This window comes from Vreelandella rituensis (assembly GCF_003336665.1).
Taxonomy (GTDB): Bacteria; Pseudomonadota; Gammaproteobacteria; order Pseudomonadales; family Halomonadaceae; genus Vreelandella; species Vreelandella rituensis.
The window spans coordinates 1-57,671 of record NZ_QPIJ01000019.1 but is presented as its reverse complement, the minus strand read 5'-3'; the positions used below and the strand labels follow the sequence as shown (position 1 = coordinate 57,671).

The following is a 57,671-nucleotide window of genomic DNA, read 5'->3' as shown; positions in this document are numbered from 1 at the left end:
TGCTGACGTCACGCCTTGCCATCAGAAAACTGATGCGGATCACAAACTGTTACGCCTAGGATGTCGTTTTTACGATTGCAGTACCGAGCAAGAACGCCAGATCTGGTACTTCGTCTGTGAAATCGAACGTGAAGCGGCGCGCTATAAAAAAGATGTGCAGGGTGCCCGCCTGCCTTCACCTCTGTTCGAACCTAAAGAAGGTAAAAGCACGGCCAATGAGAACATCGGCCGACGTGACGTCAAGCGCTATGCGACGCCCATGGCGCGACGGTTGGTAAAAGTGGCCGCCTATCTGGATGCCCAGATGCTGACGTTGCAGCAAGGCAGTGATATCGATTCGCGTCAACTGTCTCGTTATACCGATCGTTTACTGGTATTGCATGACGAGGATAGAGAGGCGCTGCTGTTTGCTTCGCGTTGCATGACCCCTGAACCATTACTGGTCAGGCACGGGCTCGCCGTGGCGATTCATCTTTTGGATCTGGTGGGGAAAAATATTCCCGGTGATGTACGTAAGGCGATTGCCGCCAGCGCTTTAGTGCATGACTTGGGCAAAGCGCTGGTGCCGCAAGTATTGTTCAAGTCAGCAAACTTTGAAGCGCCCCATCGGCAAACGCTGAGCGAGCATGTGCCCTTGCTGTTGGATCGCTTGAAAAATTGCACTTGGCTTTCCGGAAAGATCGCCACGGCGGTCATCGGGGGCATTAATGAGCGCATGGACGGCAGCGGTTATCCCGCGGGGTTGATTGGTGACGAGCTGCATGAATTGGCCAGGGCGAGCGCCATAGTGGATGTGGTCGAGGCAATGCGTCGTAACCGAATTGACCGCCCTGCGCGAACCGTCCAGGAAATTTACCGCCACTTGCTGCGCCATCCCCACCAGTTTGATCCACGCTGGATGAGACGTTATGTACAACACTTCAAGGTGCTGCCGATTGGCTCCTTGGTGCGTTTTTCCAGCGATCAACTGGCATGGATTCAGCGAATTGATGGCCAGGGCAACCCGGTGGAAGTACAGCTCACCCAGGTGAACGAATCGCCTACCCGAGAAAATCTGGGTGCGTCGATTCGAGGTAACGTATTGGAAAAGCTGGGAAAGCCAGTGGGAGAAGTGGCTGTTTCGACCTGATGCGGTCCAGGGCAATTAAAGTCGTGTTATCAGACGCCGATAAGCGGTAGTAATAGCAACGCAAGTAGCGGCGTGCTGAACCCATTGAACAGGAGTAACCAATTCATGAGTGTGACTCGTGGGGCTGCAACTTATGGCCGTGGAGCCAGTGCCTACGCCCGGGTAGGCGTTGAAAGTGGCGTGATGTCAGCCAACCCTCACCAGCTGATTGTGCTGTTGTTCGATGGTGCTCAGGCGTCTATCCGTGCTGCACGTATTCATCTTCAGGCGGGCAACACAGCAGAAAAAGGCAAGGCGATTTCCAAGGCTCTGGATATTATCAATAATGGTCTGGCGGCAGCACTTGACCAGGAAAAAGGCGGTGAAGTCGCTGAGCGGCTGGGATCGCTCTATGATTATATTGCCCGTTTATTGTTGTCAGCCAACCTGCGTAATGATGAAGAAAGCCTGAACCAGGCAGAACGCTTACTTGAAGATATCGCTTCCGCCTGGCGTGAAATCGGCCAGCAAAGTGCATGAGGCGCTAATGTCTTCTCGTCGTGACACTCAGGATGCTCAGGACGCCTTGCTGAAGGCTTATGCGGCGCTGCTGGCGAGTGTCAAGCATATGCATGAGCTGGCGCATCAAGAGCAGTGGGCGGAACTCATCGAGCAACGGACTCACTATGTCTTGCTGGTGGATGAGTTACAGCAGCTGGATGCTTCCATCACGTTGGATTCCATACATAGTCAGCAAAAGGCCGACCTGCTTGAAAGCATTCTTGAGCATGATGTACAAATGCGCCAATTACTTGTCGAACGTCGTGACGAACTGGGTAAGCTGATAGGCGTATCTCAACGACAGCGTAGCCTGCACCGAGCTTATGCCCCTCAGCAGGCACCGGTAGGGCATAGCGAAGCGGTTGAGGCGCCGGAAGAGATTCCGGCACATCTGGATAAATTATCTGGTAAGAGGTCGCTGTGAGTGGGATTAACCCACTGATAGATACCCTGCTCCATGAGGTGCTGGGGCGACGCGGTGAGGCGCCGGCACAGCGTGTACTGAATGAGCCGGTCAAACCGGTGTTGTCGGGTGAAGGGCCGCGCGCTCTGCGTAGTGACTCGCGCCTGGACGGCCGTCCCGCTCCGCCATTGACCGACCTTCAGCGCATGCCTTTGCCGGAAGGCGCACGGTCGTTGCCGCGTGGAGAGCACTCTTCCAATGCCCCGGTATCAACGCAAACTCACTTCAGTCCTGCCGCGAGAAGCATCGCCGATGTGTTGCTGCGATTTCCGGCACCTCCTTCCGTAGTGCGTACACCGGCACCCTTGATGCAGGCTGGCGAGCCGCCGGTTGCGAGTACTCTGGCGAGCCGAATCGAAAGCAGTATTCGTGATAGTGGACTATTTTATGAATCCCATCTGAAACGTTGGTATCAAGGCGAAACCACACGCCAGCAGCTCGCCCGTGAGCCCCAAATGCTTCAGACAGGGCGTGTCGTTGCACCAGTATCGGCTGGCCCAGCACAAGGACAGGGCGTCTCATTATTAGCGGCGCCCCTTGCATCCCCTCTTTCCTCCCCGAAAGCCGAGGCTAATGTGGGCCAAGGGAAAATTCTGCCTAACACTGTTCTGACGCCGGCGACTACCCAACAAGGTGCCTCGACAGCGCTTCTGCTGGAGCGCCCAGCGGCTGCTAGTGTTCCGGACGCGATTCAAGGACGTGGCTTGGAAGCGGCAGGTGGGCGTGATATGGAGGAAACTCTACTTGCTTCACGTCGTTCCAGTGATGTAGTTCAAGAAAGCTTGCAAGGTATCGTACGTCAACAGCTGGAAATGCTGGTGACGCCTACGATTCGCTGGGAAGGGGATGTATGGGCAGGCATTTTTATGGCGCTCGTCATCAACTTGCCTCCTCGTGAGAAAGAACGAGAAGAGCAAGACGATACAGACGATGCCTCTTCGGGATGGCGGTCGGATATTAAGCTCGAAGTCCCAGGCCTGGGGGATTTTAGCGCCTCATTGTGGTTCTACCGCGACACTCTAAGTTTGGATCTGACCACTTCTCAGGTGGAAACGCACCAGCGGCTGGAGGCGGGGCTGGGGCAGTTGCAGGCGCGACTAGAGGCATTGGATATGCGTAAGGTGCAGGTAAAAGCACGCTTGATAGAACCGGAGGATGACAATGGCCTCTCAGCGTGAACGTCGCCGCCAAGCGGTGGCATTGGCTTATCAAGACGGTGATAGTGCTCCTAAAGTCGTTGCAAAAGGCTACGGAGAAATGGCTGAACGCATCATGGCGGAGGCGCAGCGCCAAGGCATCTACGTCCATGATGCCCCTGAGCTGGTGGCCCTGTTGATGCAGTTGGATCTGGATGCCGAGATACCCTCTGGTTTGTACCAGGTGGTGGCGGAATTGTTGATTTGGGTACATGAGCTCTCGGCTGCGCCGCCCGAAACCAAATAACTACCCCTTTACTAAATACTACCGGCTTGTTTCATGCACAGGTTGGTTAATTTAGTGGTTGTATGTAACCATAGACTGAAAGTAAAAAAAATAATTCAATAGAATTAGCATTCCCATCAGTCTCTCGCTAGAAAGCTGATTCCCGCTGGTTAATTGCGCTATGGGCACGTTTCTTCTTATTTTTGTTTTAACTTTTTGCATCAGTAACTTTTATACCAAGAGCGGAAACCATGAGTCAGACCAATTTTCTCGATGAAATTCAAGAGCTGAATCTGGCCTACTTGCTTCTGGCTCAACGCCTGCTGGGTGAGGACCGCGAGGTAGCCATGTTTCGTCTGAAGATTACGGGAGAAATGGCCGATCTTCTGGCCTCGCTCAGTGCTCGCCAGCTAACCCAGCTGTCGCGCACCAATCAATTATTGTGTCGTTTCAGCCATGCTAGCGCTGAGCGGTTGCATCAGGTGACTCATAACCCTCGAGACCAAGGTTTGGCAGGGTTGCACGCATCGCTTTTATTGGCAGGAGAGCGCCTGGAGTCGAGTTCTCCTTCGGGAGATAAAGCGTGAGCCAGAAAAGCCTGGTCGATGAAATGCATCAGGTTCAGTTGGCCATCGAGCTGATTGAACTAGGGGCAAGATTGCAGGTGCTGGAAACGGAAACCGAGCTAAGCCGAACGCGGCTGATCAAGCTTTACAAGGAAGTGCGCGGCATGTCGCCGCCTAAGGGAATGCTGCCCTTTTCCACCGACTGGTTTGTCACTTGGCTACCTAATATACATTCTTCACTCTTTTATAACATATATATCAGTCTGTTAAGTGAGACATGCTGCGAGCGTATCGATGCCTTCGTCAAGGCATATCGGCTTTACACCGAACAGGTAGAGCTTGATGAAGGAGACGCTGTGCTGGGGTTGACCCGGGCCTGGACCCTAGTGCGTTTTTTTGAAAGCGACCTTCTGCAGTTGACGTCTTGCACGCGTTGTGGCGGTTCCTATGTTGCCCATGCCCACAACCCAACACAGGATTATGTGTGTGGTATTTGTCAGCCGCCTTCACGAGCCGGCAAGACCCGAAAGGCGCTCAATAAATTGCCTGAACAGGAAATTGATGAGTAATTCTGTGCGAACCACCTGCTACAAAATATTAAAAAAATGCTTGGGTTGTGGATGGTAGCGCTACTCAATGGTACTTTTCACTGATAAAGAAAATACCAGCTTCGTCATCGTACCTGTACAAGTTGTCGGTCTGTCCGCGTCATGAGATCGGTTGAGTGATGCTGTCTCCGACAACTCGTTGGTCGTGTAACTGTAAGGACACCGTTTGTGCTGATTCCGCTGGGTTATCTGGTTGTGCTGCTTTCCGTTTTCGGTGGCTTTGTGCTCGCGGGCGGAAGCCTCGGGCCATTGTTCCAGCCGACCGAGCTACTGATGATCGGAGGGGCGGGCGTGGGTGCCTTCATTGCCGCCAACAATGGCAAAGCAATCAAGGCCACTTTCAGGATATTTCCCAAGCTCAAGAGGACCAAGAATTACAACAAGGCGCTGTACATGGAATTGATGGCGCTGCAGTTCAAGTTACTTTCCAAAATTCGTCGTGAAGGCATGCTGGGTGTCGAGCGGGATATCGAAAACCCACAAGAAAGTCCATTGTTTCAAGAGCATCCCAAAGTGTTGGAAGACCCCATGATCATGGATTTTCTCACCGACTATCTACGCTTGATGGTGAGCGGCGGCATGGAGCCGATGGAAATCGATGAGTTGATGCTGCACGAGATCGAGGCTTTCGAGCAAGAGGCCCACATACCTGCTGATGCAATTGCCAAGGTCGGGGATGCCATGCCGGCTTTCGGTATCGTGGCCGCCGTGATGGGGGTCGTAAAAGCCTTGAGCATGGCGGACGCCGGGCCTGATGAGATGGGGCAAATGATTGCCCATGCATTGGTAGGTACGTTTCTAGGGATATTGATGGGGTATGGGTTTATCAGCCCTTTGGCGAGTCGCGTCGAACGTCAGATAAAAGAAGCTGAAAAGATGTTGCAGTGCATTCGGGTGACCTTGCTGGCCAGCCTCCATGGCTACGCGCCACAACTGGCGGTGGAGTTCGGGCGTAAAGCATTGCATACCCAGGAGCGCCCGAGTTTTGCCGAGCTGGAAGACTACGTGCGTGACGCGAAGAAGGCCGGGGGGGCATGAGCCAGAACCGCGACAAACGCCCGATAATCGTCATTCGACGCAAGAAAGTTGTACACGCCCACCACGGTGGTGCCTGGAAGATTGCGCTGGCGGATTTCATGACCGCTCTCATGGCGTTGTTTCTGGTGCTCTGGATACTGGGTACAGCAACGGATGAGGAGCGGCAAGGGGTGGCTGATTATTTCAGTACACCTTTGATTTCCGCCATTTCAGGAGACCGGGGAGGCAGTACGAGTGCCATTCCCGGAGGTGGGCCCGACCCGACACACAGCGAAGGCGAGCGGGCAAGAATCAATACGCTTCGTCATATTCGCCCGAGTGAGCAGCAGCGGCGTTTTTTTCAGGATTTACAGCGGCGAATTGAAAGTGTTATTGCAGTGGATCCTGAGCTGCGTCAACTACGCGAGCAAATGCGCTTTGATCTCACAACGGAAGGCTTGAGAATACAGCTATTGGATACCGAGCAGCGGCCCATGTTTGCGTTGGGCAGCGATCAGGTTGCGCCTTATATGCGTAATCTTTTGCGTACTATCGCACCACTGCTCAACGAGCTACCCAATGACCTGAGTATCAGCGGGCATACAGACAGCGTTCCTTATGCGGGAGGCTACAGAGGTTATAGCAATTGGGAACTCTCAAATGATCGCGCCAATGCCTCGCGTCGAGAACTGGTAGCAGGCGGGCTCGACCCAGCGCAGTTGTTGCGCGTCTCCGGATTTGCTGATCGTGTTGACGTGTCGGATACAGAGTCGGTTGATCCGGTCAACCGGCGTATTGAGCTTCTCGTCTTGTTACCGGAAATTGCTGCGGCTATTCGCAACCCTGGCGTATTGACGAAAGCCTCGGTGCCGCCTCTGTTACTGCAAAACCGCCAAGATATGGCACAGAGAAATACTGACACCGAGCAACAACTGCTTGAAAACTTGCAACAGGAGCTGGGTGCTGACTGACCGGCTCCTGCAACAAAAAAACGACGTCAAGGTGGGTTGTGCATGGATATAACGGATTTTTTTGACACTTTTTTTGAAGAAGCAGAGGAATTGCTTGCTGACATGGAGCAGCAATTGCTGGATCTGGATCTCGACGATCCGGACAGTGAACAGCTGAATGCAATTTTCCGTGCGGCTCATTCGATCAAAGGCGGGGCGGGTACCTTCGGTTTTACCGTGCTGCAGAAAACCACTCATATCTTTGAAAATTTGCTGGATCACGCGCGTAAGGGAGAATTGGCTCTGCGTGCCGACCTCGTTGATACTTTTCTAGAGGCCAAGGACATCATGCACGAGCAGCTCAACGCCTATCGCAGTGAGGAAGAGCCGGATCAGGAAGCGTTTGAGCGTATCTGCCAGACCTTACAGCAGATAGCGCTGGAAGAAATTGGTAAAGGGCTAGACGGGGCAGCAGGTGCACCGATCGCTAATGCCACTCCAGCCCCCGCAAGCGAGAAAGCGTCCGCCGAGTCTGATGCCGACATGGCACCTTCCGAGGCAGCTCAGGCGACCGCCCAGCGTATTGTTGCCCTGATCAAGGTCGATGAAAAAGATCGTATCCTGCTGGTCGAAGAGCTTGAGCAGCTCGGGGATATTCAATCGCAATCAGGTGATGAAACCAATTACGAAGTGGTGCTGGAAAGCAACGTCAGCGATGACGATATCGAAGCGGTAATGTGCTTTATCATCGAGCCCGAGCAAATCCAGATTCGTCCCGTCGAAGACGCCCCTTCAGGCGGCACCCCGCCGGTAGCGCCTGAAAACGACATTGCCACGCCAGCGTCGAAGCCTGCTGCTGAGCCTGCACCTTCGCCTGAAGCAACGCAGCCTACCGCAAATGCCCCTGAAAAAGCCGAGCCCAAGGAGAAGCCTAAGCCCAAGAAAGCCGCCGAATCATCTTCCATTCGTGTCTCGGTAGATAAGGTCGACCAGATTATCAATCTAGTGGGTGAGTTGATCATCACCCAATCGATGCTGGATCAGACGGTCAGCGACCTTGGCGATCAATCGGTAGGTAATAGTTCGCTACAGAATGGCATGAGCCTGCTGCAGCGCAATGCGCGGGATCTGCAAGAGTCCGTCATGTCAATTCGCATGATTCCCATGGAATTCGTGTTTAGCCGCTTCCCCCGAGTAGTCCGTGATACCGCCGGAAAGCTGCAAAAAGACATCGAACTGGTCACCGAAGGTAAGTCGACCGAGCTGGACAAAAGCTTGGTGGAACGGATTACCGACCCTTTGACTCACCTGGTTCGCAACAGCCTGGATCATGGCATCGAAATGCCCGATGAGCGCGAAGCCAAGGGTAAACCGCGTACGGGTAAGCTCGTTCTATCGGCACGTCATCAGGGGGGCAATATTCTTATCGAGGTCCGTGATGATGGCGCCGGAATGGATCGAGAGGTGCTGTTGAGAAAGGCACGAGAAAATGGTTTGAACGTCTCCGACACCATGCCCGATGAAGAAGTCTGGCAGCTGATTTTTGCTCCGGGCTTTTCCACGGCCAAAGAAGTGACTGATGTGTCAGGCCGTGGCGTCGGCATGGACGTTGTAAAACGTAATATCCAGGGTATGGGCGGACGCGTCGAAATTCAGTCCAAGAAGGGTGAAGGTACCAATACGCGTATCGTCTTGCCGCTGACACTTGCCATTCTGGATGGCATGTCGATCAAGGTAGGCCCAGAAACCTTTATTCTGCCACTCTCCACGGTCCTTGAATCATTGCAGCCGGCAAAAGGCGAGATGTATGCCATGGCGGGCGATGACGTAGTGCTGAAAGTCCGTGATGAGTATTTGCCGGTGATTGCCATTCATGAAGTGCTGGATGTGGAAGGGGCAATTACCGATCCCACCAAAAGCATTGCCGTCATCGTTCAAGGGGAAGGGCGGCGCTATGCCATGTTGGTGGATGAACTGGTCGGCCAACAGCAAGTCGTCGTCAAGAACCTGGAAGACAACTACCGCAAGGTGCCGGGAGTTTCTGCCGCCACCATCCTGGGCGATGGCAGTGTGGCGTTGATATTGGATATCAGTGGCCTGCATCGTTTGAGTCGGGCCAAGAAAGAATCTAATAAGTCGTTGAATTCTAAAAAACTTTCTTATAAGGAGGCCGAGCCATCATGAGCCAGGCAAATAATGGGGCAGTACTCGCCGCCGAAGCGGAAAATCGTGAGTTTCTGGTGTTTTCCCTCGGGGAAGAAGAATACGCCATTGATATCCTCAAAGTGCAGGAAATTCGTGGCTATGAAAACGTCACACGAATTGCCAATGCCCCTGATTTCATCAAGGGTGTGACCAATCTGCGTGGCGTGATCGTGCCTATCGTGGATCTACGCATTAAATTTCATCTGGAAAACGTCGAATACGGCGGTCAGACCGTGGTGATAGTGGTCAATGTCGCCGATCGTGTGGTGGGTATCGTCGTGGATGGTGTCTCGGATGTCATGACACTCACGCCGGACCAGATCAAACCGGCTCCCGAGTTCGGGGTGACGCTTTCCTCGGACTTCTTGAGTGGGCTGGGTAGCTTGGAAGATCGCATGCTGGTGTTGGTGGATATCGACAAGCTACTTACCAGTGAAGAAATGGCATTGGTTGATACCACCGCGACGAGCAAGGTTTGACGCGAGTAACCCCACCGGGCGCTCTTTAGGGCGCCTACGCCTTGTTTTATCTTCGCTTTATTCAGTGCCAGGTGCCGCCTTCGGGGGTGGGCATGAAGGAATAATGCGTGACACAGCGAATCCGGCAAAGCAATGAATAACATGACAGTACGGCTAAGTTGGGCGTTGGTGTTGGCTGCCTTTTTCTTTCTGGTGGCCCTTGCCTGCGGCCTCGGTTTTTATGCTTTGCATGAGGGCGCGCAAATCCTTGAGCAGGGAACGGAAGGTGATATCACCGCCCAGCAACAGGCATTCACCACCCTTGCTGAACGTATGCGATGGATGTTGACGGGCGTGGTACTCATGACGGTGGTTATGGTTGTTGCTGTCCTCTGGGGAGTTGTAGTCAATGTGTTACGCCCGTTAGACAATCTTGTCGGGTATTTCGAACGCATGGCGCAAGGCGACCTGAGTCAACGTATCGTTTCGCCGGGCCGCAATGAAATTGGACGCCTATACAGCGCCATGGCCGGTATGCAGGAAGGAATCGCAAGTACGGTCGGTGTGGTGCGCCATAGTGGGGAGTCGATTTATCATCGTGCCCAACAGATTGCTGCGGGCAATAACGATCTTTCCGCGCGTACTGAACAACAGGCTTCCTCTCTTGAGCAGACTGCCTCAAGCATGGAAGAGCTGGCCTCGACGGTCAGTCATAACGCTGATAATACTCGCCAGGCCAGTAAGCTGGCGGCCGATGCCACACGCATTGCAAAGCATAGCGAAGAAGAAGTGGGTGGCATCGTCGAGACCATGCAAGACATTAGCGCCAGCTCTCATCAAGTGAGCGCCATCGTCAAGGTAATCGACAACATCGCTTTTCAGACCAATATCCTGGCGTTGAATGCGTCGGTGGAAGCGGCTCGCGCGGGTGAGCACGGGCGTGGCTTTGCCGTGGTGGCCGAGGAGGTTCGGAACTTGGCCAGCCGCAGTGCGGGTGCCGCGCGTGAAATTCGGGACCTGATCGATGCTTCCGTCACCAAGGTGGAAGCGGGAACCCTGCGGGTCAATCAGGCCGGCGAAACCATGCAAGGGTTGATGGCGGCCGTTCAGCGTGTCAGCGATATCATGGATGAAATTGCCGCCGCAACGGAAGAGCAGAGTAACGGCATCAGCCAAGTCAATCAGGCCGTGACGCAGATGGATCAAGTGACCCAGCAGAACTCCCAGCTGGTTCAGCAGGCCGCTCAAAACGCCAATGAACTGGAGTCCGAAGCCGGGCGCTTACAGGAGGCGGTGGTGCGTTTCCGTCTGGCGGAAAACGGTCGTTCCACAGGAAGGGCTCTCTCGTCACGTCCCGCAGCAACGTTGGCCTTGGATAAACCGGTCGCAGCGTTGTCACGGCATAGACCTGAACCACAACAAGAACAATGGGAATCATTTTAGACCGGCCTCACTGCATAGCGACTTATCAAGCCGTCAGTGATCGGCCACTTTCTCCAAGACGATAAAAAAATATAAAAGGTAACGGGATGCGCAATAACCAACCGGTCACACGCCAAGAACATGAGCTGAATGATGATGACTTTCTGGTGTCCCGGACGGACGTCAAAGGTCGGATTGTTTATGCCAATCCGGCGTTTATCCAGATCAGCGGCTTTAGTCATGAGGAACTGATCGGGTCACCGCATAACCTGGTTCGCCATCCTGACATGCCGGCTCAGAGTTTTGCCAACTTGTGGGAAACGGTAAAAACCGGAGAAACCTGGCGTGGGTTGGTCAAGAATCGTTGCAAGAACGGCGATTATTACTGGGTTGATGCCAGTGTCACTCCCATTATGGAAGACGCTGAAGTGGTCGGGTATGCATCGGTCAGAGTCAAAGCATCGCGTGCGGCGATAGAACAGGCCGAAGCGGCTTATGCCGCTATTCGTGAAGGCCGTGGCAAGCATCTGTATTTGAATCGAGGGCGTTTGCGCCGGCGTGGCTTGAGGGGGCGCCTGGCTCGGATCAATCTGGACAGTATCCGGGCCAAGTTGACGGCGATGATAATGCTAGGCGGGCTCTTGTTGCTGGTCAGTGGTGGCATGGGGCTCTACGGACTGAATGTTTCGGGCATCCGTTTGAACCAGCTCAATGAAAATGGGCTGCGTGATGTTATTCGCCTTCAGCAGATTGACCAGACCATTGCTCAGACGCGCCAGTCCGTCATCGAACCCGAACGCATGGTATTGATTAAAGAGCGCTTCGAACTGGGTGAGACCATTGCTGAGCAGGCCGATCAAGTAGAACAAACCTGGGCGGAATACCAGTCTCGGGAAGTAAATGAGACCTCCACTGCCAATGCCTTTGGCAAGCAGCTGGAAGCCTATTTGCGCGATGGCATGAACGAGGCTGCATCGGTTCTGCAATCGGAAGAGACCTATCAAGCCTTTACCGGCCTGGACCGCGTGAGTGAGGTCATGCGCAAGGATGGACGTACGCTGTCCACGATGGTCAATCAGCTGATCGAAGAAAAGCAGCAAGCCGCCGAGGTGATGGCTATCGATGCCGAGCAGGGCCAGACAAAGATGCTCGTAGCACAAGCGTCTATCTTGGGTGGCGGCTTGCTGCTGCTTATTTTGATTGGTGTGATGATACTGCGTGCGATTACTCGCCCCTTGCATGATGCGGTGCACTTTACTCTACAAATTGCGGGAGGAAACCTGGCCGCTCGCGTGCCTTCGAGACGTCGCGACGAAGTGGGTTATCTGATGGACTCACTGGATACCATGCGCAAGAGTCTTGGCAGTATCATTGGAGACGTGAAAAAAGGGATCGATGTCGTCACGCCATCGGCTCGAGACATTGCCGAGGGCAATGAAGAACTATCGGCACGTACCGAGCAACAGGCGGCCTCCCTGCAACAGACCGCTTCCAGCATGGAAGAAATAACCACCACGGTGCGCCAGAACTCTGACAATGCGCAACAGGCCAGAGGATTGGCTGACGATAATGCCTCTCGGGTCACGAGCACGGGCGAATTGATGAAACAACTGGTCGTCAATATGGAGCGTATTACCCAAAGCTCCACCAAGATGACCGATATCATCAACGTGATTGATTCCATTGCATTTCAAACCAATATATTGGCGCTCAATGCCTCTGTGGAAGCCGCACGGGCCGGTGAGCATGGGCGTGGCTTTGCCGTGGTGGCCGAGGAAGTGCGCAATCTGGCGGGACGTAGTGCGGGCGCAGCCCAGGAAATCCGTACGCTGATCGACAGCTCATCGCGTGAAGTAGAGGGCGGCGCTGGCCTGGTGAAAAAAGCCGAGGCGGCGATTGCCGAAGTGGCCGAGGCCGCTCGCAATGTTACCCGAATCATGAACGAGATCTCAGCCGCTTCCGAAGAGCAGAGTAGCGGGATTGCCGAAGTCAATCAGGCGGTCGTGGAAATGGATCAGGCCACGCAGCAGAATGCGATCCGGGTTCAAGACACGGCACATGCCGCGGTCGAGCTGGAACGCCATGCCTCATTGCTGTCGCTATCGGTTGAAGCCTTCCGCTTGGGAGATGGAACGTCATCCTCGCCGGGCTTGAAAAGACCCACGACGCAGCGGCAAGCGTTACCGCCAACCAACCCCGCCCGTGCGGGCAATGACAGGTCCCGGTTACAACCGAGGCCCCAACGGCAGGAGACTGTCGCTGAAGAATGGGAGGAGTTTTGAGCCGTCACATAGAAGGGGCGGTGGAAGCCGGCCAATGGGGATCAGGGAGCCAGATTGAGCGCGACCTGATTCTCACCGATGCGGATTTCACCCGTATTCGCGAGCTGATTTATCAGCGTGCAGGAATCGTATTGGCCGAGCATAAGCGGGAAATGGTGTACAGTCGCTTGGCCAAGCGTTTACGTCATCACGGTCTAACGCGTTTCAGTGACTACCTGTCACGCCTGGAGCGTCAGCCGGATGCCAAGGAGTGGGAAGCATTTACCAATGCCTTGACGACCAACCTCACTGCTTTTTTTCGCGAGGCGCACCATTTTCCGCTACTCGCGGATCATATTCGTGAAAAGCGAGACCCGGTAAGAATCTGGTGTGCCGCCGCATCTACGGGTGAGGAACCTTATTCTATCGCCATGACATTGCTGGAAACCCTGGGGTCTCGGGCGGCCCAGGCGCGCGTCATCGCCACCGATATCGATACCGATGCCTTGAACAAGGCGCGCGCTGGCGTGTATCCCCAGGAGCAAGTGCGCAAGCTGGACGATGTAAGGGTCAAGCGCTTTTTCCAGAAGGGAACGGGGCGCCACGATGGGTTAGCGCGCATCAGACCGGAAGTATCCTCATTGGTTGAATTTCTTCCCTTGAATCTATTGGCTCCTCAATGGGCTATCAAGGGTTCATTTGATGCCATTTTTTGTCGCAATATCATGATTTATTTCGATAAAGAAACTCAGTCAAAAATACTTCGCCGATTTGCCCCGTTAATGAAGCCGGATGGCATTTTATTTGCCGGGCACTCCGAGAATTTTTCCTATATCAGCGACGCTTTCAAACTGCGTGGCCAGACCGTTTATAACCTGGCAAAAAAATGAACAACAAGAAATCTGGCAAAAAAATGGGTAATGAAAGCCAAATTGAGAACGTGGAAGGGCGTGATAACCATGTGTCTTGTTCCGAGATGGCGCACTATGCGCCCATAGCGAAAGGAGGCGTGCTTTGAGCGCAGCCAAGATTAAAGTGCTTTGCGTTGATGACTCGGCGCTTATTCGCGATTTGCTGACTGAAATCATCAATTCACAGCCGGATATGGAAGTAGTGGCAGTAGCGCCGGACCCGATCGTTGCCAGGGATCTGATCAAGCAGCATCATCCCGATGTCTTGACCCTGGATGTGGAAATGCCGCGCATGGATGGCCTGGATTTTCTGGAACGTCTGATGCGCCTGCGTCCCATGCCGGTGCTCATGGTGTCTTCCTTGACCCAGAGCGGTTCCGAGATCACCTTGCGGGCACTGGAGCTCGGCGCTCTGGATTTTGTCGCCAAACCCAGCCTGGGCATTCGTAACGGCATGCTGGACTATGCCAACGAGATTGCCGAAAAGCTGCGTGCAGCAGCGCGTTCTCGTCCGCGTCAGGCGCGTCACAAGAATACGCCGGCCCCGGCGCAGCTCAAGGCGCCTCTGGTGTCGAGTGAAAAACTGATCATCATCGGCGCCTCCACAGGGGGCACCGAAGCAATCCGAGCGGTGCTTGAACCCCTGCCGGCCAATTCGCCCGCCATTCTGATCACACAGCACATGCCTGGTGGATTCACCCGATCCTTCGCCGAGCGTCTTAATCGTTTGTGCCGAATGACGGTAAAAGAAGCGGCTGATGGAGAGCGAGTGCTTCCGGGGCACGCTTACATAGCACCGGGAGATCACCACCTGAAGCTGGCCCGCAGTGGGGCCAACTATGTGGTACGCCTGGACGACGGGCCACCGGTCAATCGCCATCGTCCTTCGGTCGATGTGTTGTTTAACTCGGCGGCTCAGCATGCCGGGCGCAATGCGATTGGCGTGATTCTGACCGGCATGGGGAAAGATGGCGCTGTCGGCCTGATGGAAATGCGCCAGGCCGGTGCGCCTACCATTGCTCAGGATGAGGCAAGTTGTGTGGTTTTCGGCATGCCCAGGGAGGCAATCGCCTTGGGTGGTGCGGTGGAAGTCAGCGGCCTGGATGAAATACCTGCCCGTTTGATGGCGCTGGTGGCAGCCTCAGGGCGAGCGCAGCGAGTATAGTTTCAATTTTATGGCTGGCCGAAAAGGTCAGTCGATTCAATGCCATGAACTGATAGAGGATGAATGATGGCAGACAAGAACATGAGATTTCTGGTGGTGGATGACTTTCCCACCATGCGCCGTATCGTCCGTAGCCTTCTCAAGGAGCTCGGTTTCACCAATGTGGAGGAAGCCGAAGACGGCCAGGATGCGCTGAATAAGCTGCGTGCCGGCAGCTTTGAGTTTGTTGTGTCCGATTGGAACATGCCTAACCTTGATGGCCTTGAAATGCTCAAGGAAATTCGGAAAGACGATGCTCTCAAGCACTTGCCGGTATTGATGGTGACGGCGGAAGCCAAGAAGGAAAATATCATTGCCGCCGCGCAAGCGGGTGCCAATGGTTATGTCGTCAAGCCATTCACCGCCGCCACCCTGGAAGAGAAGCTCAATAAGATTTTCGACAAAATGGGCAAATGAACCGGCTAGGCGGGAGTGCCTGGCTACCTAGGAGACAACATAATGAGTCAGAATGAGCAGGCCGATACTGCCAAACTGTCCGAAGAGGCCGCTGAAGACCTGATTCACCGCATCGGGAAATTGACACGCATGTTGCGGGATAACATGCGTGAATTGGGCCTGGACAAGGAAATAGAGAGAGCCGCAGAAGCAATCCCCGATGCACGCGATCGTCTGCATTACGTGGCAGCCATGACCGAACAGGCGGCCGAGCGTGCTCTCAACGCCATTGATCGTGCCCAGCCCATGCAGGACCAGTTGACTGAGCGTGCCGAAGGGCTCGACAAGCGCTGGGCCGAGTGGTTTGAAGCGCCTCAGGAACTGGACGACGCGAAGGTGTTGGTTCAGGATACGCGCAACTATCTTTCCGATGTGCCGGTCATGACATCTGCCACCAGTAAAGAACTGCTCGAAATCATGATGGCCCAGGATTTTCAAGATCTCACCGGTCAGGTGATCAAGAAAATGATGGAGGTGATCCACGAGATCGAGCAGCAGCTGGTACAGGTATTAATCGATAACGTGCCGGAAAGCCAGACGCGTGGACATATGCAGCGCAAGGCGAAAGCACAATGGAATAACGACGAGGGAGGGCGCAACGAAGATTTGCTCAATGGCCCTCAGATGAATGCCGAAGCGCCTGATGTGGTAACCGGTCAGGATCAAGTCGATGATTTGCTGGATGACTTGGGTTTCTGAGCCTCTCACCTCATGTTCTATCATCGTGTTTGGTTATCGCTCAGCCGCCTTTCGGGCGGCTGAGCGCTTGATGTCACCACCCCAGGCCGAGTAACAGCATGGCGGATAGCGATAGCGACGATGAAAAGACCGAAGAGGCCACACCCAGGCGACAGGAAAAGTCGCGTGAAGAAGGGGAGGTGCCTCGATCGCGAGAACTGACCACTTTCTTGCTGTTATTGGGAGGGGTCATCGGTCTGTGGACGATGGGAAAGATGCTTTATGATCAGTTGGGCATGGTCATGGAGCAGGCGTTTCTGTTCGAAAGACGCCAGGTGATGGAGCCTATTTCCATGCTGGTGGTCGCGCTGGACCTGGGGCAGCGTACCTTGTTTGCCATGATGCCGTTGTTCCTGCTGCTGGTGTTGATTGCGCTGGTAGCGCCAGCGCTTCTGGGCGGTTGGCTGATCTCGGCCAAGTCGATGCAACCCAAGTTTTCCAAGCTCAACCCGATTAAAGGCGTCAAACGGATATTTTCCAGCCAGGCCTTGGTGGAACTGGCCAAGGCCATGGCGAAAACGGTATTGGTCGGTGGCGTGGGCGCGGCCTTCCTGTATTTGAATATCGGCAAGTTCCTGGCCTTGATGGACCAGCCGGTGCAGCAAGCCTTGGCCAATGCCCTTAACATGGCGGCCCAGGCCTCGGGGCTGATGGTGCTTACCCTGGTGTTTGTCATCCTGATCGATGTGCCTTTTCAGCTGTGGAGTCATGCCAAGAAGCTGCGCATGAGCAAGGAGGAAGTCAAGCGCGAGCACAAGGAATCAGAGGGCGACCCTCAGATCAAGGCCCGTATCCGTCAGCAGCAGCAAGCCATGGCGCGAGGGCGCATGATGAGCAAGGTGCCGGATGCTGATGTGATAATTACCAATCCGACCCATTATGCGGTGGCCTTGGCCTATCAGGAAGGCCAGATGGGCGCGCCACGCGTAGTGGCAAAGGGGGCGGATGCGGTAGCAGCCAAGATCAGAGAAATAGGTCTTGAGGCCGGTGTGCCTCGCCTGGAGGCAGCACCGTTGGCGCGAGCCCTGTATCATCACGTGGACTTGGATGCCGAAGTACCGGCCGTCCTTTATACAGCGGTAGCCGAAGTCATGGCGTGGGCCTACCGTCTCAAAAATGTTGCCAAAGAAGGAGGCGAGGTGCCCCCCACACCTGACAATCTACCGGTTCCCCCCGAACTGGAAACTCCCGGCCGTAATTCCGACGGCACTAGTGAGACGCAACCATGAAAGGCTTGAGCCAATATATCGGCAAACAGGACTGGATGGGCAGTGTGCGCATGAAGTTGCTCGCCGGGCCGATTCTGATTCTGATGATCCTGGGCATGATGATTCTGCCCTTGCCACCGTTCATGCTGGATCTGTTGTTCACTTTCAATATTGCCTTGGCGATCATGGTGCTGATGGTCAGCATGTTTGCCCAGAAGCCGCTGGATTTTGCCGCTTTTCCCGCCGTATTGTTGTTCACCACCTTGCTGCGTCTGTCACTCAACGTTGCTTCGACACGCGTGGTGTTGATGGAAGGTCACCAGGGGGGCGATGCGGCAGGCAAGGTCATCGAGGCATTCGGCACCTTCTTGGTGGGCGGCAACTTTGCCGTCGGCCTCGTGGTGTTCCTGATCCTGGTGGTCATCAATTTCATGGTCATCACCAAAGGGGCAGGACGCATCGCCGAGGTAGGGGCACGCTTCACCCTCGATGCCATGCCGGGCAAGCAGATGGCGATCGACGCCGACCTCAATGCCGGCTTGATTGGTGAGGAAGACGCCAAGCAGCGTCGCGCGGAAGTCTCTCAGGAAGCGGACTTCTATGGCTCCATGGATGGTGCCAGCAAGTTCGTGCGCGGTGATGCGATGGCCGGTCTGGTCATCATGGTGGTCAACGTCCTAGGGGGGTTGTTGATCGGCATGGTGCAACATGACATGAGTTTTGCCGATGCAGGACGAACCTATACCTTGCTGACCATCGGGGATGGTCTGGTCGCTCAGATTCCTGCGTTGGTGATTTCCACCGCGGCAGGTGTCACGGTGTCCAGGGTCAATACCGATCAGGATGTCGGTCAGCAGATGATCAGCCAACTGTTCATCAATCCCCAGGTAATGATCTTGTCGGCTATCGTGATGGGGCTGCTGGGCATGGTGCCGGGCATGCCTAACATGGTGTTCTTGTTATTCACGGGGCTGTTGGCGGGTCTGGCCTGGTATCTCATCCGCCAGAAAGAGAATTTGCTGGTCAAGGAGGAAATTGCCGCCGAACCGCCGCCTGTGCAGGAAACTCCCGAGGCCAGTTGGGATGACGTCCAGCTGGTCGATACGCTGGGGCTGGAAGTCGGCCATCGTTTGATCCCGCTGGTGGACGCTCGCCAAGGAGGCGAGTTGCTCGGGCGAATCAAGAGCGTACGCAAGAAGTTCGCCCAGGAGGTCGGGTTTCTGCCGCCGGTGGTGCATATACGCGATAACCTGGAGCTTTCCCCCAATACGTATGTCCTGACCTTGAAAGGGGCTGAAATCGGGCGTGCTGAAGCGCAACCCGGAAAGTGGCTGGCAATTGATCCCGGTCAGGTTTCCGGCGAACTGCAGGGAACCCCCACGCAAGACCCCGCCTTCGGTTTGCCGGCGGTCTGGATCGATAGCAGCCAGCGCGAGCATGCTCAAGTCTATGGGTATACCGTGGTGGACGCCAGCACGGTGGTGGCAACCCATCTCAATCATCTGCTGCATCGCCATTCCCCGGAAATGTTGGGGCGTCAGGAGGTGCAGAAACTGCTGGATAAACTGGGAGAAGATCAGAAGTCGCTGGTCGAGGAAGTGATACCCAAGGCTATCTCGCTCACGGTACTGCAACGCATCCTGCAGAACTTGCTTGATGAAGATGTCTCGATTCGCGATATGCGCACCATTCTGGACACGTTGGCGGAGCATGCCGGCCAGCAACAGGACCCCAATGAGCTTACCGCCATAGTAAGGGTTGCCTTGGGGCGTAATATTACCCAGCAATGGTTCCCGGGGCAGGAGACATTGCATGTGATGGGGCTTGAAGCTCAGTTGGAGCAGGTGTTATTGCAAGCCATGAGCGGCAATGGTGCCCTTGAGCCGGGTCTGGCGGATACCCTCATGACCCAGGCACAACAAGCCCTGGAACGTCAGGAAAGTGCTGGCGAGCCGCCCGTGCTGGTGGTTCAGCATTCCCTGCGCCCTGTACTGTCGCGCTTCTTGCGGCGTCGGCTGCGCCATCTGGTGGTAATGTCCCAAGCGGAAATTCCTGATGATCGCACGCTACGGGTAACCACATTAGTGGGTGGGCGACAGTAAGCGTTGCTCTCGGATGACCCTCCTAACAAGCATGTACAACGCAAAAGGTGAAGCATGAGCGTAAGACGTTTCGTCGGGGCGAATAGCCGCGATGTCATGCGCCAGGTACGTGAAGCCCTGGGTGACGATGCGCTGATTCTAGCTAACCGACGAACTGAAGGTGGCGTGGAGATTTTGGCCATGGCGGATGCCGCGGTGGATCACTTCGACCCGACCCAGGCCTCAGCCACCGAGGCACCTTCGGTTGAGCCTGAACCCGAGCCGGCGTCAAGGCCTCTTGATCCGATGCATGCCATGAGTGAGCGTTTGCTCAAGGAAATGCAGGATATGCGTGCCCTGCTGGCGAATGACTCGGCGCGCAATCCTCCCGCCACCCAGCAGCCACTTGGCTGTGGCCAGCGCCTAGAGCGTCTGTTGCGGGAAGTGGGCTTCAGCCATGAGCTGGCCGAGGAAGTGCTGACCGGCTTGCCCGAGGACTTCGCCACGCTGGCCGAGGACAGCGAACGCCCCTTGGCCTGGTTGAACCGCCAGCTGACCACACGGTTGCATGTGCTCGATGACGAGCCACAGTTTTTCGATCAGACCGGTATCGTGGCGCTGGTCGGCCCTACCGGGGTGGGCAAGACTACCACCACCGCCAAGTTGGCGGCCCGCTTTGTCATGCGCCATGGCACGCGTCCGGTAGCCTTGATCACCACCGATAGTTTTCGTATCGGGGCGCATGAGCAGTTGCGTATTTATGCACGTCTGCTGGATACCCCGATGTATGCCCTGGATGCAGAGCAGCCCATCGACGACTTGCTGGGCCGCTTACAGGGCAAGCGCTGGATCATCATCGACACCGTGGGGATGAGTCAGCGTGATCAGCGCGTTATCGAGCAGATCGCTCACTTGCAAGGCGGGCGCTCGAAAGTGCGCCTGGTGCTGTTGCTCAATGCCGCCAGTCAGCCGGAAACCCTGGAAGAGGTGGTGGTGCGTTATCGTCAGGCGGCAACGGCTGCCGGAGCATCGCTCGATGACTGCATCATCACCAAGCAGGACGAAGCCGGGCGTCTGGCGCCGGTGCTGGATATCGTCATGCGCCATGGCCTGCGGGTATTGTTTGGTTCTCACGGTCAGCGCGTCCCCGAAGACATGGCGGTGGCCGAGGCTGAAAGCCTGGTGGAGCAAGCCTTGAAAACGCGTACGCCGCTACCCGGTAAGCTTGAAGCCAATGCCCAGGCGGCGGTTTCCTTGCCGCGCTGGTCACGCGATGTGTTGGGCCAAGGGCGGCGTCTTTCCGGTTTGCTGGCCGACCTGCGTCAACGGGTCGTCGGCTTCGCTCACCTGGAAAGCACCTGGGATCTGGCCGCCTTGCCTGAATCCTTGCAGCGGGAGCGTCTGGATCTACTGCTGGCGAGCTATCCGCCCGGGCAGACCACCCTGGGAATGGCCTGGTCGCCGAGACGTAATGAACGAGGATGCGAGTGGGCAATGCCGGATGTCGGCCTGGACGCAGATGGTGCCTGGCTGGCTCTGCCCTGGTTGCAACATCGCCATCCGGCGGGGGAGCAGGAGCGTCTTGCCTACCTCTCTTGGACCACCTGCGTCGTCGTCCATTTATTGCCCGGGCTTCCTGATTTGGCGGCTTGGGAATGGCTGGAAACTCAACACATGACCTGGATCAGCCAAGTGCGAGGCGCTCAACGGGTAGACTACCAGGGCGAGCGAGTCAGCCTGGCGACGCTGCCGAATGAGCCTGAGCCTGCCACCCAGGTGCCGGTACGCTTTCGGGGGCAGCCGATGACCTTATGGGTGTCGCGCCAGACGGTGGAGATAACCCCCTCATCGCGCCAGACGACCGTCGTCTCTCGGCCGATGCTTGCCTGGCGTGGCGAGCTGCGTGACCCGGAAAGTGCCAAGATAGTGGCGCGTCGCTATTGGCTGACACCGGAACGTCTGGGCGACGACGTCCTCTCGTTGCTGTTGACCCAATTGCAAAGCGAAGGGGTAGCGACGTTGACTCGGCGAGCTTGGCAGCAACTGAAAGCCTCCGATAACGGTGAACTCAGCGCAGAAATACGCTTGCTGATGGCCTCCGGGTTAGCGACGGTGGTGGGGCACCTCGATGTTGCCGATGACGAGGCCGCTGCCGACTTGCGTGCCGACCTGCTTGGGTTGCTGGGCGCGCGCCGCCGTCGCCGTGACACCGCCATGCTGGACGCCTTGTCCTATGCCTTCATGGCACGCGATGCTATCCGCCAGCTGGGCAACACTAGCCTGGAGGGCATCACGTGAGTGACAAGGACCAGGCTGCGGGGCTGCGTAAGTGGGCCAATCTGCAGCGCCAGCAAAAAGAGGGTAACGAAGAGGCGGACAGTGACGCCCCGGCACTCCCTGATGACGACATCGAGACAGTTGCGGCACAGTCATCGCCTGAAGAGTCGACTTCCGAAGAGCTACCCTCTTCCTTGGCTGAGGTTGAGGCTGAAGAGATTGAACCTGAATCAGCATCAGTGGCTGACGATGATGACTTGTTCGATTTCGATGGTGCCTTCGCCGCCCCTGAAGAGACAGCTAGCGCCACGGCTTCTGTCGCCAGCGAGCCCGAGGTGCCTCCGGCTCCACCGAAGGTACGTATCCCCTTGGTCGTCGTGGGACTGCCGGGGACCACTGCTGCCCAGGCACACAAGGTCAAGGAACGTTTGAGACACTGGGCCGCTTTGGGTCGAGAGTGGGCCGGTGATCCAGAGCAATGGGACATTCACGTGGTTGCCGCGGATGCCGCTGAGGTGGCGACCCTGGCGCGGCAGTACCGGCGTTGGGCGCTTTGGGTCGAAAGTGATGCTGAAGCATTCGTTCAAGCCTTTCGCACTCTGCGTCTGTTGCATGATGCAGGCGGACCTCGGCGTTTATTGGCGCTGCATGAGCCCGGCTTGTCCCGACGCGGCTTGTTGGATAATTTGCATGAAGCCGCTCAGTACTACTTGGGTACTGAACTATTGATACTTGCAAGATGAAAGATACCCTTGGCGTGATAAGCTGGAAGGATGAGATGCGTAAAGCGTTGGTGATGCTCCTGGTATTGCTTCTGGTGTTGCTCTCTCCGTCGGCACTGGCCGCACCGGGAAGTTGGGTGGCATCAATGCCGGGTCGCATGGTGGCGATGAGTGATCGTGCCGTTGCGACTCAGAGCGTGGCAGCGCCGCCAACGGCCCATGTCGGCGAGGCGCGAATGACGCTTATCCAGTGGCAGTACCGCCACCCGCCCGGCACCCCGTTGCGGGCTTGGCTGTGTCATCCGGAGCAGTGTGTCCCGCTTACAGGCATGCGAGGAGCCACCCAGGCGTTTGCCGGCATGCAAGCTCAGGCGCCGATACATTTTCGATTTGCATTGGCACCGGGGCAGCGTCCGGTAAAGGTTCAAGGCTTACAGGTCATCGTGAACTACCAGTGAAGGCCGAACAGCCGTGAGGCAAGAGGATGTACACAGCACAAGGCAGGATCAAACAAAGTGAATTGCTGGCCCAATACATGCCGCTGGTAAGACGCCAAGCATTGATGCTTCAGGTAAGGTTGCCTTCCAGTATTGAGCTTGATGATCTGATCCAGGCCGGCATGGTGGGCCTGCTGGAAGCCTTGGGGCGTTTTGACGCCAACCAGGGGGCAAGTTTTGCCACATTCGCCAGCCAGCGTGTTCGCGGCGCCATGATGGATGAGCTGCGTACCCGTGATTGGCTGCCACGCAGTGTGCGGCGCTCGGCGCGGGCGATGGACGGTGCCATTCACCGCCTGGAACAGGCGCTGGGTCGACCGCCGGAAGAAGCCGAGGTCGCGGCCGAGCTGGGCATGCCGCTGGATAGCTATCACCAGCTGCTCAACGATACCAATAACGGCCACCTGCTCGCCTACGAAGAGCTGGTGGCGGAAAACGGGGAACCGGTCAGTACCACCTCGGTTCATCTACCGTTCGATGCCCTGCTGGATTCCCAGCAGCGTCAGCGCCTGGTCGAGGCCATCGAAGCCTTGCCGGAGCGCGAAAAATTATTGATGGCACTGTATTACCAGGAAGAACTTAACCTCAAGGAAGTGGGTGCCGTGCTTGGCGTGACGGAATCCCGCGTCTCTCAATTGCACAGCCAGGCGGTGAGCCGTCTTCGTGCTCGTCTGGCCGACGATTGAGATGAACTCGTCGCTATTTGAACCACGTATTGTGCATTGATGGCGGTGCGCTGTTGGCACAACGTCTTCGATTAACTTGAGACCGGCAAGGAGCCGTTGATGAATCCTTCGACGCTGATAGGCATGTTTGCCAGCATAGGGCTGCTGGTTAGCGTCCTGTTCTTTACTGCGGAATCACCCGAGAGCTTTCTTAATCTTCCGGGGCTTGCGATTGTGCTCACCGGCACCCTGGCCGCCACTTTCATCAGCTATCCACTCAAGGAAGTGCTGCATGTGGTGCGACTGGTGGGCATCGTATTCCGTCGCGAGAACACCTATGTGCGCGATGACATCAAGGAACTCGTCGATATGTCCCGGTTGTGGTTCAAAGGGGATGTACGGGCGGTCGAGGCTGCTTTGGAAGACACACGCAACCCCTTTCTGCGTACCGGTATCCAGCTAGTCATTGCCAACACCAAGGAAGACGAAATATTCGACCTGATGCGCTGGCGTATCGCTCGGTTGAAAGCTCGCGAGCATGCCCAGGCGCAGGTATTTCGTACCATGGCCACCTATGCGCCCGCCTTCGGCATGATCGGTACCCTGGTTGGCCTGGTAAATATGCTGGAAGTCATGGATGCCGGTGACCTGGAAATTATCGGTCCACGCATGGCCGTGGCATTGCTGACCACTTTCTATGGCATCTTGCTGGCCAACCTGATTTTCAAGCCCATCGCGGTCAAACTGGAACGGCGTACCGAAGATCGACTGATTACCATGAACATGGTAATGGAAGGTATTTCGCTGATCACCAAGCGCCGTCTACCTTCCTTCATCGAGGAAACGCTCAATTCCTTCGTCGCCGACTTTCATGATGAAATCCGCGAGAGAAAGGCGCCCTCGAAACCTGCCACTAGCAAAGGGTAGCGCCGCTCATGCTGGATCATGATACGCGGCAGACACTGGAACCTGCCGGCATGGGCAGTGACGATGAAGGCTGGTTGACCAGCTACCTCGATGTGCTCACTTTACTGATCACCTTGTTCGTGCTCCTGCTGGCGCTGACACCGGCGGGCAGTGGCGAGGCAGCGAAGGATCAGATAACGCCGGGAGGCGCCGTGCCGACTAGCCCGCTGGCACAGCGTTCGACCGGCATCATGCCGCGTCATGATGGTATCCAGCCGCAATTTTCCGGGCTGAGCATCCCCGGCGTGAGTGTCGATCAAGGCCGTGAAGGGGTGACGTTACGCATCGATGACAGCCTCTTGTTCGCCAGCGGTCAGGCACAGTTGACCAGCCAGGGGCGAGGCGTGATCGGCAGCCTGGTCGAGGTGCTTGAGTCATTCGAGGGTCAGATTTCCATTGAAGGCCATACCGACAATATCCCGATTTCCACTGCACGTTTCCCATCCAACTGGGAATTATCCGCCGCCCGAGCGATTGCGGTGTTACGGCATCTCGAAGGGGAAGGCATGGACGTCAACCGTATGCGTGCCGTGGGTTACGCCGATACCCAGCCGATGCAAGACAATGCCATGTCTGAAGGTCGCGCGGCCAATCGCCGCGTCGAGTTGCTGCTGCGTCAAGTGCTGGGGAGTTGAAAACATTGCCTGACAACATCGCGCTATCGAAATCGTCGCCACGGCTGCAGCCATGTGGTGCCATGCTGGTGTTGGATGCTAGCTGTCGTCGGGTATGTCAGGTCAGTGCCAATCTGACGGAATTGACCGGTCTTGAGTGGTCGGGCAAAACGGAAGATAGCGTTGCTACGCTACTCGGTAAACGATTGGCCAAGCGTGTGGAAGATGAAATGCGGGGCGCGCCGCGCTTACCCGGACCCCTGGCATTTTCTCGTCTCGTACAAGGTAGACGCCGACGTTTTCAGCTTAATGCCCTGCGCAGTGGCGATCATGTCCTGGCCGAGCTGGAACCTCTTCATACCTCGAGTAAACGCCGTCTGTTGGGCACGGTCAATGAGAGCCTGATGCAGCTTGCCGAGGCGCCTCACCAGGAGGCTTTGCTCGATAGTCTGGTACATGCCATTCGACAACTTACCGGACATGATCGCGTGGTGGTGTGCCACTTCGATAGTGACTGGCACGGCCTGATGCTGGCACAAGCCTCATCCGGAAAGTTGCCTGGGTTGCTGGGGCAGCGCTTTCCCGCCAGCGACTTTCCATTGAGTCTACGGCGCAGCTATGAGCGCACACCCGTACGAAAAATTACCGATGCTCAGGCGCCGCCGGTAACCTTGCTTCCCAGCACGAGCGGCATCAATGTCGATGTAATGGGAAGTCTGCTGCGTGCCCCGGCACCTGAGCGTCAAGCGTATCTGGCCCGTATGGGCGTTCGGGGCTCGTTAAGCCTGGCCATGCAGGGAGATGCCGGCTTGTGGGGCCTGGTGATCTGTCATTCGGCCACCCCTCATCCGGTCCCGCCTTCGATACGCGATGCGGTACGCGCCTTGGTGCAAATGGCTACGCAGCGTCTTCTGCTATTGCGTGCCCGCCAGGAAGCCCGTTATCTAGAAAGAGTGCAGGATAGCCTGGCACTGCCCGCCCCTCAGGAAGAGCCCTACAGCCCCGCACAATTATTGCAGCAGCAGGCAGCTACCTGGCTGGAACTATTTCGCTCCACCGGAGTGGCCTTGTGTATCAATGGCAAAGTTATCAGTACCGGCAAGGTGCCCGCTAGTGCCGTCATCGAACAATTGACCGCACGGCTGGAAACAGCACACGCCCATAATCGGCCCTGGTGTAGCCGAAATCTTCGTAATGACCCCGTGGCCAGGACGCTACCCTTGGGCAACCATTGTGGCGCGATGGCAATACCGCTGGCCATGAACCCATCTCAGCGCACTTGGCTGGTATTTTTTCGACCTGAACAGGTGGAAACACTGTATTGGGCGATGCAGCCTACCGAGGCATCCGGACAGTTCATGATGTCGACCGATCTGGCGCGCTCTGCGGCTTGGCGTGAAGAAGTGGTAGGCAAGAGTGAAGCCTGGCAACGCGTTGAGCGACTAGCTGCCGTAGACCTGGGTGAAGACTTGACCCTGGCTATTTCCGCTTATGAAATCAGCACCTTGAATGCTCATTTGCAAACCGAGCGACAAGCCCTGGCGAAAGCCAATCAGCGGCTGGAGCAGCTGGCGCACTTTGACCCCTTGACCCAGGTGTGGAACCGCTACCGCATTGAACAGGCAATTGATGCAGAGTTGGTTGCTGCCCAGCGTTACGGTACGCCGTTTTGCCTGTTGCTGTTTGATGTGGATAACTTCAAAGCTATTAACGACACCTATGGCCATGCCTTGGGTGATGACGTGCTGGTGGCGCTTGCCGCCCTCGTGGAAGGCTCATTACGGGGCTGTGACCATTTGGGGCGATGGGGAGGGGAGGAGTTCATCGTGCTTGCCACCCACTCGGATCTGGAAGCTGCAGTGGGGTTGGCCGAGAGACTTCGGACCTTGATTGCGTCACTGGAGGTGACAGGACTTGAACAATCGATTACGGTCAGCATCGGATTGGCGGACTGGCATGCCGGAGATTCATGCAAGACGATGATAGGGCGAGCGGATGCCGCTATGTACCGAGCCAAGCGTAGCGGACGTAACCGGGTAGAACTTGCACAGGGAACAGACCTTGAGCCTGGCGCCAAGGCACCTTGAACGGAAATGGCCGTCTTGTTTGGTGTCGTTAAGGAGGGTAAGGCGTGAGTGTAGTCGGTCCGGTACAGTCAATCCCTGCCATGAAGTGGCGAATATCGCCCTCCCAAGCCAGCTTTACAGGGTTTGTGATTGGCTTGTTATTATTGTGCCTGCTGGGTTGGGAAATGCATAAACACCATGGTGAAGAGCAGCGTGGGGCGCAATCACGTAGCGTGGCAAGCGCAGACATGGTGGCCCAATGGGTGGACAGTACCTTGATTGCCTCGGCACATTCACTGCGAGGAATAAAAGAACTTTACGACCTGACGCAGACGCAACCGGGCAGCATCAATGCCGACGCATTGGCGACGCTGCTGGTTCGCCGTCGCGACAGTCTGGAATTCTGGGAGGAAGTCGCCCTGGTGTCACCCTCCGGGCGGATTATCGCGTCGACGTTCTCTTCGTCGGCGACGCACATCGAACTTGATCAGTACGATTTTTTCACTCCTTTGTTAAGACCCAATGCCCCTGTATTGGAGGCGATTTCCGGGTTGTATGCATCCGAAACCGCATCAGGAGACTTGCGCCTCTTACACGCCTTACGTCTGGAAAGCCCTGAAGGGGAATTGCAAGGGCTGGCCTTGGCGCGACTTCACCCTTCTCTATTTGCCGACATGCTGGAGCGCCTGACATTGAATGAAGGCACCAGCCTGGGATTGGTAGATGCCAAACCTCGGGTGTTGGCACGGCGTGCACAAGCGGGAACTGCCGCGAGCATAGCGTTGGGGACGGAAGTGCGTACCCCGCAATTACTCGCATTTCTGTCGGGAAGCGATATTCGTGGAAGCTGGGTCAGGGACTCGCCAGTGGATGGAGTGCATCGGCTTTACAGCGCGCGTAAGTTGGAAAATGCCCCTTGGGTAGTGATTGCCGGTACGGACACCGCCTTTTATTTGAATGATTGGTGGCGGCGATTCTGGGCGTTGATGGCGGGCTGGTTGGCATTAGTGGTAATGGGGGCGGTGGGAATGCGCCATTACCGTCATCTGCATGCCGCGGAACAGGAACTGCGTCAACACCGCAACCGCCTGGCCATGGAGATGGAGACCCAGCTTCAGGCACAGCAGGCCAGTGAATTGGAAGCCGCCCAGCTTAAGATCGCCGCCATGGCGTTTGAAACGCATTTGGGTATGTTCATTTCCGATGCAGAGAACCGTATCGTTCAGGTCAATGCCACCTTCACCACGATTACCGGTTACGCTGCCGAGGAAGTGCTTGGATGCAACCCTCGATTCTTGAGTTCCGGGCGTCACGATGCCGCCTTCTATCGCACTATATGGCAGCGCTTGAAAGCAAAGGATAGCTGGCAAGGCGAAGTATGGAACCGGCGCAAGAACGGTGAAATATATCCCCAATGGTTGACCATCAGCGTGGTGCGTAATGACGCCGGTGCCATTGCTAATTACGTGGCCACGCTGAGCGATATTACCCAGCGCAAGGCCGCCGAAAAGGAAATTCATCAGCTGGCATTTTATGATGCCCTTACCGGCTTGCCTAATCGTCGCCTGCTGATCGACCGCCTGGAGGCCGCGCTCAAGGATACGCAGCGAGACGGGCACTACACTGCCGTCATGTTCATCGATCTGGATAATTTCAAGACCATCAACGATAGCCTCGGGCATTACCTGGGCGATGCGTTGCTGCAAGGTGTGGCGCGACGTCTCGAGCAGATCGTGCGTGACGGTGACACCGTGGCCCGTCTGGGGGGCGATGAATTCGTGGTGATGTTGCACGAGCTGGGAGGTGATCTAGCGCTTGCGGCACCGCATGCCGAAATTATCGCCAATAAGTTGTTGATGTCGCTGATGGCGCCATTCGATGTGCAGGAACATGTGCTGCAGGTGACCGGCAGCATCGGTATTACCTTATTTACCGGTAGGGACGTTAGCGTCAGTGATATTCTCCAGCAGGCGGATCTGGCGATGTATCAAGCCAAGTTCGCCGGGCGCAATGCCCTGCGTTTTTTTGATACGGCCATGCAAGCCTTGGTGGTGGATCGAGCCCGGTTGGAGAACGACCTTCGCCAGGCCTTGGAGAACCAGGAATTCCGCCTGTACTATCAGAGTCAGGTGAATGCTCAAGGGGTGGTGGTCGGCGTGGAAGCACTGCTGCGTTGGGACCATCCGGTTCGCGGGATGGTGTCGCCGGCTGAATTCATTCCCTTGGCCGAAGAAAACAACCTGATCACGCCCATTGGTGCCTGGGTGCTGAAAACCGCCTGCCGGCAATTGGCATTATGGGCTCGCTCCCCGGCCACTGAAGGATTGAGTATTGCCGTCAACGTCAGCCCCAATCAGTTTCGTCAGGCCGGTTTCGTTGAAGAGGTACTCAATATTCTCGCGCATACGGGTGCGAACCCTCACCGGTTGAAACTGGAAGTGACCGAAAGCTTGTTCATGGAAGAAGTCGATACGGTGCGAGCCCGCATGGTCACGCTGCGAAATGAGGGGATTTGCTTCTCTCTGGACGACTTCGGTACCGGTTATTCCTCGCTGGCTTATCTCAAGCGATTGCCTCTGGATCAACTCAAGATCGACCAGTCGTTTGTGCGTGATGTGCTGGATGATCCCATTGATGAGGCCATCGTGCGTACCGTCATTGCCTTGGCGCAAAGCCTGGAGCTGGACGTGATCGCTGAAGGGGTGGAGACCCAGGCGCATCGCCAATGGCTTTATGAGCATGGCTGCATGGCATATCAAGGCTATCTGTTTTCACGCCCGGTGCCGATCGAGGCGTTGGTGTTGGCATGACAGGCCGCTTGCATGCGCTCAATGGCAGCCTCTGCGCCCTGAAGGCTGAAGGTCATGTACCAGGGCGCTTGTTCTCCTTGTTCGAAGCCTAGATAAAAAGCGTCTCCCTCGCGCATTTCCTCGATAAGTGACGTCACATCGTTCAGATAAAAGTGCGTATAAAAACCGCTGTCTCCGCGCTCGGTGATGAACTCCGCCATGCTCTCGTGGCGAATGGCCTCATCCACGCGTAGGCGCGCCGGCACCAGGTTCACCGCACGGCTTTTCCCCTGACGCTCATCGAGCTCCACGCGCATCTCCAGCCAGGGTAGATCACAGACACCCGCGGTGGCATTGAGGCTCAGGGAAGCATCGGAATAGCTGTGGGTTTCCACGGCGCGAAAGTGACGTTCATCGCCAAGCACCAAGCTCATCGATTGCCAATGCATATGCTGAACGCTGTCTTCAATATTGAAAGTGGCGCCATGCACAGAAGTACCCAGCGCCAGGCTCAGACCGACGGCGAGGAGGAAACGGGAAGGGAAATGGCAAATTGAACGCATTAGCTGATACATCGACTGATAGTGAAATGCCAGCCTATAACGGCTGAGACAAGGAAAAAAGCTAAGATGCTGTTTTCCTTGCGAGTGTCTACATATGGTAGAAGATTATATAAAAAATGGCCCATATGGTGGAAAGTCAAGTCTATACTTCATCCGTGCAGTCCGTATAATCGCCGCATTTCCGGTCACCAATTCCGTCTCGCTGTGAAGGAGTCCCGCGACATGAGCACCTCTACCAAGGCCAGCAAGATCTCCCATGATGTTCCGCTACAAGGGCCGTCGCGGGAAATCTGGGATGCCAAGTATCGCCTCAAGGATCGCCATAGCCGGCCGGTGGACAAAGATGTCGGCGGCACCTTCGAGCGGGTAGCGCGTGCCCTTGCCGCAGTGGAAGGCGACAAGGCGGAGGAGTGGCTGCCCAAGTTCCGCTGGGCGATGGAACATGGCGCGATACCTGCCGGGCGGATTTTATCCAATGCCGGCGCGGAAGACTATAAGCCGGCGGTCAGCCTGATCAACTGTACCGTTTCACGCACTATTCGCGACTCCATGCGCGATATTCTGGATAGCGTGGTGGATGCGGGCATGACGCTGAAGTCCGGTGCCGGTATCGGCTATGATTTTTCCACCTTGCGTCACAAGGGTGCCTTCGTATTCGGCGCCGGTGCCGGCACCAACGGCCCCTTGGCGTTCATGGATATCTACGACAAGATGTGTTTCACCGTGGCTTCGGCCGGTGGCCGCCGTGGCGCCCAGATGGGCACTTTCGATGTCGGCCATCCCGATGTGCGTGAGTTCATCCAGGCCAAGCGCGAAGCCGGGCGTCTGCGCCAGTTCAACCTGAGCTTGTTGATCACCGACGAGTTCATGGAAGCGGTCAAGAACGATACCGACTGGCCGCTGGCTTTCCCGCTGCACCACGGCGAGAAGGATGACGTCAAGGCGGAAGGCCTGATCTACCGCGACTGGCCGGTAATCGAGGATGGTTACACCCTAGACGACGAAGGCCGGGTGGCTTGCCGTATCATCGAAGTCATCAAGGCGCGTGAATTGTGGGATACCATCATGCGTTCCACCTACGACTACGCCGAGCCGGGCTTTATCCTGATCGACCAGGTCAATCGCATGAACAACAACTGGTTCTGCGAAGACATTCGCGCCACCAATCCTTGCGGTGAGCAACCCTTGCCGCCGGAAGGCGCTTGTCTGCTTGGATCGATCAACCTGACCCAGTTCGTTATTGACCCCTTTGGCAAGAAGCCGCGTTTCGACTGGGACCGCTACCGCAAGGTAGTGGCGATCTTCACGCGTATGCTGGATAACGTGGTGGAAATTGCCGGTCTGCCCTTGCCCCAGCAGCAGCGTGAAATTGAAGCCAAGCGTCGTCATGGCATGGGTTTTCTGGGCCTGGGCTCCACCCTGACCATGCTCAAGATTCCCTACGGCTCTGCGCAGTCGCTGGCTTTCACCGAGGAAGTCAGCCGCAACCTGGCGATTGAAGGCTGGAAGCAGGCGCTGGAGCTTTCTCGCGAGAAGGGCATGGCACCGGTGCTGGAAGAAGAGCACGTCATTACCGCCAAGATGATGCGCGAACGCCCGCAGCTGGCCAAGGACGGGTACGAAATTGGCGACAAGGTGCCGGGGCGCATCCTGCACGCTCGCTACAGCCAGTACATGGCCAAGATCGCCGAGCTCGAGCCGGAATTGGTTGCGGCACTGGCGGAGCAGGGCGCGCGATTCACTCACCACAGCTCAATCGCCCCGACCGGTACCATCAGCCTGTCGATGGGCAACAATGCGTCCAACGGCATCGAGCCCTCGTTCTCGCATCGCTATTTCCGCAACATCATCCAGTCCGGCAAGAAGACCAAGGAGCAAGTCGAAGTCGTGTCGTTCGAGCTGGCCGCCTATCGCCACTTCATCGCCAGCGATGCGGTGGAAAGCGATCTGCCGGATTACTTCGTCACGGCCGATTCGGTGACCCCGGAACAGCATGTGGCGGTACAGGCGGCGTCACAGAACTGGATCGACTCGGCGATTTCCAAGACGGTCAACGTACCCACGGATTTCCCTTTCGAGAAATTCGAGAGCCTTTATCTGCAGGCCTACGAAAGCCGTCTCAAGGGTTGCACCACCTTCCGCTTCAACCCTGAAGCCTTCCAGGGCGTACTGGTGCGTGAGGACGATCTCAAGAACACCACCTATGTATTCGAGCTGGAAAACGGTGAGACACTGGAACTTACCGGTGATGAAACCGTGGTTTACGATGGCGAGGAGCACAATGCCGCCAATCTGTTCGATGGACTGAAGGAAGGCACCTATGGCAAATGGTGAGGTTTTCCATCAAGCGCGAAACGCACACATTCTGCTGACCGAAGGGACTGACTGATGACCGTTGAAATAAAATCCAAGATCGTCGGATATCGCATCAAGCAAAAGGAGCAGCCGGCAGCCGTGCCGGAGCTTCAGGAAGAAAATCCCCTGACGGTGCGTATTCCTTCGCGCCCCGAAGGCACCTTGGAAGCCGTTTCGGAAAAGATTTCCTATGTCGGTGCGGAAGGACGCAAGAAAGTCTACCTCTTGGTGTCGTTCATGCCGGTGGAAGGCGTACTGGGTGGCAAGCGCGTGGTGATCGAGCGGCCGGTGGAGTTTTTCTTCCCCTCAGGCCAGCTTTCAAGCGAACACCAATGGATTACCGCCACCATGCGTAGTCTGTCATTGGCCGCACGGGGTGGCTACGTTACCCAGGCGGTGGCGGATCTACGCAAGGTAGCCTGGGACAAAGGACTGGTGCGCTGTGGCATGAATCAATGGAACAAACCGATGTTCCACGATTCCGAAGTGGCGGCGATTGCCTGGTCAATTCAGCAGATACTTTATCGCCGGGGCTTTCTGGATGCCGATGGCAACCAGGTGGCGGTGGAGACCCTGGTCGAGCGCTATGCTCACCGCATGACGCATGGTTATGCCTGGCACCCGCCGGAAGAGGCGAGCGAGACGGCCCAGGCAGAGCCCACCGTGACGGTTACCTCGGCAAAAAAGCCTAAAGGGGAGGGTCCGGCCGTCGTCGGACACTGCCCCGAATGTCGTGGTGAATTGATCATGATGGATGGCTGCCCCACCTGCTATGCCGGCTGCGGATGGTCGAAGTGCGGGTAACGGGTCGCTAGTGCCGAGGGTGGCGGCTGGCCGTTCGGTCTCCCCTCGCGCTTGCGGGGGGAAATTGTATTTGCTGTTCTGCTGGCTATGGGTGCCGTTGCCCTTGGCAGCCGACACGCTATGGCTGGAAAATGGCGACCGTATTACCGGGACGGTGCTGCGTCACACGGTGAGCGAGTGGCAGGTGGCGTCGGACGTTGCCGGTGTCATCCACATCCAAGCCGAACACGTCACGCGGGTGGAGTGGAGCGGGGCAGAGATGCCGGTTAGCACTCCCCCGGCGTTGGCGAAGACGAGTGAAAGGAATCGTCCGGAAGATCGCCCATTCTCCTCCCGCGGCGGTGTCGATGTGGCGGTAGAGTACGAAAACAGTGCCGTGGATACGCACGAAGTCGATATCGACCTGCGCCAACATGTGACCCAGGGGGTGTGGCGCCACAGGTGGCGGGGAAACTATCACCGTGAGTACCGCGATAATGAGCGGCGCGACAACGACTGGGAACTCGCCTACTCGCCCGAACGTTTTGTTACCCGAAAACGCTTTTGGCAGGGGCGGGTGAGCTGGAAACGCGATTGGGAGGAGGATATTTCCCACCGCTTTGCGCTCGGATTGGGGCCGGGTTATCAGTTCTGGGATACCGAGCAGAGCGCATTTTCGCTCTCGGCGCTGCTCACCCGCAACCGCTTTACCTATGCAAGCCACCCCGAAGAGCGCTTTTTCTCTTGGGCATTGCAGTGGCAGTTCAATCGCCATTTCTGGCAGGAGCTTTTTGAGCTTTACGCAACAGGCCGCACCGGGCGTGCTTTCTCTGGCGCTACCGGCTTTCAGTTCAATGCGGAAACCGGCGTGCGCTACCCACTAACCGAGTGGATGTCGCTCAATATGGCGATAGAGGCCGACTGGGTCGAGAATAGCGCCGAAGATTTACGCGATACCCTCTATCATGTCGGCGTTGGGGTGAACTGGTAGTTTAGTTCGCCAGCAGCCTTTGCAAATGGGTGTTGACGCTGCTCGCATTGCGTTTGATTGCTAGGTATCGAATGCCTTGGCTAAGGGTGGGGTCGGTGGATTCTTGCGAAGAAAGCAGGTCAGGTCGCTATTGAGGTAACGCTCGTCGAAACCACCCTCCTTGGCCAGGGCCTTCAGGTCGGGAATGGTGACATGATAGCGGTTACGATAAGCCAGCTTGGCTTCGTTCAAGACGGAAAACGTACGGCTGACGTGGACCGAGGTCATGCCGAGAAGATCGCCAAGCTGTTCTTGAGTCAGCGGCAGGCGCATCTTGGCGCCGCCTTTCGGGTCGGTCTGCCGCTGGCGCAGAAATATTTCGTGAAGAAAATGCGCCAGTCTTTCTCGGGCGCTACGTCGAGAGACACTTACCAGACGCTCGGAAAGCAAGGCCTGCTGACGACTGGCGATGGCAAACATCACCGCAGTCAAGGTCAGCGATTCACTGAACAGCTCCAGCATACGCTGATGCGGAAAGGGGCAGATTATCCCATCCTCGATCATGGCTACCCCTTCCAGGCGATCGGTAAAGGCGAATTCCTGCAGCCCGAGAATATCCCCTGGCAGATATACCTCGAGAATTTGTCGAGCGCCGTTTTCCAGGTAGCGGTAAGAGTAGGCCCATCCTTGGCTCAGTGTGTAGAATTCGTCGGCGTTCTCGCCTTCTTGCCAAAGCGACGTGCCGCGGGAGATCTTAATGGGGTTTTCTTCGAGTGCTGCCAGTATTTTTTTGTCCTTTGGGCTCAGAGCGCAATAGTAATCGAAATGCCGAACGATACAGCTATCTGAGTAATCCATGAGAAGCCCCCACCTGTAAAAGCCCTGACAATATTTTTATCCCACTTTCGCTTGCTTGCTTCCTTTTAGAATCCTCATGACTCAGCGTGCCGCTCAAGCAACGGTTGGAGAAAACGCCCCGTATGTGAGACTGACTGTTTTGCCACGTGCTCGGGCGTGCCTTCAGCGATGATACGTCCGCCACCCGAGCCGCCTTCCGGACCCAGGTCGATCAGCCAGTCGGCAGTCTTGATCACGTCAAGATTGTGTTCTATCACCACAATCGTATTGCCATGGTCACGCAGGCGATGAAGGACGGTCAGCAGTTGACGGATGTCTTCGAAGTGTAACCCGGTCGTCGGTTCGTCAAGAATATACAGAGTCTTGCCGGTATCGCGTTTGGCCAGTTCCCGTGCCAGCTTGACGCGTTGGGCCTCGCCGCCGGAAAGGGTAGTGGCGCTCTGGCCCAGGCGGATGTAGGCAAGCCCCACGTCGAGCAAGGTTTGCAGGCGTCGGGCGATGGCGGGAACCGGGCTGAAGAATTCCAGAGCATCCTCTACGGTCATTTCCAGGACATTATGAATGTTCTTGCCCTTGTAATGGATATCCAGGGTTTCGCGGTTGTAGCGCTTGCCCTTGCAGACGTCGCAAGGCACGTAGATATCGGGCAGAAAGTGCATTTCCACCTTGATCAGGCCTTCGCCCTGGCATGACTCGCAGCGCCCACCCTTGACGTTGAACGAGAATCGACCGGGTTTATAGCCGCGTGAACGGGCTTCCTGAGTGCCGGCAAACAACTCACGAATCGGAGTGAAAATGCCGGTATAGGTGGCCGGGTTGGAACGGGGGGTACGCCCGATGGGGCTCTGGTCGATGTCGATCACCTTGTCCAGCAGATCGAGCCCTTCGATTTGCGTATAGGGCGCCGGGGTCAGGGTAGTGGCGCGATTGAGATCCCGAGCGGCAATCGGCATCAAGGTGCCGTTGATCAGGGTCGACTTGCCTGAGCCGGACACCCCGGTGATGCAGATGAATAATCCCAACGGCAAATGAAGGGTAACATCCTGAAGGTTATTGCCGGTGGCGCCATGCAGCACCAGTTGTTTTTCCGGGTTGCCGGGAATGCGATACGGCGGCATTTCGATCCGACGTTTACCGCTCAAGTATTGGCCGGTCAGCGACGCAGGGTTGTCCATGACGTCCTGGGGTGTGCCCTGAGCGACGATCTCTCCGCCATGCACGCCGGCGCCAGGGCCGATATCCAGAACGTGGTCAGCGGCACGAATGGCCTCTTCGTCGTGCTCGACCACGATCACGGTATTGCCTAGATCGCGCAGGCGTTCCAGGGTTTTCAGCAAGCGGTCATTGTCGCGTTGATGCAGGCCGATGGAAGGTTCATCGAGGATGTACATGACCCCCACCAGGCCGGCACCGATCTGGCTGGCGAGACGGATGCGCTGGGCTTCGCCACCCGAGAGCGTATCGGCGCTACGCTCCAGGTTAAGGTAATCCAGTCCCACATTGACCAGAAACTCAAGACGCGCATGGATTTCGCTGACGATTTTCTCGGCGATTTCCCCTTTACGCCCTGGCAGCGTGAGCTGGGCGAAATATCCCCACGCCTCGCCGATCGGGAAATGCACGATATCGGCGATGGTATGGTCGTCGATATAGACATGGCGGGATTCCTTGCGCAGGCGTGAGCCATGACAAGTGGTACAGGGCTGCACGGCAATATGCTTGGCCAGGTCGTCACGTACCATGCTCGACTCGGTTTCCCGGTAACGCCGCTGCATGTTGGGGAGTACGCCCTCGAAAGGATGTTCGCGGGTCACCTTGCGGCCGCGATCGCTGACATAGCTAAAGGGAATCGCCTCGTCACCGCTGCCGTGAAGGATAATGTCGCGCTCGTGACGGGCGAGATCCTTCCAGGGCGTTTCAAGCGCAAAACGGTAGTGCTCGGCAAGCGCTTGCAGCTGGGTAAAGTAATAGATGTTGCGCCGGTCCCAGCCCTTGATCACACCTTCCGCGAGGGACAGCTCGGGATGGGTGATGAACTTGTCAGGGTCGAAGTATTGCTGAACGCCCAAGCCGTCACAGGTGGGGCAGGCACCCGCCGGGTTGTTGAAAGAGAACATGCGTGGCTCAAGTTCCGCCAGCGAATAGCCGCACACCGGGCAGGCAAAGCGTGCGGAAAAAGCCATGTCCTGGTGCGTGCCATCCATGAAATGAATCATGGCGGTACCGTCTGCCAGAGAGAGCGCGGTCTCGAATGATTCCGCCAGGCGCAGGGCCAAGTCATCGCGTACCTTGAAGCGATCCACCACCACGCTGATATCGTGCTTCTTGCGCTTGTCGAGTGGCGCGATATCGTCAAGTTCGAGTATCTGGCCATCGATCAGCACACGGACGAAACCCTGGGCGCGCAGCTCGGCGAGCAATTGAAGGTGCTCGCCCTTGCGCCCCTTGACCACAGGCGCCAGCAGCATCAGCTTCTCGCCTTCGGCCAGGCCGAGCACTTGATCGACCATCTGTGAAACGGTCTGCGCCTCAAGGTCTTCACCATGCTCCGGGCAGCGCGGTGTGCCCGCTCTGGCGAACAGCAGACGCAGATAGTCGTAGATTTCGGTAATCGTACCCACGGTGGAGCGTGGATTGTGGGAGGTGGATTTCTGCTCGATGGAAATCGCCGGGGAAAGCCCTTCGATATGATCCACGTCGGGCTTTTCCATCATCGAAAGAAACTGGCGAGCGTAGGTGGAGAGCGATTCCACATAGCGGCGCTGGCCTTCGGCATACAACGTATCGAACGCCAGTGATGACTTGCCGGAACCCGATAGGCCGGTGATCACGATCAGTCGGTTGCGGGGCAATTCCACGTCTATCTGCTTGAGGTTATGGGTGCGGGCACCCCTGACCAGAATGCTGTCCATCGACACCTCGAAACGCACGGCAAAAGATCGATTATACGGGCGCATGGGCACCGGCAGCAAAGCGGGTTTCCCAGCGCCTGTTGCCGCAAGCCGTTTCCAGTCAAGCAGCAAACCGCTAGAATGCAGGGTTCTCTCATTGGCTGGATAGCCTCCCACCACAGAATATAGGGTGATATGCGCAAGGTTTCCGCACTGCTGCTGGGGTCTGAACGCCGCGCGATCAGCGGTTTGGCAGGTCTGTATGCCACGCGCATGCTGGGTTTGTTCATGGTGTTGCCGGTGCTGGCGTTGTATGCAGACAATCTGGCCGGAGCGACGCCTTTACTGATCGGTGTGGCACTGGGGATTTACGGCCTGACTCAAGCCGTGCTGCAAATTCCGTTCGGTGTGCTTTCCGACCGCTTAGGGCGCAAGAAGGTGATTGCGATTGGCTTGCTCATCTTCTTGCTGGGCAGTGTGGTAGCGGCCCTGGCGGATAGCATCGCCGGGGTAATTGCCGGGCGTGCCCTGCAAGGCAGCGGTGCGGTAGCCGCGGCCATCATGGCACTGCTGGCGGATCAAACCCGCGAGCAGGTGCGTACCGCCGCCATGGCGACTATCGGGATTTCGATCGGAGTATCATTTGCCGTGGCGATGGTGCTGGGGCCATGGTTAGCGGCGTGGGTAGGGCTGAGTGGCGTATTTTGGGTTACCGCGGTGCTTGCGCTATGCAGCCTTGTGGTGCTGTGGAAATGGGTGCCCGCCGCGCCGCGCCGCGTTCGCCACCGCGACGTCAGCATGGATCGGAAACAGTTCAAGAGTGTCATTCGTCGCCCGGATCTGTGGCGGTTGGATTTGTCGATCTTTGCCCTGCACCTGGTGCTGATGGCGATCTTTGTGGTGGTGCCGTTTCGGCTGCTCGAGGCGGGTGTCGCCATTGAGCATCATGGGCTGGCGTATCTGGGCGTGATGGGCGTAGCGTTCGTTGCCATGGTGCCGCTGGTGATCGTGGCGGAAAAGACCTACCGCATGAAAGCCATGTGCTTGCTGGCGATTACCGCCATCATGCTCAGCCTGTTCGGGCTAGGAACGCCGGCTTCCAGCGGCCTCTGGTTGTTTGCCTGGCTGCTGATATTTTTTACAGGTTTCAACTTGCTCGAAGCGACACTACCTTCCATGATCAGCAAACTGGCGCCTGCCGGTGCCAAGGGCACGGCCATGGGGGTTTACTCCACCAGCCAGTTTTTGGGGGCGTTTCTGGGCGGCACCTTGGGTGGTGCCCTGGCGCACTACGGGGGGCAGGAGGCGGTCTTCATCGGCAGCGCCCTGCTTTCACTGGGATGGCTGGTGGCCATGTGGAAAATGCCGCCGCCGCCACCACTTTCCAGTGAAGTGATTGCGCTGGACGATGATACCCATGATGCTGCACTGGACGCCCTGATGTTGCGCCTGGCCGATGTGGCCGGGGTGGAAGATGTGATGGTGGTGCCGGAAGAGCGGCTGGCGTATTTGAAAGTGAATCGCAAACAGCTGGATCAAGACGCCCTGTCACGTCTGATGGCCAGTCCTTCCAGCAAGGAAAAATGAGGTAGTGAGTGTTGCCGTGGACGGTAGCCCCACCCAGATTCAAGTCTACTTTTTTTGAACAACAGCTTTTTTCAACATCGGTTTTTTAAACATCTTTTAATAAGGAGTTCGTCATGGCCCGCGGCATCAACAAGGTCATTTTGATCGGTAATCTGGGACAAGATCCGGAGGTGCGTTTTACGCCCTCGGGCACGGCGGTGGCCAATCTCAACGTGGCGACTACCGACACCTGGATGGACAAGCAGAGCGGACAGCGCCAGGAGCGTACTGAATGGCATCGGGTGGTAATGTTCAACAAGCTGGCTGAAATCGGGCAGCAATATCTCAAGAAGGGCTCTAAGCTCTACATTGAGGGTCGTTTGCAGACGCGAAAATGGCAGGATCAAAACGGCCAGGACCGTTATAGCACCGAGATCGTCGCCAACGACATGCAGATGCTGGACGGCCGCGGCGATGGTGGCCAGCAGGGCGGCTACCAGGGCGCACAGCAGCCTCAACAGGGTGGCTACCAGGGCGGTGGCAACCAGCCTCCCCAGCAAAGCGGCTATGCCAACCCTCAGCAGGGTGGTCAGCAACGTCCACCTCAGCCCCAGCCAGCGCCTTCGCAGCAGGGCCAGCAGCAGGGTCAGCAACAAGGTCAGCAGCAGAACAATAACTATGGCGCTCCCGATCCGGGCAATTTCGATGACTTCGATGATGAAATCCCCTTCTGACCTGTTCCAAAATCAGATGTAACGTTGCCACTTTGATTTTTAGCTATATTTCTTAGTATTTACAATTGTTTAGTTTAAATTAATGGTCGCTCTATGGCGTATAGTTATGGAGCGGCATTTTTGTACCTGGAATATGCTTTGTATAGTTTCTTTTTTAAGATATAAGTATAAAAATGATGCGTAATTTAAGCGTGTAGCATATATCTGCATGTATAGTTAAAGAGCGTAAGGGGCAAGAGGATGCGAGTCGAGGCTATCCGGCAGCCAGCCGGACATGAAGTGCCGCTGCTGATCGATGAAGACGATATGCCAATCCCGAGCGCGAACGAGTTCATTCTGGCTCGTCAGCATCTTAAACCGAACACACTGATCCGCAATGCTCGGGAGCTAATGCCATTCTTTGAGTGGCTGCAGGCGCAGCGAGTCGATCTTTGGCAGCGAGTTAGTAGCGGCCTAGGTTTTACCGAGGCCGAGATTGTAGGTAGCCTTTTTTTTATGCTCCGGCGCGACCGAGCGCGTGGAAAAGTTAAAAAACTGGTTGTCGAACCAGCCACCTTCAATCAAAGACTGCTGACAACCGCAGCTTTTCTGCGTTGGTATTTCAACACGTGTCTGGTTGGAATGCCGTCGGAGCATCGGTTGCGCGAACGGGTTAAAGAAAACCAGGCACGGATCGCGAGTTGGTTCAATGAAGGCTATATCAGCGCCGCACCAACTGCTCGGGCGAGTGCGAGCAAGAGTCTGACGGATCAGGAGCAAGCGTTTTTGATCGAGTGCCTGAATCCGATCCATGGCAAGGGAATCGGTAAGCTTACCAAGATTCCACCCTTCAAGAAGGGCGCCACCCCGGCACAAAAGAAAAGTCGCCAGAAAGCCAAAGAGTCGCGTCAGCGCCAAGATGCACTGGGGCACCGCAACTTTGTTGCAATGCTTTTAATGCTCCAGGCGGGGCTTCGCCGAGGCGAGCTGTTGTCATTGCGTGTCGAGGACGTCGTGGTTAGCTCGGCATCGCAGGTGAATGTAGTCGTGCGCCCGCCAGACCCGAACGACACTCGCAGGCCACGCCCGGAAGTAAAGCGCAACGCTCGCCCGATCTTCATGAGTCCGATCTTCGCGAGGGCTGTCGATGAGTATATTACTGAGTGGCGTCCTATCCTACTTGATAGAGCCGAAATCGATAACGACTATCTGATCCTAAGCGGAGGTGGCGAGCCGCTATCACTGGCTCGCCTTAACAAAATTTTTGAGCAGCTCCGCAAGGCCTACCCGGGCAGGCTACCTGCGCATCTTTCTCCCCATACCTTGCGGCACCGTTTCTCACAGAATCTTGAGCGCAGCATGCGAGAGGCTGGCATGGGCGAGGAAGAGCGCAAGAAGGCGTTGGCGATCATTCGTGGTGACAGCAGTCTCGAATCTCAGAATGTGTACATCGAGGCTGAAGTGCACAAGCAGGCAAGTAAGGTGTTGGCGCGTTATCAGGAAAAAACAATGTTAATAACCGAGGATGTGCCCTTTTGAATATGCTACAACAAGATAGCAACTCGCTTCTGCAAGGCTTGATCGATGAGCATGGTTGGCTTGATGTGCCCGAGATAATCACCAGCCGAGAGGGATACCAAGTTGATGTTTCAGGGGACGATTGGCGCCTGGATTATGTTTCAAGATCAGGCACAATTTATTGTGGCAGGGTGGAAAACCAGTTTCTACGCTGGGCTCTTAAGCGCAGATTAATGCACGTTATCCGCACAACATCCAGTCATTCAGGGAATGCGCTGTACGTGGATTTTTCCATGGAGATTATTTCACGGCAAGACACCTTCGGTCTGTCCAGCGATATCGCAGTTGATGACCTGCGTGAACGACTGATTTCGCTGATGGAGAGTGCCATTAGTGAGGCACGTGCAAGCCATCGGCTGTGGGCGCTATACCGTCCTATTCGCTGGTACGTTTGGTGCGCCGACAACTTCCCCGAGATTGGTTTCGACCCCCAGTATGCGAACGAACTCGACGGCATGTCCATTCCGGGTAATCCCAAGGGGGAAGCTGTCAAATCTGATGACCCTGACAAGGGGCCGCTTGATCGGACTCTCGAGGTACCTCTGCTGATCAATGCGCTAGAGCGCGACGGCAGTGCACAGTACGAACATCTTCAGCAAAAGGCGGCACTGGCTCTTTGTATCGCCTTCGGTCGCAATCCGGCCAATCTCGTCTGGCTCAATGAGTCGGATCTGGTCAACCTTACGGATGGCATCGACCCTGGCAAGGTGTCGGCCTGCTATGTCCTCAGCATCCCGCGAATCAAAAAGCGCCAGATCGATCCGCGACGGGACTTTATTGAAGAAAAAATGGATAAAACGGCTGCGCGCCACTTACTGAACCTAATCCATGCCAATCGTGACATTAACACTACGATTATAACGGCTGATCGTGGTGAGGTGACAATTAGCCACAAGCCGTTGTTCATTCGCCGCCCAAGGCAAACGGTGCTGGCAGCTCAGGCCGAGCGAGCTTTCCGCATCCCCGCCTCAGAGATTAACCGTTTGCTACGGGCTTTCGTGGAGCGCCACGATATCACCTCCCCTCTAACCTGCGCGCAAATGGTTGTCACCCCTCGACGGTTGAGATACACGCTGGCCACCGCACTGGTGGAGGAGGGCATCAGTCGCCGTGAATTAGCCAAAATTCTTGACCACTCCGACACCCAGCACGTTGAGGTTTACTTCGCACTCAAAGGGAAAATGGTGCGTATGTTGGACGCAGCTGTGGCCAAGCAGTTCGGCCACTATCTGGCTTACTTCACCGGCAAGGTAGTAGCCAGTGACGCCGAGGCAGTGAATGGTGACCGGGACGACAAGCACCTGAGTTTCTACAGTGAGGCAAACCCTACCGATCATACCGAAATCGGCGTTTGCGGTGAGTCGGCGCTTTGTCGCCTTGATCCGCCCTATTCATGCTACCTCTGCCCGAAATTCCAGCCCTACGAAGACGCTAATCATGCACACGTCTTGGAGCTTTTGCTGGCACGGCGCGATGAGCGCTGGGAAAAAGGGAGTCATCGCCTAGCCGTGCAACAGGATCGGGTGATTTTTGCCGTGGGCCAGGTAATTGAGGCGTGTAAAGCAGCTCGGGAGGTAGCTCATGGCTAATGTTAGTCACAAGACCGATGGCAGGGGCAACCGAAAAGCGCGAGTGGTGCCATTTTTGAGTCAGTTTGATCGCAGCTATCAAGCTAACCTCGGTGCGATTGTGCAGCTTGCCAAGCAGCTCATGACGCAGTTGCCGGGGGCTGTTTGGGAAAGCGATACCTGGACCGTGACCGGCGGCCGACTGCTCAAACAGAGTGGCAAGAATAGCATAAAGGCCAGCATTAACTTCGAATACTCACCAAAGCTTGGCTTGGGAGATGCTGACCCGTTAGAAGATGGCTTCGCCGAGTTGGGCAAGACGCTGGTAGTTCTACGCTTTCATCGCAAGGCGCAGTCAGTAACAAATCTGAGGCAGTTTATTTATGCCATAAGCTTCGTTGCCTATGTGTTGCGGCAAGGGGGACGCAATGTGGGGGACATCACGCCTGGCGACCTTGAGGATGCTGCAGGTCTAATCAGCAAAAGCTATGCCGAATCCACGGCCTATCAAATGCAGAAGGCTCTGGGTGAGTTCGCCGCCCATCTGGATGCCAATGAGTTGTGCAAGGTGCGGCTGGACTGGAAGTACTCGAAGATGAAACGCCCCGACAGTGCGAGCGGTGTAGGGATGATACGTCTGGATGATCCCGTGTTGGATCAAGAGACCAGCCACAGCAAGATGGTGAGCGAGAAAGTTTACCTGCTCATCGCCACCTTGTTCCAGAAGGTGCCGGCCGAGCACCCATCTAGACTCTATGTGCTGATGCTGACCCTGTTCGCCTGCCTTGGTCGACGCTTTAGCGAGGTCGCGTATCTGCCAGACCAAGTGATTGAGGAAGATCGCGACGGTAATGCGTTTATCACCTACTTCAAGCGGAAGACATCCCAAGGTGACACCTATACGCCGTCCGAAAAGCTTCCTATTCCGACAGAAGCCGCGCAGATCGTCATGGACACTATCGCTGAGGTGCATGTGTTGTGCGAGCCGGCTCGTCAGATAGCCGCCGAGATGCGTCGTCATAACGGGCCGGATCTCCGTTTTCTTGACGGAGAGTCAGTGGATAGGCACTTCTACAAAAAAGACCTCAAGCGTCTAGGACTGTCACCAACACTGCTGGATGTGTCAGTAAGTGGCTGGCTTCACAAGAATGGTTGGGCACGGCAAGGTGAAGAGTATAGATCTGGAGCATATCGCTATTTTACCAGTCTCGAAGGCATCAAGGCATACTGCCGGCGCGATTTTCATCCTTCAATGGTGGAACCGATCCACATCGACCAGTTTGGGAAGAAATTTTATCCGGAGCACATGCTGTTTCTCCAAAATATCTACTTAGGAGGAAACTTTCGCAGTCTTGTGCATGCACATTGGCTGGCCGGCATCATTAGCCATCCAATGCTCAGCGGGTGGATTACAAGGCAGCTGCCTGCACTTTCCCAAGAGTATGCTCAGGAAGTGGTCGTTGAGCTGGACTTTACCTCCCATATGTTCCGTCACACGGTAAACACGCTGCTTGATGAGGGCGGACTGCCTGAGCTGATCCAGACGCAATGGTTTGGGCGTGACAACCCGCGCGATACCAAGGCATACCAGCACACCAGTCGAGAAAAGCGCGTCAAGGAGGTTCAAGAGGCGCTGCTGGCCGGTGAGGCTGAGGGCGCCCTGGCGGATCAAATGCACTACGTGCCCATCGATAAGCGCAAAGCCTTCGTCAAAATCAGCGTCCGTGCCGTGCACGACGTCGGCACAGGTATCTGCGTCCATGACTTTACACAGACACCATGCGAGCGGCATCTGCAGTGCCAAGCCGACTGCCATGACTACGTCTACGCCAAGACAGATCCGGGCCGCGCTGATGAAATTAGGCGTCTATGGGCCAACACTATGATCCAGCTCGACCTCGCGAAGAAGCAGGAGCAGAGTGCTCGGCCACGCAAGAGCATCGACTGGATCGCTCATCACACGTCCAAGCTTAAGACCCTTGCTCGTCAAATGGAGTTAAACGGCATTGAGTTCTTCGATCCTTACGAGTACGCAGAGGAACTCGCTGAGGAGGTAGAACATGAAGGTTAGCAAGTACGCCCGCATGTCTCCTGAGGACGTGCAGAGCGTGGTTGCCGAGTTGGCCCTATGGGCCGAGGGCAAGCTGGGCTCGGATCTGACTTGGGCCGCGCTTGAGGAGCGATTTGGCTTCACCCGTGCCGCAATGGATCGCAAGCCGGAGATCAAGCAGGCATACCGCCTTGCCAAGGAGGCCCTGATCAACCTGCCCAAGACGCGACAGGAGGTTAGTTTGGAGCTGGCTACCCTGGAGCGCGAGGTCGAACTGTTGAAGAAACAGGTGGCTGAGCATCAGCGCCGTGAGGCGCTCTGGCGTGAGCGTTGGCAGCGTATCGCTTTTCATATTCGGCTCAAAGGCATGCATGTTCATCAGATCGACCGGCCCGCAGGCGGCACACTCCCTGACGAACAGGAGACGGCGAAAATCCTCAGTATGTTCGATAAGGACATTCCACCAGCGAGGAACTGATGAAGAGTACAAAACAGCGGGATCTTTACGCAGAAGCGCTTGTTCTGTACCGCCATGAGGTGCCGGTCGAGCAGTGGCCGATATATCGCGGCGCCGTCAGTCGCTCAGGACTTGAGCGAGCCCTGAAGGCGCGAGGCTTGGAGCGCTTCGAGCGTAAGCGTTTAGAAAGCTCTAAGTGCCGTCCGATCCTCAGTGAGATGGATGCTGCGGTTCAGGCTTGGGTGACACAGCTGTCGCAGCCTGCCCCGAGTGCCCAAGAATCCGCTGAAAGCGCCAAATCCGGCGCTGCCGAGGCTCAGGAGGTCCGCAGACTTCAGCGGCGCGTAGAGCAGCTTGAGAAGGACTTGGAGAAGGCCAGGCAGCGTGAGCGACGCCAGCGCGAGCGGTTTGCGCTGCTGGAAGTGGAAGTCGAGGAGGTGCGGCGGCAGCGTGGGGCCTTTGAAAAACACTGCCATAGTAGCCTAAGGACTCTGCATGTCTGATCATGCAAACCTGCTGAGACTGCTATCCAGCGAAGCCTTTCCAGGTATCGGCAAGGCTACCGTTGAGCGTCTAAGTAAACACTTTGGCGAGCAGCTCCATGAGGTACTCAATCAGGGCAACAAGAGGATGCTGGCAGGGGTATTGACCAGAACCAAGGTCGATGCCCTCTTGAAGAGCTGGAGTTTTACTGCAAGCGAACGTGCCGTAGCACAGTGGCTCGATCATCATGGTATTGATCCCGGCCTCGGTGCCAGAGTGCAAAAGGCTTGGGGCAGAGGAGTGGTGGAAAAGCTCTCCGAGAACCCATACCGGCTGCTGCTGTTTATGGATTGGCAGACGGTGGATGACCTGGCCGAGAAGCTTGGTATCAGTGCCGATCATTTGGTACGTCTAGTGGGCGCTGCCGAGGCTGCTGCGTATGCCTCGCTGGATAATCACGGATCGACCTGGACGTCGCATGAGGCGCTCGCGCAGGCCATCGCTGATCTTCTTGGCTCTCGTACTGAGCAGGATCAGGCTACGCTGTTGGCGTGTGATGCAATCGGCAAGGCTTTGGAAACCAACGCTCTGATACCGGCTGGTGGAGGATATCAAGTCCCGGGAGCGTGGTTTGGTGAGCGTGAGATAGAAGCCTGGGTGCAAAGCCGTCTCATTAAACCCGTGGCCTGCAATGATGGTCGCGACATGCTCAATACCGCCCAGGCTGGCCAGAAAATCAAACTTACGACAGAGCAGCGAATCGCAGCTCTCAACGCTCTACAGAAGCGCGTCAGTGTTTTTTATGGCGGCGCAGGCGTCGGCAAAACGTTCGTAGTTAGCGCGATCTGCGACCTCGCCGAGCGCCAGGAAATGCGCCCTATACTGCTTGCACTCGCTGCCAAGGCTGTGCGCAAGCTCGCTACTGACACGGGGCGCAAGGCCATGACGCTGGCGAGTGCACTCTACAAGATGAATGCTGCGGACTTCGAAGATGCGGTGGTCGTAGTGGATGAGTTCTCCATGGTCGATCTGCTTAGCTTCCTCAGCCTAATTCGCAAGCTGCCAGAGTCCTCGCACTTGGTGCTGTGCGGAGACGCTGCACAGTTGCCTTCGATCGGGCCGGGCAGGCTCTTGTTTAAATTCATCGACTCCGGCGTTATTCCAACTCAGGAGTTGACCGTTACCCACCGGCAAGCCGCACGAACAGGTATTCCCGAGAAGCTGCGCGAAATCCGCGAGGGTCGAGCACCAAAGCTGCCAAAATTCGACTGGCGAAACCCGTATGCCGAAGGGGTTTTTATGCTCGGCTGCGAGGACAATAGCGTGCGAGCCGTGAAGCGGCTTGTAATCCGGTTGCTCGATGCTTTTAAGGGTGATGCGCAGGTGATTTCGCCGTTGGCACGCTACAGTCTAGGATGTCAGGCACTAAACGACTACATCCATCGCTACATCACCCGCGGCGAGGACTATGTGACGGGCACTCCGGTTGTCTTCACTGCCAATAAAAAGCTTGCATCCGGTGGCGAGGTTGTGAATGGCCTTAAGGGAGTTGTTAGAAGTGTTCTGCAACCCAAGGGACGATTCAGAGGCGATCCGTACCTTGAGGTGGAAACTGACGATGGGGTATTCATCGTCCTACTTTCGGAGAGTGAGTCCTGGCTTGAAAAGGCGTACGCGCTGACAGTGCACCGCGCCCAGGGAAGTGATTGGGACACTGTTATTGTTATACTGCCGCCTTCAAAGCTTCTTGAGCGGTCGATGATCTATACGGCTCTGAGTCGCTGTAAGCGCCGCTGTATCGTGCTCGCGCCGGATCCAGTTGCCGTGGAAGATGCAGTGGCGCGACCGCCGATCTACCTTGAACGGAAGGATTGGTTGTTTGAGCAACCGAAGGCATAGCCCGTTGAAGTAGAAAAGGTTGTAGCTTCGCCGTAATGTATCGAGAACTGTTCAGCCGCCAGGAATCCTACAGTTAAGCAGCCTCAGTTAGGGGGGCGAAAGTAGTACCAAATTTTCTATTTCGGGATCAGAAACGCCATTGACGACGACTTCGAACTTTTTTGTGTTCTCGGAAGGGGAGTTGGCAATGATTAGCAGTTTCTTCAATCATGGTGATTTCCAAACTGATTAGGCATAGAGCGGAAGTTCTATATCAAAGTCAGCAGGTACTGTCGGTAATATTGTGAAAAACTTAGTGTTAGCAGTGGTGGTTCAACGGATGTCGGTTCGCTGGCATCATTGTCTTCGATTAGGGGGGGATGGCTATCCCTGACTGCTTCGGGACTCTCGCTACAGCCGTTAGCGTGATCAAGACGGGCTTTCTCCAGACGTTCATTGAGCTTTTTGGTCTGTAGCGTTGCTTGATCATCAGGCAGGTCGTCGGCGATTCTCTGAGAATATTTCCGAAGCAGTGGTTCTGCGATCACATAGAGCCACGCCTCGTTATCTGCAGCACCTATTTTTCGTAGAATGCGGCCTAACACCTGCCGATAATGCAGCTCTGTTCGGATGCGGCTGAGGTATGTGCAAACGCATAGACGCTGTATGTCCGTCCCTTCGGAGATCATACTAACCGCAACAATCCAGCGCGTATTGTTATGCCGGTACTGATCAATCAGCTGGTGAGCTCTGGGTGTTTGGCTGGTTGCCACCGTACAGCTTTCGTTCTTTGCCTTTAGCAGCTCCGCAATTTGGTACGCATGTTTGACGTTAGTAGCCACAACTAGCCCGCCGGCATTGGGTACAGTCTTCCTCACCTCGTTAAGTCGATCAATACCGACATCGAGCACCGCGTTAAGGATGTCATCGTGCCGCAAGAGGTCTTCGTAGCTGATTGGTGATTCGCCAAGTAGCTGTTTAAACGATGAAAAAGCACGTACTGACGCCGTATTTTCGTTTTCTTCCACGAGCTGGATTTGTGGGTTATCAATCAGAGTAATCCGCGGAGAACGGCACACGCCATCCTGGATGGCGGTTTGAAGGTCATAACGGTAATCACAGATCAGCTGGCCTTCGGGATCGGTATAGCGGGCTAACACAATTGGCAGCTTATCGGAGCGCCAAGGGGTTCCTGATAGCGCTAACGTATATGTCGCCGCATTTTGAATGCGTTGAATTATTTGCTGGCCCCACGTATTGCTGAGAAGAGGATCATGGCCTGCACAGTGATGTATCTCATCGAAAATGGTCAATGTGCGATACGCCGTGAATAACGTCCAAAAATCAGGGGATTGATGCTCCATAGATTGATAGGTGTAGGCAGCTCCCACCGAGGCAAGCGTATCGCCAAACCGCTGATCCAATACGGCAGCAAAGGTGCGCTGTATACCAGCCACCACTTCTCTCGTCGGCGCAAAGCAGATAACGAAATCAATGTGTCCTTCTTCAAGAAGCCACCTCGCTATTTCGGCAGCAAGCCGGGTTTTACCGCTAGCGGGTGTCGCTTGGACGAAGAAGTCACTGTGATTAGAAAAATGTACTTTCGCTTGCTTCAAGCAGTCTGACTGCCATTTACGTAGTGGTTGGATTATGGAGCTCCCAGGCGGTGCAGGGCTTTTTCTAGAGCGCTCACATTGCCAAGCAGGCGTGAGCTCCGCTCGTGAGCGTCACGGTAATCAAGGGTAATGCCAGGTTTGAGTTCGGGATAATCACTCATAAGCTGTTGAAAAGTTTCTGCTTCACCCAGCGCCGCAAAAAATTCACTTTTTGTCTCCTTCAGTTTTTTCTCCAAAGTGGCGTGGCTGGTACTTTCATTATGACCATCGCCCTTCTTTTCCTGGTCAGTGCTCTCACTGACTGTTGACGCTTTTTGCTTCTCCTCCAAGTGAGGAGCGAGGCGCTGATGCCATGCCTCAAAGCATTCCCCCTCAAGGCATAGCTCAGCCTCCTTCAGGGAAGGCATGACATGAAAAAGCTGATCACGTTTTCTCTGTTCACGGTCCTTTTCGATTAGGCCTGCGGTTATCAAAACCCTGATTCGTTCGTAAATGAAGCGTCGCAAAGCCGTGCTGTGCTGGGCTTCAATGCCGTATTGCTCCATGTACTGGTCCCGAAGGCTGCGAACGGTGAACTGGGCATTTTCAGGGCTCAGGAGGAATTCGAAAATTCGCTTATCAATGAAAGGAGAGGTGCTCGACATGGCCATCACCGTAGGGGACAAAAATAAATGCGGATTATAGTCCGTGGCTAGATAGGCCGCAACGAAGGATAGTCCCGCCCAAAGGAAATGAGGCGGGTATGGACGAGTTGGCAACGGCACTGGGAAGAAACATCAGGCAAAAACGAAAGGAGAAAGGCTTCTCCCAAGACGCCTTTGCCTTGGCTACCGGCATCGACCGCAGCTATATAGGGAGGATCGAACGGGGGGAGGTCAATATCACCGTAGAGAAGTTATACGAGATCGCCGTGGTGCTCGGTTGCGACCCTGCCTCTCTTCTGCCTGCCCAAACCACTTTGTGGTCGAACGGGGGCTAACGGCCAGGAACGGACTTTTAGGCGATTCTGATATAGCGGTTTAACGTCCCCAACAACCGGATAATGTTTAGCGCAGCAAAAAAATTATTCCGAGTGCTTGCGCTTGTTATACTTGATCTGCACCATCTTCTCCATGTCCAAATCCAGCCAGAAACAGATGTTTGGCAATTATCTTTGGTTGATATTATGTTTCCTCTAATTTTTCCTCGGCTTTGTGGTTCGGAAGGTTTGGGTTTAGCACTTCAAAACCAATAGATTCAAGGCGGTTAATAATGTCATCATGCTTATACTCTTTACCAAGTAAATCCATGTCTACAGCAATAACTAGTTCAGATTCTGCGCGAGTTAACGCGACGTAGACCATATTCCAAGTCTTGTTGTACTTAGTTACACCATCTTGCGTTAAGCATTTGAAAATCGCTGGTGTTAAGACCAAGACGCACACCTTAGACTCTAAGCCCTTAGTTCTTTGAATGCTGCTAATTGAGTACTTTGCCGAATTATCCTTGGATGAACTGTATTGCTCAGCTGACCGGCAAAGCTTTTTAAACAGCTCTTTATCATATGGAATTTCCAGTTTGTCAATAAATTTACATATGGATGAGTTGTTGTCATTCTTGGATAACAGGGAGGCAAAGAAACGCTGTAATGAGTATATGACCACGCCTTCTTCATATTCGGGAAACATCACTGTAATTAGCTCTTCTACCTCTGGGTCAAACTCGGGTAGTGATTCTGCTTTTTTGGTTGAGTAATTACCTTCTTTTCTGAAGATGCTAACTAAGCTTCCACTCTCAATGTGGTGGCTAAGCACTGCGTCGTAATGGTCATCTTCTGAAGTAATGTATGTAAGGCGTCCTTCAAATTCAGACAAGCTTATCTGCTCTTGGCCTTGGGGACAGAAGGTATTTGATAGATCAAGGATTCTCTGTGGAACCCTACGAGACGTCGTTATATTCGGCAGCACTTTAACATTTTCGTTGGCTTTGTTTGCAGCTAACCACCCTTTGAAATCTTTTGGGTAATCTATTGCTTGTTTGGGATCGCCTACCATGTAAATGTCAGCTGAATTCTCGCCGATTTTTTGAAAGGCCTTAAGAGCAGTTTTATCAAGATCCTGAGCTTCATCAAGAAAAATTTTATCGATCGCACTACTTAAGAGTTTGTGAACTTTCCTAACTTTAGATTTCTTCTTCTGGCTGCTGTGTTTTGAATAGTTTTCATCGACAACTCTCCATGCTGCAGCATATGTTTCATCGACATGTATTACCCCAATTTTCTTAAGCCTTGAAATGGTACTCTTGGTTTCTCTTTGTTTTTTCTCAGCAGACTTTCCAGCAGGAAAGTTTGAGAACGTTTTGCATTGTGAAGAAGTGGTGTGTACTTCATTTAAGACGAAAGGAGAGTAAGGGTAAATGACCTCATTCAATAGAAACGTGTGAACTGTGCAAACTACGATATTTTCTGGCAAGTATCCTAGTTGTTTGATAATCGATTGAGAGATGTTCTGCGTGGCATTATTGGTATAAGTGATCGCAAAGATCTTCTTATACGATGTTGTGTCGTAGTGTGCGATGATCTTCTCAGCAAGGCCATGAGTCTTACCTGCGCCAGCTCCGGCTATTTGAACTTCAATCATTTCATGAAATCCAAGGCTTCTTGAATGTGCTTTGGTAGCGTGATCGGATCTTTTTTCTCTTCATCTAGGATGGAGTCAGCTATCTTGAGCATCCTTTCGGCTTTGCTTTTCTTCAGGAACTCGGCCATTTCGTCAGAGGTTTTGTAATTCTTATTGAAAAGTGTGTTTAAGCGGTCAAGGTTTCCACCTGCCTCTGCAAGATCATCTTCGAGCGTATATTTGGTAGTGGTTCTTACTCGAATATTGTCGTTATCGGTATCGTATTTTTGATGTTTTTCTTTGGTCGAGTCATTGTCATCATAATCTCGAATTATGCTTAACTTCTTCTTAGTATTGCCTTTGTTGACTTGCAGCCAGACGTCAATGAAAGTTGTAAAGCCAGTTTGCTCGATGGAAATAGCTTCAAGACTGCTAACATTTCCGTTATTACGATAGAGGATGGCGTTAATCAGCATCTCTTCGGTAGTGCCTTCGACGAGTACAGTCTTATTGCTCAGTAGTAATTTTAGAATATCGAAGTTAGGTCGCTTACGAAGGTAATTAGTGAGATGTTTCTTACTATCAGTTAGGTGGATGGCATTATTTCCAGATAGGACGATCACGTTAGTTAGCTCAAGTTTATTGATGACCTGTGGACTATGGGAGCTAATTAGCGTTTGTAGAGACGAGCCGCCTTTTTGTGTGCTTTTGTATATGAAGTCAGTTGCGAAGCGGAGGTTGTTGACGCTAAGGTGTGCTTCAGGTTCTTCGATACAGCATAGGTTGAGTGCATTCTTGTTGCCGCTGAAGAACTCAAATAATAGGTAGATGTACACGAGGTTACGATACCCAAGACCACGCTGATACAGATAGCTTTCACCAGACTTCAAAGTGATGTTGGATAGGATGCTCTTTAAATTTGGCAGGTTGGGGATACACTCAAGCTTATCAATAAGCTCGTCGAAGAAGTTCTCGAAGTCTGGATCAGGTGTAACAATCTTTTTGAATGTCTCGGTGCTTTCGATTGCATCAAAGAAAGAAGTGTACGCGCTGTTAATCTTGGCCTTATCGGAATCCTCGAGAGAGGAAATCAGCATCTTGGTCAGAATGTCGTTTGATTTCTGTGTGTTGCTTTCAGAAAAGTCGTCACGCTCGGCATTGATCGAGTTGATGGCTATAAGTCTTAAATCAGAATAGCTAACCTTTAACCCATTATTGCTTTGCGTTACGTCGTAATCGTATAGTTCAATTGGCAGGTTGAACCAGCGTGTATCATTGATGTCCTCGATGCCTTCAAGTAGATCCTTGGCAGCCTTTACAAAGTGATCTACATCTTTGGGCCTGAAGTCGTAGCGAATCTTATAGCTATCGTCGGCTTCATCTCCGATTATCCACTTTCCAATAACGCTTTCTTCAATAATATTTTTGGGCTCAGTGAACTCGACCTCAACTCGAACCTTTGGAATCAAAGCCTTGATCTCATCATCTTCCTTGCCGTTTATGATAGCTTGGTAAAAGTCTTTGATTGCTTTACGGTTGATATCCGATACTGAGAGACGTTTCTTATTAAAGCTAATGTCGTTGCTGTTAAGTGGCAGGGCAAGCGCGTCAAATAGGTTAGTTTTGCCTGCTTCGTTTTCACCGATAATTAGGCTGAGTGGTGATAGTTTGATCTCGAAGTTTTTGAAGGCTCGGTAATTTTCAATTTCGACCGTACGAATGAACATTTATATTCCATGTAGTGATTGTGAACCAAAGACCGCTTTGGGTCGTCAGCAGCCATTAGGTCACGTTTTTTCCCCTGACCCCATGCGCAGAATAAGCGCATAAACACGTTCTGGGCTTTCCTCGACACATACATTTGGACTTCTATCATCAAGTTGTGGATGTGATGTTTTCATCCAGCGTCTTGCCTGTACTTCGCCCATCGCTTGAACCGCTGCGTCCCAAATATCTTCCCGGCTGGGTGCATCTATTACCTCGCGTCCTACATCACGCATATCCCGCCATGCTTGTATATCGTCTGGTTCTGGGGCGTTGGGATCGCATTGATCTAGCAGTATGTTGAACCGAGCTTGTCTAACGGTTGATGCATTCTCTAGAGCCGTCGATGCCTGTAGCAACGTTTCTCGTAACCAGGCTTCAACCGCGGCGCAGACGTAATCGTTTTCTTGCGGAGAGATCACCGCGCTGCTGTTGACGCTTTGGAGGATAAAAAAGTACTCGGGGATATGAAGAGCACTGCCACCCCGGAGGTAAGCCACAATCTCACCGCTCATATCGGGCAGGTAGGCTTCACTGCTTTGTAAGCACTCTAACGCCTGACGGAACGTTTCCAGCGGCTGTGGGAACCGATCACGTAGATCAAAGGCACGATACGCAAATACACTGCGCAACGGATCATCACTTACTGGCTTGGCTGGCGGCATCTTGCGCTCCATGCAAGAAAAAATTATGAGTCTCCTAACGCACCTTAGCAATATAGGGCTTGCGTTGCTCATTATTTTTGATGACACCGCCTATCAGGCGCTCACATCCTGACTTTCACCAACTCATCCCAGCGAGTCGTATAACGTGGCGTGCGGTGTTCGCTGCGCAGTGCCCAGGCATTGCCTGCGCGGGATAGGCCAAGCTGAACGGTTCCTCTGCCTAGCTCCCGATTCAGGCGGTCTACGGTGTCCATTAACCGTTCACTTCTACGCGCCTCCGCTTCCGTCTGGGATGTTTCAGTTAGGGTAAGCTGGCGGTTGGCTTTTGGTGAGAGGTCTAGCAGCATCACCCCCACCTTGTGGTAAGCATACCCTTTACGCCATAGCTGTCTCAGCCCCTGAACGGCAGCGTTGATGAGGTCGCGGCTATCGTCCGAAGGGCGTTCAAGCGAGACAACCGTGCGGTTTCGGTACTGTGGCAAATCGGTCCGAAACGAATTCGTGTGCACGAACACCATCACCGTACTGGTAACACTTCCCTGCTTGCGTAATTTCTCACCTGCTCTCGTGGCATGCTGACGAAGCGCTTCTCGAAGATCCTGTGGGCTGTTAGTGAGCCGACCAAACGAACGAGAAACCATAATTTGTTGTTTGGGTTGGCTCATATCATCGAGCTGGATAGACGGTTGGCCGCGCAATTCCCAAACGATGCGCTCTTGCACCACGCTAAAGTGACGCCGGATTTGTTTGGGATCTGCTTCACGAAGCTGCCAAGCGGTTTCTATTCCCATCAGCCGTAGCCGCTCGCCAGTACGTCGAGCGATTCCCCATAGCCCGGTAACCGGCAGCTGCTTGAGCAAGATCTGAGTCGCTGGGCTATCGGTTTCCAGTTTGCAGACGCCTTTATCACGGTAGCCAGGATGCTTTTTAGCGGCATGGTTCGCGAGCTTGGCCAGCACTCGCGTGGGAGCGAAGCCGACCGAGACGGGAATCCCTGTCCATTGCCGGACAGTCTCGCGTAGGTGTTGCCCATAGGCTTCCAGGGTCGTTGGATCAAAGCCTTGGAACCCGACAAAGCTTTCGTCGATGGAGTAAATCTCCACATCCGGCGAAAACTCTGTCAGTGCCTCTGTCACGCGACGGCTCATATCCCCGTAGAGCGCATAATTACTCGACAAGAGAATAGCTTGGCGACGTATGAAGGGTGGCAGCAGGTGCATCGCCGTGCCCATCTCTACGCCCAGTGCTTTCAGCTCATTGGAACGGGCGACAATGCAGCCGTCGTTGTTCGAGAGAACGCCAACCGGGCGTCCTTCAAGCGCTGGGTTAAACACTCGCTCACAGCTGACGTAGAAGTTGTTGCAATCGACCAAGGCGATCATAGCGGCGTGGCACCCGGCAAACTGTGCAGGACATGGGTGACGACGCCCCAGACATGCGATTCACGCCCCTCCAGGGGAATTGGCTTGTAGGCGGGGTTGCTGGCCTTTAGGTAGGCGCGCTGCCCGACACGCTCTAACCGCTTCACGGTGAGTTCGCCGTCTACTGCGATAACAATAACGCGACCTGGCAACGGCTCCAGGCTTCGATCCACCACCAGCAGATCACCATGGTGGATGCCGTCTCCCAGCATGGAGTCACCCTCAGCACGCACAAAGAAGGTCGCTGCCGGCCGTTTTACGACGTGGCGGTGAAGATCAATGTCAGCATCCAAATGATCATCGGCTGGGCTGGGGAAGCCGGCTCGCACAGCACTGGCGAACATAGGCAACGGCTGCGGCACTGGGCATAGAGCGGCGGTACCCATCAAAGAAGCGGTTGTCGTCATAAGGCGAGTCTCTATAACTGTATGTATAGCCAGTATAGAGAAGCGCTAACACGACACAAGCCGTAGCCATGCATTACCGCTCGCTGTCTGGGTCTTCTCCCAACTCCTTTAAGGTAGGCGTCGCGAGCTCATCGAGCTATGGTGACTTCTGGTGTATGGGAGGAAGTAGGAAGGGTGGCGTATCCTGTTGATTGATCACGACCAAGATCTCAACCAACAAGAGTGGATACGCCATGACCGATTCTACCCTCCA

49 protein-coding genes (1 of these 49 running past the window's edge) are annotated in these 57,671 nt (G+C 55.0%); 39 read left to right on the top strand and 10 right to left on the bottom strand.

Going from position 1 to position 57,671, the window contains the following annotated elements:
• The 27 genes from DU506_RS09905 to DU506_RS09775 all read left to right on the top strand — a co-directional run.
• Positions 1 to 1,129: the 3' portion of an HD domain-containing phosphohydrolase gene (locus DU506_RS09905; RefSeq protein WP_114486778.1), read on the top strand. Its footprint begins 563 nt before the window's first position; the window shows 1,129 of its 1,692 coding nt (coding positions 564-1,692); its start codon lies off the left edge, out of view; the stop codon is at positions 1,127 to 1,129.
• A 105-nt stretch (positions 1,130 to 1,234) separates the two neighbouring features.
• Positions 1,235 to 1,648, top strand: coding sequence for a flagellar export chaperone FliS (gene fliS / locus DU506_RS09900; RefSeq protein WP_114486777.1), 414 nt, complete (start codon positions 1,235 to 1,237; stop codon positions 1,646 to 1,648).
• A 7-nt stretch (positions 1,649 to 1,655) separates the two neighbouring features.
• Positions 1,656 to 2,093 (top strand): flagellar protein FliT, encoded by a 438-nt coding sequence (gene fliT, locus DU506_RS09895; RefSeq protein ID WP_114486776.1) that lies wholly within the window; start codon positions 1,656 to 1,658, stop codon positions 2,091 to 2,093.
• Positions 2,090 to 3,310: a flagellar hook-length control protein FliK gene (gene fliK, locus DU506_RS09890; protein WP_114486775.1), complete on the top strand. Its 1,221-nt coding sequence runs from the start codon at positions 2,090 to 2,092 to the stop codon at positions 3,308 to 3,310. Before fliT ends, fliK begins: the two co-directional genes overlap by 4 nt.
• The gene (locus tag DU506_RS09885; protein ID WP_114486774.1) at positions 3,294 to 3,575 is read left to right on the top strand and encodes an EscU/YscU/HrcU family type III secretion system export apparatus switch protein; all 282 of its coding nucleotides are present in this window, start codon (positions 3,294 to 3,296) and stop codon (positions 3,573 to 3,575) included. Before fliK ends, DU506_RS09885 begins: the two co-directional genes overlap by 17 nt.
• Before the next feature lie 230 nt (positions 3,576 to 3,805).
• Positions 3,806 to 4,141, top strand: a complete 336-nt coding sequence (flhD, locus tag DU506_RS09880; RefSeq protein WP_114486773.1) for a flagellar transcriptional regulator FlhD — start codon at positions 3,806 to 3,808, stop codon at positions 4,139 to 4,141.
• A complete protein-coding gene (gene flhC / locus DU506_RS09875; RefSeq protein ID WP_114486772.1) occupies positions 4,138 to 4,689 on the top strand; it encodes a flagellar transcriptional regulator FlhC in 552 nt (183 codons plus the stop codon). The genes flhD and flhC overlap by 4 nt, the downstream gene beginning before the upstream one ends.
• A 207-nt stretch (positions 4,690 to 4,896) precedes the next feature.
• The gene (gene motA, locus DU506_RS09870; protein WP_114486771.1) at positions 4,897 to 5,766 is read left to right on the top strand and encodes a flagellar motor stator protein MotA; all 870 of its coding nucleotides are present in this window, start codon (positions 4,897 to 4,899) and stop codon (positions 5,764 to 5,766) included.
• Positions 5,763 to 6,716, top strand: coding sequence for a flagellar motor protein MotB (gene motB, locus DU506_RS09865; RefSeq protein WP_114486770.1), 954 nt, complete (start codon positions 5,763 to 5,765; stop codon positions 6,714 to 6,716). Before motA ends, motB begins: the two co-directional genes overlap by 4 nt.
• A gap of 42 nt (positions 6,717 to 6,758) precedes the next feature.
• Positions 6,759 to 8,879 carry a chemotaxis protein CheA gene (gene cheA / locus DU506_RS09860; protein WP_114486769.1) on the top strand — a complete coding sequence of 707 codons (2,121 nt, stop codon included), beginning with the start codon at positions 6,759 to 6,761 and terminating at the stop codon, positions 8,877 to 8,879.
• Entirely contained in the window at positions 8,876 to 9,379 is a 504-nt protein-coding gene (gene cheW, locus DU506_RS09855) for a chemotaxis protein CheW (RefSeq protein WP_114486768.1), read from the top strand. Before cheA ends, cheW begins: the two co-directional genes overlap by 4 nt.
• Before the next feature lie 141 nt (positions 9,380 to 9,520).
• Positions 9,521 to 10,801 carry a methyl-accepting chemotaxis protein gene (locus tag DU506_RS09850; protein WP_328587967.1) on the top strand — a complete coding sequence of 427 codons (1,281 nt, stop codon included), beginning with the start codon at positions 9,521 to 9,523 and terminating at the stop codon, positions 10,799 to 10,801.
• A gap of 86 nt (positions 10,802 to 10,887) precedes the next feature.
• Positions 10,888 to 13,062, top strand: coding sequence for a methyl-accepting chemotaxis protein (locus tag DU506_RS09845; RefSeq protein WP_114486766.1), 2,175 nt, complete (start codon positions 10,888 to 10,890; stop codon positions 13,060 to 13,062).
• Positions 13,059 to 13,931 carry a protein-glutamate O-methyltransferase CheR gene (gene cheR, locus DU506_RS09840; protein ID WP_415843612.1) on the top strand — a complete coding sequence of 291 codons (873 nt, stop codon included), beginning with the start codon at positions 13,059 to 13,061 and terminating at the stop codon, positions 13,929 to 13,931. Before DU506_RS09845 ends, cheR begins: the two co-directional genes overlap by 4 nt.
• 124 nt (positions 13,932 to 14,055) lie before the next feature.
• Positions 14,056 to 15,117 carry a protein-glutamate methylesterase/protein-glutamine glutaminase gene (locus DU506_RS09835; protein ID WP_114486764.1) on the top strand — a complete coding sequence of 354 codons (1,062 nt, stop codon included), beginning with the start codon at positions 14,056 to 14,058 and terminating at the stop codon, positions 15,115 to 15,117.
• A 66-nt stretch (positions 15,118 to 15,183) separates the two neighbouring features.
• Positions 15,184 to 15,573: a chemotaxis response regulator CheY gene (gene cheY / locus DU506_RS09830; RefSeq protein ID WP_114486783.1), complete on the top strand. Its 390-nt coding sequence runs from the start codon at positions 15,184 to 15,186 to the stop codon at positions 15,571 to 15,573.
• Between the two features lie 42 nt (positions 15,574 to 15,615).
• A complete protein-coding gene (gene cheZ, locus DU506_RS09825; RefSeq protein ID WP_114486763.1) occupies positions 15,616 to 16,311 on the top strand; it encodes a protein phosphatase CheZ in 696 nt (231 codons plus the stop codon).
• A gap of 98 nt (positions 16,312 to 16,409) precedes the next feature.
• Positions 16,410 to 17,579, top strand: a complete 1,170-nt coding sequence (flhB, locus tag DU506_RS09820) for a flagellar biosynthesis protein FlhB (protein ID WP_114486762.1) — start codon at positions 16,410 to 16,412, stop codon at positions 17,577 to 17,579.
• The gene (gene flhA, locus DU506_RS09815) at positions 17,576 to 19,660 is read left to right on the top strand and encodes a flagellar biosynthesis protein FlhA (RefSeq protein ID WP_114486761.1); all 2,085 of its coding nucleotides are present in this window, start codon (positions 17,576 to 17,578) and stop codon (positions 19,658 to 19,660) included. The genes flhB and flhA overlap by 4 nt, the downstream gene beginning before the upstream one ends.
• Positions 19,661 to 19,714: 54 nt before the next feature.
• On the top strand, positions 19,715 to 21,937 hold the full coding sequence (flhF, locus tag DU506_RS09810) for a flagellar biosynthesis GTPase FlhF (RefSeq protein ID WP_114486760.1): 2,223 nt from the start codon (positions 19,715 to 19,717) through the stop codon (positions 21,935 to 21,937).
• Entirely contained in the window at positions 21,934 to 22,659 is a 726-nt protein-coding gene (locus DU506_RS09805) for a hypothetical protein (RefSeq protein WP_114486759.1), read from the top strand. The genes flhF and DU506_RS09805 overlap by 4 nt, the downstream gene beginning before the upstream one ends.
• A 35-nt stretch (positions 22,660 to 22,694) precedes the next feature.
• Positions 22,695 to 23,096, top strand: a complete 402-nt coding sequence (locus DU506_RS09800) for a flagellar protein FlhE (RefSeq protein WP_235825502.1) — start codon at positions 22,695 to 22,697, stop codon at positions 23,094 to 23,096.
• A 26-nt stretch (positions 23,097 to 23,122) separates the two neighbouring features.
• A complete protein-coding gene (locus DU506_RS09795) occupies positions 23,123 to 23,821 on the top strand; it encodes an RNA polymerase sigma factor FliA (RefSeq protein ID WP_114486757.1) in 699 nt (232 codons plus the stop codon).
• A 99-nt stretch (positions 23,822 to 23,920) separates the two neighbouring features.
• Complete coding sequence (locus tag DU506_RS09790) at positions 23,921 to 24,727, top strand: motility protein A (RefSeq protein WP_114486756.1); 807 nt, start codon at positions 23,921 to 23,923, stop codon at positions 24,725 to 24,727.
• Between the two features lie 8 nt (positions 24,728 to 24,735).
• Entirely contained in the window at positions 24,736 to 25,401 is a 666-nt protein-coding gene (locus DU506_RS09785) for an OmpA/MotB family protein (protein WP_114486755.1), read from the top strand.
• 5 nt (positions 25,402 to 25,406) lie between these two features.
• Complete coding sequence (locus DU506_RS09780) at positions 25,407 to 27,467, top strand: sensor domain-containing diguanylate cyclase (RefSeq protein WP_268877314.1); 2,061 nt, start codon at positions 25,407 to 25,409, stop codon at positions 27,465 to 27,467.
• Positions 27,468 to 27,511: 44 nt separating this feature from the next.
• Entirely contained in the window at positions 27,512 to 30,256 is a 2,745-nt protein-coding gene (locus DU506_RS09775; RefSeq protein ID WP_114486753.1) for a bifunctional diguanylate cyclase/phosphodiesterase, read from the top strand.
• Here the strand turns inward: DU506_RS09775 and DU506_RS09770 are convergent.
• Positions 30,208 to 30,798, bottom strand: a complete 591-nt coding sequence (locus DU506_RS09770; protein WP_235825501.1) for a hypothetical protein — start codon at positions 30,796 to 30,798, stop codon at positions 30,208 to 30,210. The two genes, DU506_RS09775 and DU506_RS09770, sit on opposite strands and share 49 nt — an antisense overlap.
• 222 nt (positions 30,799 to 31,020) lie before the next feature.
• Between DU506_RS09770 and DU506_RS09765 the strand changes: the two genes are divergently transcribed.
• From DU506_RS09765 to DU506_RS09755, 3 genes are all read left to right on the top strand, one after another.
• Positions 31,021 to 33,132 carry an adenosylcobalamin-dependent ribonucleoside-diphosphate reductase gene (locus tag DU506_RS09765; RefSeq protein WP_114486752.1) on the top strand — a complete coding sequence of 704 codons (2,112 nt, stop codon included), beginning with the start codon at positions 31,021 to 31,023 and terminating at the stop codon, positions 33,130 to 33,132.
• Positions 33,133 to 33,186: 54 nt separating this feature from the next.
• Positions 33,187 to 33,957, top strand: a complete 771-nt coding sequence (locus DU506_RS09760; protein ID WP_114486751.1) for a ribonucleoside-diphosphate reductase — start codon at positions 33,187 to 33,189, stop codon at positions 33,955 to 33,957.
• A 70-nt stretch (positions 33,958 to 34,027) separates the two neighbouring features.
• A complete protein-coding gene (locus tag DU506_RS09755) occupies positions 34,028 to 34,927 on the top strand; it encodes a DUF481 domain-containing protein (RefSeq protein ID WP_181870732.1) in 900 nt (299 codons plus the stop codon).
• A 60-nt stretch (positions 34,928 to 34,987) separates the two neighbouring features.
• On the opposite strand, the gene DU506_RS09750 is transcribed toward DU506_RS09755, so the two are convergent.
• Both DU506_RS09750 and uvrA read right to left on the bottom strand, forming a co-directional pair.
• Positions 34,988 to 35,764: a Crp/Fnr family transcriptional regulator gene (locus DU506_RS09750; protein WP_114486749.1), complete on the bottom strand. Its 777-nt coding sequence runs from the start codon at positions 35,762 to 35,764 to the stop codon at positions 34,988 to 34,990.
• A gap of 74 nt (positions 35,765 to 35,838) precedes the next feature.
• Positions 35,839 to 38,676 carry an excinuclease ABC subunit UvrA gene (gene uvrA / locus DU506_RS09745; RefSeq protein WP_114486781.1) on the bottom strand — a complete coding sequence of 946 codons (2,838 nt, stop codon included), beginning with the start codon at positions 38,674 to 38,676 and terminating at the stop codon, positions 35,839 to 35,841.
• Positions 38,677 to 38,850: 174 nt separating this feature from the next.
• Here uvrA and DU506_RS09740 point away from each other — a divergent pair, with 174 nt between their 5' ends.
• From DU506_RS09740 to DU506_RS09705, 8 genes are all read left to right on the top strand, one after another.
• Positions 38,851 to 40,242: an MFS transporter gene (locus tag DU506_RS09740; protein WP_114486748.1), complete on the top strand. Its 1,392-nt coding sequence runs from the start codon at positions 38,851 to 38,853 to the stop codon at positions 40,240 to 40,242.
• A gap of 113 nt (positions 40,243 to 40,355) precedes the next feature.
• Positions 40,356 to 40,955, top strand: coding sequence for a single-stranded DNA-binding protein (gene ssb, locus DU506_RS09735; RefSeq protein ID WP_114486747.1), 600 nt, complete (start codon positions 40,356 to 40,358; stop codon positions 40,953 to 40,955).
• 240 nt (positions 40,956 to 41,195) lie between these two features.
• Positions 41,196 to 42,473 carry a site-specific integrase gene (locus DU506_RS09730; RefSeq protein WP_114486746.1) on the top strand — a complete coding sequence of 426 codons (1,278 nt, stop codon included), beginning with the start codon at positions 41,196 to 41,198 and terminating at the stop codon, positions 42,471 to 42,473.
• Positions 42,474 to 42,511: 38 nt separating this feature from the next.
• A complete protein-coding gene (locus tag DU506_RS09725; protein WP_220254343.1) occupies positions 42,512 to 44,101 on the top strand; it encodes a tyrosine-type recombinase/integrase in 1,590 nt (529 codons plus the stop codon).
• Entirely contained in the window at positions 44,094 to 46,151 is a 2,058-nt protein-coding gene (locus DU506_RS09720; protein ID WP_220254339.1) for a hypothetical protein, read from the top strand. Before DU506_RS09725 ends, DU506_RS09720 begins: the two co-directional genes overlap by 8 nt.
• Positions 46,141 to 46,608 (top strand): protein kinase, encoded by a 468-nt coding sequence (locus tag DU506_RS09715; protein ID WP_114486744.1) that lies wholly within the window; start codon positions 46,141 to 46,143, stop codon positions 46,606 to 46,608. The genes DU506_RS09720 and DU506_RS09715 overlap by 11 nt, the downstream gene beginning before the upstream one ends.
• Entirely contained in the window at positions 46,608 to 47,090 is a 483-nt protein-coding gene (locus DU506_RS09710) for a hypothetical protein (RefSeq protein WP_114486743.1), read from the top strand. Before DU506_RS09715 ends, DU506_RS09710 begins: the two co-directional genes overlap by 1 nt.
• Positions 47,083 to 48,969 carry an AAA family ATPase gene (locus tag DU506_RS09705; protein ID WP_114486742.1) on the top strand — a complete coding sequence of 629 codons (1,887 nt, stop codon included), beginning with the start codon at positions 47,083 to 47,085 and terminating at the stop codon, positions 48,967 to 48,969. Before DU506_RS09710 ends, DU506_RS09705 begins: the two co-directional genes overlap by 8 nt.
• Before the next feature lie 248 nt (positions 48,970 to 49,217).
• On the opposite strand, the gene DU506_RS09700 is transcribed toward DU506_RS09705, so the two are convergent.
• Both DU506_RS09700 and DU506_RS09695 read right to left on the bottom strand, forming a co-directional pair.
• Positions 49,218 to 50,564: a DEAD/DEAH box helicase gene (locus DU506_RS09700; protein WP_235825500.1), complete on the bottom strand. Its 1,347-nt coding sequence runs from the start codon at positions 50,562 to 50,564 to the stop codon at positions 49,218 to 49,220.
• Positions 50,565 to 50,596: 32 nt separating this feature from the next.
• A complete protein-coding gene (locus DU506_RS09695) occupies positions 50,597 to 51,208 on the bottom strand; it encodes a hypothetical protein (RefSeq protein ID WP_114486740.1) in 612 nt (203 codons plus the stop codon).
• A 98-nt stretch (positions 51,209 to 51,306) separates the two neighbouring features.
• Here DU506_RS09695 and DU506_RS09690 point away from each other — a divergent pair, with 98 nt between their 5' ends.
• Complete coding sequence (locus DU506_RS09690; RefSeq protein ID WP_114486739.1) at positions 51,307 to 51,543, top strand: helix-turn-helix domain-containing protein; 237 nt, start codon at positions 51,307 to 51,309, stop codon at positions 51,541 to 51,543.
• 184 nt (positions 51,544 to 51,727) lie between these two features.
• Here the strand turns inward: DU506_RS09690 and DU506_RS09685 are convergent, their stop codons facing one another.
• The 5 genes from DU506_RS09685 to DU506_RS09665 all read right to left on the bottom strand — a co-directional run bounded on the left by DU506_RS09685 (position 51,728) and on the right by DU506_RS09665 (position 57,418).
• Positions 51,728 to 53,182, bottom strand: a complete 1,455-nt coding sequence (locus tag DU506_RS09685) for a UvrD-helicase domain-containing protein (RefSeq protein ID WP_114486738.1) — start codon at positions 53,180 to 53,182, stop codon at positions 51,728 to 51,730.
• Positions 53,179 to 54,888 (bottom strand): ATP-dependent nuclease, encoded by a 1,710-nt coding sequence (locus DU506_RS09680; protein WP_114486737.1) that lies wholly within the window; start codon positions 54,886 to 54,888, stop codon positions 53,179 to 53,181. Before DU506_RS09680 ends, DU506_RS09685 begins: the two co-directional genes overlap by 4 nt.
• 60 nt (positions 54,889 to 54,948) lie before the next feature.
• The gene (locus DU506_RS21620; protein ID WP_181870731.1) at positions 54,949 to 55,590 is read right to left on the bottom strand and encodes a hypothetical protein; all 642 of its coding nucleotides are present in this window, start codon (positions 55,588 to 55,590) and stop codon (positions 54,949 to 54,951) included.
• Positions 55,591 to 55,691: 101 nt separating this feature from the next.
• Complete coding sequence (locus DU506_RS09670; RefSeq protein ID WP_114486736.1) at positions 55,692 to 56,972, bottom strand: Y-family DNA polymerase; 1,281 nt, start codon at positions 56,970 to 56,972, stop codon at positions 55,692 to 55,694.
• Positions 56,969 to 57,418 (bottom strand): LexA family protein, encoded by a 450-nt coding sequence (locus tag DU506_RS09665; protein ID WP_114486735.1) that lies wholly within the window; start codon positions 57,416 to 57,418, stop codon positions 56,969 to 56,971. The genes DU506_RS09670 and DU506_RS09665 overlap by 4 nt, the downstream gene beginning before the upstream one ends.
• Positions 57,419 to 57,671 lie beyond the last annotated feature (253 nt).

Bases quoted from the DNA above. Each gene is read 5' to 3' on its own strand.
- flhF (WP_114486760.1), top strand. From the start codon at position 19,715: ATGAGCGTAAGACGTTTCGTCGGGGCGAATAGCCGCGATGTCATGCGC.
- DU506_RS09760 (WP_114486751.1), top strand. From the start codon at position 33,187: ATGACCGTTGAAATAAAATCCAAGATCGTCGGATATCGCATCAAGCAA.
- DU506_RS09705 (WP_114486742.1), top strand. From the start codon at position 47,083: ATGTCTGATCATGCAAACCTGCTGAGACTGCTATCCAGCGAAGCCTTT.
- uvrA (WP_114486781.1), bottom strand. From the start codon at position 38,676: ATGGACAGCATTCTGGTCAGGGGTGCCCGCACCCATAACCTCAAGCAG.
- fliS (WP_114486777.1), top strand. From the start codon at position 1,235: ATGAGTGTGACTCGTGGGGCTGCAACTTATGGCCGTGGAGCCAGTGCC.
- fliT (WP_114486776.1), top strand. From the start codon at position 1,656: ATGTCTTCTCGTCGTGACACTCAGGATGCTCAGGACGCCTTGCTGAAG.
- cheW (WP_114486768.1), top strand. From the start codon at position 8,876: ATGAGCCAGGCAAATAATGGGGCAGTACTCGCCGCCGAAGCGGAAAAT.
- ssb (WP_114486747.1), top strand. From the start codon at position 40,356: ATGGCCCGCGGCATCAACAAGGTCATTTTGATCGGTAATCTGGGACAA.
- DU506_RS21620 (WP_181870731.1), bottom strand. From the start codon at position 55,590: ATGCCGCCAGCCAAGCCAGTAAGTGATGATCCGTTGCGCAGTGTATTT.
- DU506_RS09730 (WP_114486746.1), top strand. From the start codon at position 41,196: ATGCGAGTCGAGGCTATCCGGCAGCCAGCCGGACATGAAGTGCCGCTG.
- cheY (WP_114486783.1), top strand. From the start codon at position 15,184: ATGGCAGACAAGAACATGAGATTTCTGGTGGTGGATGACTTTCCCACC.
- flhD (WP_114486773.1), top strand. From the start codon at position 3,806: ATGAGTCAGACCAATTTTCTCGATGAAATTCAAGAGCTGAATCTGGCC.
- motB (WP_114486770.1), top strand. From the start codon at position 5,763: ATGAGCCAGAACCGCGACAAACGCCCGATAATCGTCATTCGACGCAAG.
- cheA (WP_114486769.1), top strand. From the start codon at position 6,759: ATGGATATAACGGATTTTTTTGACACTTTTTTTGAAGAAGCAGAGGAA.
- DU506_RS09800 (WP_235825502.1), top strand. From the start codon at position 22,695: ATGCGTAAAGCGTTGGTGATGCTCCTGGTATTGCTTCTGGTGTTGCTC.
- DU506_RS09740 (WP_114486748.1), top strand. From the start codon at position 38,851: ATGCGCAAGGTTTCCGCACTGCTGCTGGGGTCTGAACGCCGCGCGATC.
- DU506_RS09785 (WP_114486755.1), top strand. From the start codon at position 24,736: ATGCTGGATCATGATACGCGGCAGACACTGGAACCTGCCGGCATGGGC.
- DU506_RS09690 (WP_114486739.1), top strand. From the start codon at position 51,307: ATGGACGAGTTGGCAACGGCACTGGGAAGAAACATCAGGCAAAAACGA.
- DU506_RS09715 (WP_114486744.1), top strand. From the start codon at position 46,141: ATGAAGGTTAGCAAGTACGCCCGCATGTCTCCTGAGGACGTGCAGAGC.
- DU506_RS09720 (WP_220254339.1), top strand. From the start codon at position 44,094: ATGGCTAATGTTAGTCACAAGACCGATGGCAGGGGCAACCGAAAAGCG.
- DU506_RS09845 (WP_114486766.1), top strand. From the start codon at position 10,888: ATGCGCAATAACCAACCGGTCACACGCCAAGAACATGAGCTGAATGAT.
- DU506_RS09665 (WP_114486735.1), bottom strand. From the start codon at position 57,418: ATGACGACAACCGCTTCTTTGATGGGTACCGCCGCTCTATGCCCAGTG.
- DU506_RS09770 (WP_235825501.1), bottom strand. From the start codon at position 30,798: ATGCGTTCAATTTGCCATTTCCCTTCCCGTTTCCTCCTCGCCGTCGGT.
- DU506_RS09850 (WP_328587967.1), top strand. From the start codon at position 9,521: ATGACAGTACGGCTAAGTTGGGCGTTGGTGTTGGCTGCCTTTTTCTTT.
- DU506_RS09670 (WP_114486736.1), bottom strand. From the start codon at position 56,972: ATGATCGCCTTGGTCGATTGCAACAACTTCTACGTCAGCTGTGAGCGA.
- DU506_RS09790 (WP_114486756.1), top strand. From the start codon at position 23,921: ATGAATCCTTCGACGCTGATAGGCATGTTTGCCAGCATAGGGCTGCTG.
- DU506_RS09680 (WP_114486737.1), bottom strand. From the start codon at position 54,888: ATGTTCATTCGTACGGTCGAAATTGAAAATTACCGAGCCTTCAAAAAC.
- cheZ (WP_114486763.1), top strand. From the start codon at position 15,616: ATGAGTCAGAATGAGCAGGCCGATACTGCCAAACTGTCCGAAGAGGCC.
- flhA (WP_114486761.1), top strand. From the start codon at position 17,576: ATGAAAGGCTTGAGCCAATATATCGGCAAACAGGACTGGATGGGCAGT.
- DU506_RS09710 (WP_114486743.1), top strand. From the start codon at position 46,608: ATGAAGAGTACAAAACAGCGGGATCTTTACGCAGAAGCGCTTGTTCTG.
- DU506_RS09885 (WP_114486774.1), top strand. From the start codon at position 3,294: ATGGCCTCTCAGCGTGAACGTCGCCGCCAAGCGGTGGCATTGGCTTAT.
- DU506_RS09795 (WP_114486757.1), top strand. From the start codon at position 23,123: ATGTACACAGCACAAGGCAGGATCAAACAAAGTGAATTGCTGGCCCAA.
- DU506_RS09685 (WP_114486738.1), bottom strand. From the start codon at position 53,182: ATGATTGAAGTTCAAATAGCCGGAGCTGGCGCAGGTAAGACTCATGGC.
- DU506_RS09695 (WP_114486740.1), bottom strand. From the start codon at position 51,208: ATGTCGAGCACCTCTCCTTTCATTGATAAGCGAATTTTCGAATTCCTC.
- DU506_RS09750 (WP_114486749.1), bottom strand. From the start codon at position 35,764: ATGGATTACTCAGATAGCTGTATCGTTCGGCATTTCGATTACTATTGC.
- DU506_RS09765 (WP_114486752.1), top strand. From the start codon at position 31,021: ATGAGCACCTCTACCAAGGCCAGCAAGATCTCCCATGATGTTCCGCTA.
- flhB (WP_114486762.1), top strand. From the start codon at position 16,410: ATGGCGGATAGCGATAGCGACGATGAAAAGACCGAAGAGGCCACACCC.